This window comes from Streptomyces sp. CNZ287 (genome assembly GCF_007827615.1).
Window position 1 is genome coordinate 746,925 of sequence record NZ_VISV01000002.1, and the last position, 57,671, is coordinate 804,595.

General features: G+C 74.6%; 17 protein-coding genes and 1 pseudogene (1 of these 18 only partly in view). 5 read left to right on the plus strand and 13 right to left on the minus strand.

The features are described from left to right. Positions 1 to 139 precede the first annotated feature (139 nt). From FB457_RS07470 to FB457_RS35945, 3 genes and pseudogenes are all read right to left on the minus strand, one after another. Positions 140 to 1,453: an ATP-grasp domain-containing protein gene (locus FB457_RS07470; protein WP_253911107.1), complete on the minus strand. Its 1,314-nt coding sequence runs from the start codon at positions 1,451 to 1,453 to the stop codon at positions 140 to 142. Between the two features lie 30 nt (positions 1,454 to 1,483). Further along, complete coding sequence (locus tag FB457_RS35940) at positions 1,484 to 2,143, minus strand: 4'-phosphopantetheinyl transferase family protein (protein ID WP_486588955.1); 660 nt, start codon at positions 2,141 to 2,143, stop codon at positions 1,484 to 1,486. Positions 2,144 to 2,221: 78 nt separating this feature from the next. Further along, positions 2,222 to 3,073 (minus strand): annotated as a pseudogene (locus FB457_RS35945) (metallophosphoesterase family protein); the annotation flags it as partial. 260 nt (positions 3,074 to 3,333) lie between these two features. Here FB457_RS35945 and FB457_RS07480 point away from each other — a divergent pair. Then, positions 3,334 to 4,449, plus strand: a complete 1,116-nt coding sequence (locus FB457_RS07480) for an ABC-2 transporter permease (protein ID WP_047014303.1) — start codon at positions 3,334 to 3,336, stop codon at positions 4,447 to 4,449. After that, positions 4,449 to 5,147: a TetR/AcrR family transcriptional regulator gene (locus tag FB457_RS07485; RefSeq protein ID WP_145781252.1), complete on the plus strand. Its 699-nt coding sequence runs from the start codon at positions 4,449 to 4,451 to the stop codon at positions 5,145 to 5,147. The genes FB457_RS07480 and FB457_RS07485 overlap by 1 nt, the downstream gene beginning before the upstream one ends. 75 nt (positions 5,148 to 5,222) lie before the next feature. Here FB457_RS07485 and FB457_RS07490 read toward each other — a convergent pair whose 3' ends face one another. Then, positions 5,223 to 6,896, minus strand: a complete 1,674-nt coding sequence (locus tag FB457_RS07490; protein ID WP_047014301.1) for a fatty acyl-AMP ligase — start codon at positions 6,894 to 6,896, stop codon at positions 5,223 to 5,225. 341 nt (positions 6,897 to 7,237) lie between these two features. Here FB457_RS07490 and FB457_RS07495 point away from each other — a divergent pair, with 341 nt between their 5' ends. Both FB457_RS07495 and FB457_RS07500 read left to right on the plus strand, forming a co-directional pair. Then, positions 7,238 to 14,674, plus strand: a complete 7,437-nt coding sequence (locus FB457_RS07495; RefSeq protein WP_145781254.1) for a type I polyketide synthase — start codon at positions 7,238 to 7,240, stop codon at positions 14,672 to 14,674. 28 nt (positions 14,675 to 14,702) lie between these two features. Beyond that, positions 14,703 to 19,205 carry a beta-ketoacyl synthase N-terminal-like domain-containing protein gene (locus FB457_RS07500; RefSeq protein WP_145781256.1) on the plus strand — a complete coding sequence of 1,501 codons (4,503 nt, stop codon included), beginning with the start codon at positions 14,703 to 14,705 and terminating at the stop codon, positions 19,203 to 19,205. A 120-nt stretch (positions 19,206 to 19,325) separates the two neighbouring features. On the opposite strand, the gene FB457_RS07505 is transcribed toward FB457_RS07500, so the two are convergent. The 6 genes from FB457_RS07505 to FB457_RS07530 all read right to left on the minus strand — a co-directional run bounded on the left by FB457_RS07505 (position 19,326) and on the right by FB457_RS07530 (position 26,366). Further along, complete coding sequence (locus FB457_RS07505; protein WP_047014298.1) at positions 19,326 to 20,096, minus strand: AfsR/SARP family transcriptional regulator; 771 nt, start codon at positions 20,094 to 20,096, stop codon at positions 19,326 to 19,328. 452 nt (positions 20,097 to 20,548) lie between these two features. Then, a complete protein-coding gene (locus tag FB457_RS07510; protein WP_047014297.1) occupies positions 20,549 to 21,586 on the minus strand; it encodes an alpha/beta fold hydrolase in 1,038 nt (345 codons plus the stop codon). Next, on the minus strand, positions 21,583 to 23,484 hold the full coding sequence (locus FB457_RS07515; protein WP_145781257.1) for an HAD-IIIC family phosphatase: 1,902 nt from the start codon (positions 23,482 to 23,484) through the stop codon (positions 21,583 to 21,585). The genes FB457_RS07510 and FB457_RS07515 overlap by 4 nt, the downstream gene beginning before the upstream one ends. A gap of 286 nt (positions 23,485 to 23,770) precedes the next feature. Further along, on the minus strand, positions 23,771 to 24,811 hold the full coding sequence (locus FB457_RS07520; RefSeq protein ID WP_047014295.1) for a 3-oxoacyl-ACP synthase III family protein: 1,041 nt from the start codon (positions 24,809 to 24,811) through the stop codon (positions 23,771 to 23,773). Between the two features lie 4 nt (positions 24,812 to 24,815). Then, positions 24,816 to 26,018: a cytochrome P450 gene (locus FB457_RS07525; protein WP_145781259.1), complete on the minus strand. Its 1,203-nt coding sequence runs from the start codon at positions 26,016 to 26,018 to the stop codon at positions 24,816 to 24,818. A gap of 105 nt (positions 26,019 to 26,123) precedes the next feature. Continuing rightward, complete coding sequence (locus FB457_RS07530) at positions 26,124 to 26,366, minus strand: 4Fe-4S domain-containing protein (RefSeq protein ID WP_145781260.1); 243 nt, start codon at positions 26,364 to 26,366, stop codon at positions 26,124 to 26,126. A 188-nt stretch (positions 26,367 to 26,554) separates the two neighbouring features. Here FB457_RS07530 and FB457_RS07535 point away from each other — a divergent pair, with 188 nt between their 5' ends. After that, on the plus strand, positions 26,555 to 27,976 hold the full coding sequence (locus tag FB457_RS07535) for an FAD-dependent monooxygenase (protein WP_145781262.1): 1,422 nt from the start codon (positions 26,555 to 26,557) through the stop codon (positions 27,974 to 27,976). A gap of 103 nt (positions 27,977 to 28,079) precedes the next feature. On the opposite strand, the gene FB457_RS35950 is transcribed toward FB457_RS07535, so the two are convergent. The 3 genes from FB457_RS35950 to FB457_RS07615 form a co-directional block, all read right to left on the minus strand. Beyond that, positions 28,080 to 46,016, minus strand: a complete 17,937-nt coding sequence (locus FB457_RS35950; RefSeq protein ID WP_486588952.1) for an SDR family NAD(P)-dependent oxidoreductase — start codon at positions 46,014 to 46,016, stop codon at positions 28,080 to 28,082. 67 nt (positions 46,017 to 46,083) lie between these two features. Continuing rightward, on the minus strand, positions 46,084 to 56,304 hold the full coding sequence (locus FB457_RS07610; RefSeq protein WP_145781263.1) for a type I polyketide synthase: 10,221 nt from the start codon (positions 56,302 to 56,304) through the stop codon (positions 46,084 to 46,086). Positions 56,305 to 56,344: 40 nt separating this feature from the next. Next, on the minus strand, positions 56,345 to 57,671 hold the end of the coding sequence (locus tag FB457_RS07615; RefSeq protein ID WP_145781266.1) for a type I polyketide synthase. Its footprint extends 3,659 nt past the window's final position; the window shows 1,327 of its 4,986 coding nt (coding positions 3,660–4,986); its start codon lies off the right edge, out of view; the stop codon is at positions 56,345 to 56,347.

Sequence of the window (57,671 nt, forward strand, 5' to 3'; positions counted from 1 at the left end):
GTGCGGGCGGCTGCTGGTCGGCATGGGGGACCATCCACGGGGGGCTCGTGCGGGCGGGGCTCGTACCGCCAAACGAACGACCCCCGGACGAGTCACGGAGCGATCGCCGCCCCGCCGGCTTCCGCCCCGCGCGGCTGCCTCAGACGGTGCCGGGCACCGGGCGGCACAGCTCGGCGATCGCCGTTGCCAGCCGGGCGAGTTCGGCGTGGTCGGCCGTACGGCCCTGCAGGTACCCGAGGCGTGCGCCCGCCCCGTCCCGGGGGTCGGTCGGGAGCGCGGCGGCGGTGGTCAGGTCGGCGAGGTCGACACCCGGCAGGTGGCGCAGGCCGTCGAGCCGGGCGGACAGATCCTCCGGGCCGGCCGCGGGTCTCTGCCGGGTCCCGCGGGCGGGAGGCAGCAGGGTGTACTGGTACGTAACGCCCTCGAACCGCGGGGAGTCCGGCACCGGCAGCCCCAGCGCCAGCCGCATCGCCGCCGCCACCAGGTCGAAGCCGGATCCGCGCCGTACGACGTCGCCGACGAGGCCGCCGAGGCGCCCGTTGACCTCGATCAGCCGGGGCCCGTCCGCGGTGAGCTTCAGCTCCGTGTGCACGATCCCGTCGCTGATGTCCAGTGCGCCGATCGCCGCCTCGGCGAGGTCCTCCGCGCACTCCGCCAGCGATGCGTCCAGGGTGTGCGGGACGAAGGAGCCGCGCTCCCGGAACGGCTCGACCAGCGGAAACTTTCCCGTCACGCAGAGCGGTTGGCACTCCCTGCGGTGCACGGCCGTCTCCACGGAGACGTAGTCGCCCCACTGCGCCCCGGCCGCCCCGGGGTCGCCCGGGAGCAGCGCCTCGACCAGCAGGTCGGCACCGGGGGCCGCGTCCGCGCAGGCCGCGACGGCGGCGCGGGCGCCGGAGACGCTGTCGAGCCGGTGCACGAGCCGGCCGCCCGCGCCGCGCCGCGGCTTCAGCACCGCGGGCAGGCCCACCGTGTCCAGCGCGGCGTCGAGGTCGGCGGCGTCGGCGACGAGCGCGAACGGCAGGTCGTCCAGGCCCGCTTCGGCGAACGTACGGCGCTGCTGGAGCTTGTCCACGAGCCGGCCGGTGACCGCGGGCGTGTGCCAGTACGGGATGCCGAGCGCCGCCGCGATCACGGAGGTGAGCTCCATGCGGTGCTCGCTGAACGTCAGCAGCCCGTCGGGTACGAACACGGCGACCGCCATCGCCGCGTCATGTGCGTCCAGCCCGGTGATGTCGCACAGCGCGAACCGCCGCGTCAGCACCGGCAGCAGCTCCCGTACGTGGGCGGAGGCCCGGTCCACGACGAGGAACAGCTCCGCCCCGCAGAAGCGGGCGGCGGCCGCGACCTCCGCGGCACCGGCCGAGCCCGCGTCGTACAGGACGCCGACCGTCCGCTCCCCGCCCACCGTGCCCACACCGTCGCCCGGCGGATACGGGACGGTCCGGGGCACCGGGCCCGTCCCGCCCCGCGCCGCCCGCACCTACCCGCCGTCCCCGCCGGCCCCCGCGGCCAGCGCGACGGCGGTGACGAGCAGGCCGCTGCGGCACAGCCATCGGCCGTTCATGTGCGCCAGCGAGATGCCGTCGACGGTGGGGGCGGGGACCAGGATCCGGGCGGTGAAGGTCCCCTTGTCCGGGTCGACGTCGATCCGGGCCTCGTCGAAGTCCAGCTCCCTCGCGGTGAGCGGGTACCAGACCTTGAAGACCGACTCCTTGGCGCTGAACAGCAGCCGGTCCCAGCAGACTTCGGACGGGCCGCGCATCCGGGCGCGTACCTGCTCCTGCTCCTCCGGCAGCCCGACGGCCTCCAGGAGGCCGTCCTTCAGCGGCTCGTTGGGCTCGGCGTCGATGCCGATACCGATGACCTCACCGCGGCGGGCGACCGCGGCGGCGCGGTAGCCGGCGCAGTGCGTCATGGAGCCGACGATCCCGGCGGGCCACTGCGGCGCGCCGCGGCGGCCGGGGAGCAGGGGCGCGGGCTCGACGCCGAGCGCGCCCAGGGCACGGCGCGCGCACTGCCGTACGGTCGCGAACTCCGCCTGCCGGTGCGGTACGGCCCGGGCGACGGCCCGGGCCTCCTCGGGGTACAGCCGCTCCGCGGGCGGCTCGGGCGGGTCGGTGAACGCCTCGGCCGCGGTCACCCCGCCGGGCAGTAACTCCTGGAGCAGCCGGGCCCGTTCGGGGGTGGTCGTGAGTTCCCGGGGCCGCCCCGCCGGGGCCGCCGCCGTGGTCGTCGACGACGGGGGCAGGACCGTGCGCAGCAGCTCGCGCGGCGGGCGGCGCTTCCACTCCCGCGGGTAGCCGAGCGAGACCTCGGTGAACTTGACCCCGTCGTACCAGGTGACGCGGGGGATGTGGAGGTGGCCGTAGACGACGGCGGCGGCGCGGAAGCGGCGGTGCCAGTCGGCGGTGAGGGTCGTGCCGCACCACTGCGCGAACTCCGGGTAGCGCAGGATGTCGGTCGGCTGGCGCACGAGCGGCCAGTGGTTCACCAGCACCGTGCGGTGCGCGGGGTCGACGGCCGCGAGCCGCCGCTCGGTCAGCGCCACCCGCTCCCGGCACCAGGCGTCCCGGGAGGTGTGCGGGTCGGGGTGGAGGAAGTACTCGTCGGTGCAGACGACGCCGGCCTCGTGGGCCAGGCGCAGCGACTCCTCCTTGGTCGCCGCGCCAGGGACGCGGAAGGAGTAGTCGTAGAGGACGAACAGCGGCGCGATCGTCACCGGGCCGCCCTCGCCGTCCCAGACGGGGTACGGATCCTCGGGCGTCACGACGCCGAGGCCGCGGCAGAGTTCGACGAGGTGCCGGTAGCGCTCCTCGCCGCGCAGCGTGACCGGGTCGTCGGGGTGGGTCCACAGCTCGTGGTTGCCGGGCACCCACACGACCTTGGCGAACCGCTCGGCGAGCAGTCCGAGGGTCCATTCGATGTCCGAGACGCGCTCGCCGACGTCACCGGCGACGATCAGCCAGTCTCCGGGCGCGGTGGGGCGCAGCCCGGCGGTGATGTCGCGGTTCTCTTGGTAGGCGACGTGCAGGTCGCTGACGGCCAGCAGTCTTCCGTGCATCAGGGCCATTCGATCATTCGGCGGCGGCGGCTCGGGTGGTGTCAAGGGCGCGAGGGCGGCTGTCGTCCGGCAGCCGCGCATCGGGCGCTGTGCCGACAGGTTGGTACCCGTACCTAAATTCCCGCCAAAAGGCTGCTGACCGGCCCTTTCGCGGCGGCGACGTGCGCTCGCGGCAGGGGAGTTGCGGGCACGGCAGGGCCCGCGCGAGACTGGATCCTCAACGTCCGTTGAACAGAAGTGTTCTCTTTGCGAATGACAGGGAGCAGATCGTGACCACACCGGCCGCAGGGTCCCCCCACGGCGCGGCGCCGGCCCCGGTGCCGACGCAAGCGCCCCCGGAAGCGCCGGAAGCCGGCGGCTCCGGCACCAACCGCGTGCTGTTCGGCCCGGTCGTGCTCGGGCTCTTCCTCGTCCTCGCGTTCGCCGGGCTGATGATCCCCGGGCTGCGCAACCCCGCCCCCAGCGACATGCCGCTCGGCCTTGCCGGGCCGGGTCCCGCGGTCGCGCAGGTCGAAGCGGAACTCGACGCGGCCGCCCCCGGCGCGTTCGAGGTCAAGCGGTACGCGGACGAGGCCGAGGCCCGCACCGCCCTGCGCGAGCAGGACGTCCTCGGCGCCATCGTCGTCGGCCCTTCGCCGAAGCAGCCGCCCGCCCTGCTCGTCGCCAGCGCCGCGGGCGACGCCCCGAAGACCGCCGCCACCACGGCGTACGAGCAACTGACCGCGCAACTCGGCACCCCGCAGAAGGTCGACGACGTCGCCCCGCTGCCGGAGAAGGACTCCCGCGGGGTCAGCGCGGTGCTCCTGTGCGTCGCCCTCACCATCGGCGCGCTGATCTTCCAGCTCGTGCTGAGCCTGGCCGCCGCCCACGTCGGGGCCGCCAGGCGCTGGCTGTCCTGCCTCTGCTACGCGGTCGTCGCCGGCGTGGCCGGCGCGCTCTTCGCCGGGCCCGTCACCGGCACCCTGGACGGCCACTTCCTCGAACTGCTGGGCGTCACCACGCTGCTGTCGCTGGCGGTCGTCGGCGTCGTCGCGGCGTGCCAGGCGCTGCTGGGTGCGCTCGGCATCGCCGTCGGCGCGCTGCTCGTCCTCCCGCTCGGCCTCGCCTCCTCCGGCGGCGTCGTCGACCCGCACTTCCAACCCGCCTTCTACGGTGCCGTCTCGGAGTACCTGCCGATGGGCAGCACCGTCTCGCTGCTGCGCCGCGTGCTGTACTTCGACGGCAACGCGGCCGGCGGACCGCTGCTCACGCTGGCGCTGTGGGCGGCCGGCGCCTGGCTCGTCACCGTGGCGATGGAGCGGATCCGTCCCTTCCGCCCGCTGATGGTCATCGTGCCCGCCGCCGCCGTGGCCCCGGCCCGTACCGCCTCCGCGCGGACGGCCTGATGGCGCGGCCCCATGAGCCCGGCGGCCGGCCGGCGGACGAGCCGCCGGAAGCCGGGCAGGACCGCCGCGAGCTGATCCGGCTCGCGGCGGTCGAGCTCTTCGCGCGGCACGGCTACCGCGGCACCACCGTGCGCGCCATCGCCGAACGCGCCGGGGTGGATCCGGCGCTGGTGATGTACCACTTCGGCAGCAAGGAGAACGTCTTCTCCACGGTGATCCGGGAGACGATGCGCGCCGAGGAACTGCTGCCGGAGCTGCCGCACCTGCTCGACGAGGTCGCCGACACCGACAGCGCCGACGACCCCGCCGCGGACGGCAAGTGCCCCGGCGGGCCCGGCAGCCGGCTGCTGCGCGGCTTCCTCACCCGCTGGGAGGACGCCGCCACCCGCCCCTCGCTCCTCGTGGTCTTCCGCTCCGCGATGGAGCACCCCGAGGCGTCGCAGCTCTTCCGTGAGGTCGCCGGCGGCGAACTGCTGCTGCCCCTCGCCCGCCGCATCCCCGCGCCCGACCCCGAACTGCGCGCGGTGCTGGTCGCCTCGCTGCTCGTCGGGCTGGTCACCGGGCGCTACGTGGTGCCGATCGAACCGCTGGCCGGGATGGAGCTGGACACCGTCGTCGGGCTCTACGGCCCGTACGCGGACGACATGCTGCTCGGCCGGCTGGGCGGCTCCCCGCCGCCCGGCCTGCCCGACGCCTGACCCCGCGGGGCCCGTCAGGGGCTCCGCGGGGCCAGGCCGGTGGTCAGAGGATCGTCCGGTCAGGGCGACGTCTCGTCAGTGGCTCGTCGGCAGCGTGCCGTTGACGAGCGCATCCACCACGTGGCGCCGCTGGAGCTTGCCGCTCGGGGTCTTGGGCAGCGTGCCCCGCGGCACGACCTCCACCCGGTCGGGGCGCAGCCCCGTCTCGGCGGAGACCGCCTGGATGACGCCCTCGCGGATCTGGGCGACGGCCTCGGCGTCCGCGTGGCTCTTCGACTCCACCACCAGCACCAGCGCCTCCGTGCTGCGCTCCTCGTCGGGGCAGCCCACGGCGGCGATGGAGTTCGCCCGCAGCCCCTCCACCGCGGCGGCGGCCGATTCGAAGGCGTACGGGTGGTAGTTGGACCCGGCGATGATGACGACGTCCTTGATGCGGCCGGTGACGTAGGTCTGCCCGGCGTCGGTGAAGCCCTGGTCGCCGGTGTTCAGCCAGCCGTCGTCGCCCAGGACCTTCGCGGTCTCCTCGGGCTGGCGGTAGTAGCCGGACATCATCGAGGCAGTACGCAGCAGGATGGTGCCCTGCTTGCGGTCCGGCAGGTCGGCGCCCGCATCGTCCACGACGCGCAGCTCCATGCCCGTCAGCGGGGTGCCGGAGGAGACCAGCTCCTGCGCGTCGGCGGCGCCCGGCTCGGCCTCCACGACCTCGCCGTCCGCGGCCAGCCGGTCGCGGCTGACGGTGAGCGTGGTCAGCGGCTCGCCGGGCACGCACATGGTCGCGGCGAGGGTGATCTCCGCCATGCCGTAGCAGGGCATCATCGAACGCTCGCCGTAGCCGTACGGGGCCATGCGCTCGGCGAACAGCCGCAGGGTGTTCGCCTGGACGACCTCCGCGCCGTTGCCCGCGACCCGCCAGGCGCTCAGGTCGAGGCCCGCCAGCTTGGCGTCGGGGATGTTCGAGGCGCACATGCGGTACGCGAAGTTGGGCGCCGAGGTGAACGTGCCCCGGTAGCGGTGCATCGCCCACAGCCACCGCTCGGGCCGGACCGCGAACGAGAGCGGCGGCATGCTCGCCACCGGCAGCCCGTGCAGCAGCGGCGCGAGGTTCAGCCCGATCAGGCCCATGTCGTGGTGCATGGGCAGCCAGCTCACGATCAGGTCGCCGGCGCGGTAGGCGTGCTCGCCGATGGCCGCGGCGTTGGCGAAGATCGACTCGTGGGTCAGGGTCACGCCCCGGCTGTCGCCCGTGGTGCCGGAGGTGAACTGCAGCAGCGCGATGTCGTCGGGCTTGGCCTGCGCGGCGGCCAGGTCGAGACCGCCTTCGAAGGGCGGCTCGACGATCGCGACGCCGGCCTCCTTGCACGGCTCCGTCACCGCGTCGAGGAACTCCGGCGCGACGACCACGGCCCGCGGCTCGGCGCGGCTGATCAGCAGCCGCAGCCGGTCGGCCCAGCGCTGCCGGCGCATCGTCGCCAGCGGCGGCTCGCTGACGAACGGGATGGCGCCCAGCAGGAAGCAGCCGTGCAGCGTGGCGTACGCGTCGGCGCTGGTGTCCATGCAGACGCCGACGCGGTCACCGCGCCGCACGCCGTGCTCCGCGAGGGTGGTCGCGGCGGCGCCCGCGCGCTCGGCCAGCTCCGCCGCGGTCAGCCTGACGGGGTCGCCCGAGCCCTCGACGTACGCCAGCGGACGGTCGGGGTCGCTGTCCGCGAGATCGAGCAGCGCCGCGCCTATCGTGGCGGCCGGCGTCATCGCGACCGGGGCCGGATCCGGCTCCGGCTGAAATCCCGCGCGATCCCCGTGGATTTCCTCGGTCGAAGCGGCAATTGTCATTCCGTACCCCCGAATTGACTGCCGCGGTCGCGGCATGAAATGGGCTGGTCTGAGGTAAGGTCATGATGGGCGGCGGGCAACGGCGGCGTCAAGTCGGGTAATTCCAGGTCGCGGCTTTAGCGGGCCGCTAGACGGTCCTTAGTCGGCAGGGCCACGATAGAACCGCCAGAATAGTGCTGCGCGGTGAGAGTGCGTAGCCGTAAAGTCCGCGCGGTCCCGTACCGGGATTTCACAGACGCATACTGAAGGAACGACTCGACATGTTTGCGCTTGCCTTCCCAGGTCAGGGTTCGCAGCACAAAGGGATGGGTGCGCAGCTCTTCGGCAGGTTCCCGGAGGAAGTCGCCCGCGCGGACGAGATACTCGGTTATTCCATCGAGGAGCTGTGCCGTGACGACGTCGAAGGACGGCTGCAGAACACGGAGTACACGCAGCCCGCGCTCTTCATCGTCAACGCGCTGAGCCACCTGGCCCACCGCGCCGACGGCGGCGCCGAGCCCGACTATCTCGCCGGGCACAGCCTCGGCGAGTACAACGCCCTGCACGCCGCCGGCGCGTTCGACTTCGCCACCGGACTGCGGCTGGTCGCCAAGCGCGGCGAGCTGATGTCGCGGGTGGCGGACGGCGGAATGGCCGCCGTCGTCGGGCTCACCGCGGAACAGGTCGCGGAACTCCTGGCGCGGCCGGGCCTGGAGAACCTGTCGATCGCCAACTACAACAACCCGACGCAGATCGTCGTCGCGGGACCGCGTGATGACGTGGCGGGCGCTCGCGCCGTCTTCGAGGAGGCGGGCGCCGGCCTGTTCACCGTGCTGCGGGTCAGCGGCGCGTTCCATTCCCCGTACATGTCGGCGATCCAGGGCGAGTTCGCCGAGTTCCTGAACAAATTCACGCTCGCGCCGCCCGCCGTGCCCGTCATCTCGAACGTGACCGCCCTGCCGTACGAGGACGATGTCGCCGCCGCGCTGGTGCGGCAGCTCGACCACCCGGTGCGCTGGACAGACACCGTCCGCTACCTCATCGCGCGGGGGGTCGCGGACATCAAGCCCATCGGTCCCGGCCGGGCCATGCGCGGGCTGATCAAGGCGACCCGGCGCGACGAGGAGCGCCGCGCAGAGGAGGCGCGGGAGGCGGCCGCGGCGGAGGACGCCGCACGGACCGCGGTGGCCCCCGCCTCCGGCGGCGAACTGCGCCTGCGCCGCCCCGAGCGCGACCGCGCCCGCCCCGAGGGCACCCCCGCCGTCCAACTGCACCAGGCACTCCTGAAGGACCTGCGCACCACCGTCGCGCAGGTGCTGAAGGTCGAACCCGCCGTCGTACGCAGCGAGACGGAGCTGAGCGAGCTGGGCTTCGACTCGATCCGGCTGATCGAGTTCGCCGACCTGCTCCGCCGTGACCTCGGCGTCGACCTCACCCCTTCGGTGTTCTTCGAGCACTTCACCCTGGAGGCGTTCGCGCGCCACCTCCTCACCGAGCACCACGACCTCGTCTCCGCCCGCTACCCCGACGCCGGCGACGACGCCCCCCGCACCGGCCCCCGCGGCGCGGGGCGGGCCCAGGACGACGCCCCGCTGCCGGACCCGTACCCCGTCGCCGTCGTCGGCCTCAGCGCCGTCCTGCCCGGCTCTGCGGACCTGGAGGGCTTCTGGCAGCGGCTGCTGGCGGGCGACGAACTCGTCACCAAGGTCCCCGAGGACCGCTGGCGCGACTGGGCGGGCGCGGAGCGCGCGGCCCGCGCGCACGGCGCGTTCCTCGACGAAGTCGACTCCTTCGACTGCTCGTTCTTCGGTATCTCGCCGCACGAGGCCGAGCTGATGGACCCGCACCAGCGGCTCTTCCTGCAGACCGTGTGGAAGGCCGTCGAGGACTCCGGCCGCCGCCCCGACACCCTCGCGGGCAGCCGCACCGGCCTGTTCGTCGGGCTCAGCTCCATGGACTACGCGGAGGTGCTGGGCCACAGCGCCGCCGGGCCGCAGGCGCACACCGCCACCGGGCTCTCCCACGCCGTGCTCCCCAACCGGGTCTCGTACCAGCTCGACCTGCGCGGCCCCAGCGAGGCGATCGACACCGCGTGCTCGTCGTCGCTCGTCGCGGTCCACCGCGCGGTCCGCAGCCTGCGCACGGGCGAGTGCGGGCTGGCCATCGCCGGCGGCGTGAACCTCATGCTCAGCCCCACCCCCTTCGAGTGCTTCGAACTGGCGGGGATGCTCGCCCCCGACGGCCGCTGCAAGACCTTCGACCAGTCCGCGGACGGGTACGTACGCGGCGAGGGCGTCGTCGCCGTCGTGCTCAAGCCGCTGGCCGCCGCCGAGGCCGACGGGGACCACATCCACGCCGTGATCCGCGGCAGTGCCGTCGGCCACTCCGGCCGCGCCGCGTCGCTCACCGCGCCCAGCCCCGAGGCGCAGGCCGACGTCATCGTCGACGCCTGGCGCGCGGCGGGGCTCGACCCGGCCACCGCCACCCACGTGGAGACCCATGGCACCGGCACCAGCCTCGGCGACCCCATCGAGATCGAGGGCCTGAAGCAGGCGTTCGCCCGCCTCTACGCCGCCTGGGGCCACGACGCCCCCGCCGAGCCGCACATCACCCTCGGCTCGGTCAAGACCGCCATCGGCCACCTGGAGGCGGCCGCCGGTCTTGCCGGCCTGGTCACGATGGTGAAGGCGCTGCGGTACGGGAAGCTGCCCGCCCTGCGCCACTTCGAGAAGCTGAACCCCTACATCCGCCTGGACGGCAGCCCCTTCCGCATCGGCGACCGCGCCGGCGACTGGCCGCGCCGCACGGCCCCCGAAGGGCCCGTCCCACGCCGCTGCGGCGTCAGCTCCTTCGGCTTCGGCGGCAGCAACGCACACGTCGTGCTGGAGGAGTACGAGCGCGAGCCCGCCGGCGGCGAGGCGCCGAGCGCCCCGCTGCTGATCCCGCTGTCGGCCCGTACGCCCGACGCGCTGCGCGACTACGCCCGCGAACTGGTCCGCCACCTCGACCTGCACGCGCCCGCCGGGGGCACGGCCGACTTCGCGCTCACCGCGCTCGCCGACACCCTGCAGCTCGGCCGCGAGCCCATGGCGGCCCGGCTCGCGGTCGTCGCGGAGGACGCCGACGAACTGTACGACGCGCTGGTGCACTTCCTGCGCGGCGAGGACCAGGGCGACACCTGGTGGAGCGGGCAGGCCACCGGCGCCGCGGACCTCTCGCGCGCGCTGCTCGCCGGGCCCGAGGGCAACACGTACCTCGACGCCCTCGCCGCCGCGGGCAAGGCCGCGGCCCTCGCCCGGCTCTGGGCGGCCGGGGCGGACTTCGACTGGGCGCTGCTGCGCGGCGGCAGGCCCGTACGCCGCACGTCCCTGCCGACGTACCCCTTCGAGCGCCGCCCGATCCGCCCGCAGGATCTCGTGCCGCACGTCCTGCTCACCCCGGGCCAGGCGCGGCCCGCCCTCGCCGCGGCCCCCGCACCCGCGGCCCTGGCCGCCGCCCCTGCTCCCGCCGCGCTGCCGAGCGGCGCGGGCGCTGCGCAGGAGGCCGTGCTGGGGCATCTCGTGGGGCTCTTCGCCGAGGAGCTGAAGTGGCGTCCCGAGGAGATCGACCCGCGGGCCGGCTTCGACGACCTGGGCCTCAGCTCCCTGCTGGTGGAGAAGCTGCGCCGGCGGCTGGAGGAGCACTACGGGCCGGTCGACAGCGCCACGCTCTTCACGTACAAGAACCTGGACGCGCTCGCGCGCCACATGGCGGGACGGGTACGCACCCCGCCCGCCGCGACGCCCGCACCCGCGGCCGTCCAGCCCGCGGCCGTTCAACCCGCCGCCGTGCAGCCGGGCGCCGTCCAGCCCGCTCCCGTGCCGCCCGCCGCCGCGGGCGCCGGCACCGCGGACATCGCCATCGTCGGCATCAGCGGCCGCTACCCCAAGGCCCCCACCCTGGCCGACTTCTGGGACCGGCTGCTCGCCGGCGACGACTGCGTGGACGAGATCCCCCTCGACCGCCCCGGCTACCGCCGCTACGCGGAGCTGGCGCGCGAGAAGTTCGGCGACCAGTGGCCGCGCTGGGGCGGCTTCCTCGACGACGTCGACGCCTTCGACCCGCAGTTCTTCCACATCTCGCCGCGCGACGCCCGGCTGCTCGACCCGCAGGAACGGCTCTTCCTCACCACCGCGTGGGAGACCCTGGAGGACGCCGGCTACACCCCCGCGTCGCTGGCCGACCCCGAACTCGGCGACGAGCGCGGCTCGGTGGGAGTCTTCGCCGGGGTGACGTACAACAACTACCAGATGTTCGCGGGCGGCGACCTGGACGAGGGCGTCTGGCGCATCGTCGGCTCGCAGACCTTCTCGGTCGCCAACCGCATCTCCCACCTGCTCAACCTCGGCGGCCCCAGCCTGACCCTGGACACCGCCTGCTCCTCCTCTCTCTACGCCATCCACCTGGCGGTCGCCGCGATCCGCCGCGGCGAGTGCGCCATGGCACTGGCCGGCGGGGTGAACCTGTCGCTACACCCGAGCAAGTACGTGATGCTCGCCGAGGCCGGGTTCCTCGCCGAGGACGGCCGGTGCCGCGCCTTCGCCGAGGGCGGCACCGGCTACGTACCGGCCGAGGCGGTCGGCGCGGTGCTCCTCAAGCCGCTCGGCCGGGCGCTGGCCGACGGCGACCGGATCCACGCCGTCATCAAGGGCTCGGCGGTCAACAGCGACGGCCGCACGTACGGTTACGGCGTCCCCAACCCCGTCGCGCAGGCCGAGCTGGTCCGCGCCGCGCTCGCCGACGCCGGGGTCGACGCCGGCTCCATCGGCTACGTCGAGGCGCACGGCACCGGCACCAGCCTCGGCGACCCCATCGAGGTCCGCGGCCTCACCGAGGCGTACGCGGACGCCGCCGCCCCGCACCGCCGCGACGGCCGCCCGGCCTGCGCCATCGGCTCGGTGAAGGCCACCATGGGCCACGCCGAGGCGGCAGCCGGCATCGCCCAGGTCACCAAGGTGGTGCTGCAGTTGCGGCACGGCACGCTCGTGCCCTCCCTGCTGCACACCCCCGAACTCAATCCGAACCTCGACCTCGACAGCACGCCGTTCGCCGTGCAGCGCGAGACCGCCCCCTGGGAGCCGCCGGTGCTGCCGGGGACGGGCGGGCCCGTGACCGGGCCGCGCCGCGCGGGCGTCAGCTCCTTCGGCGCGGGCGGCGTCAACGTCCACCTGATCCTGGAGGAGGCCCCGGCCCGCCCCGCCCCGGCCGCCGCGGGTGCCGGCCGGCCGCTGGTGTTCCCGCTGTCGGCCCGTACGCCGGAGAACCTGCGCGCGTACGCGGCCCGCATGGCGGCGTTCCTCCGCACGCTGCCCGCGGAGCCCGGCGCCGGGGACCCGGAGGTGCCGCGGGCCGCCGACGTCGCGTACACGCTCCAGCACGGCAGGGAGCCGATGGAGTACCGCGCCGCGTTCGCGGCCCGTACGCTCGCCGAGGCCGCCGAGCGCTTCGCGCGCGTCGCCGCCGGCGACGACGGCGACGAGCGCATCAGCACCGGCCGCCGCCCCGGCCGGTCGGGCGCCGCGCCCGCGGTGCCCGCCGACGCCGCGCCGGAGCAGGCCGCCGCGCTGTGGGCGGCGGGCGGCGACGCGGACTGGGCCGCCCGGCCCACCGGCGGGCGCCGGGTGTCGCTGCCGACGTACCCCTTCTCGCAGGAGCGCTACTGGCTGGAGCCGAGCGCCACGAACCCGGCACGGCCGACCGCACCGGCCGTGCCGATCCCCGTCCCCGCGCCGCGGACCGCCCCGGAGGCGGAGGACTCCGCGGCGGCTCCCGCGGCGCGGGAGGCGGCCGCCGCTGCGGACCTGCTCGCGTCGCTGGCCGCCGCGCCCGCCAGCGAGCGCCACACCGCGCTGGCCACGCGGATGCAGCAGACGCTCGGCGAGCTGCTGGAGTTCCCGCCCGGCAGCCCGCCGGACCGGCAGCGCGGCTTCTTCGAGCTGGGCATGGACTCGGTGATGGCCGTCCGCCTCGGCAATCTGCTCGAAGAGGCGCTGGGCCTGGTCCTGTACGCCGGGGTGGTCTTCGACTACCCGTCCATCGACGAGCTCGCCGCCTATCTGCTGGACGAGCTGAGCCTCGACGACGCCCCCGCCCCGGCGGCACCGGAACCCGCCGCGGAGGCACCGGAGTCCGCGCCCGACAGCGCCCTCCAGGTCCTGCACTACACCGCAGGATGGGAGCCGGCCGCCGCCCCCGAGGGCCCCGCCTCCTGGCTCACCGGACCCGTGCTCGTCTTCGACGACGACGGCGCCCTCACCGAGCGGGTACGCGACCGTCACTCCGGCGCCGCGCCCGTCGTCGGCGTCCGGCCCGGCGAGGCATACGAGGTGGCCGGCGACGGCCGTACCGTACGCGCCGGGTCCGCCCAGGACCACGCCGCGCTGCTCGCCGGACTCGACGCCCCGCCGGTCACCGTGCTGCACGCCTGGAGCGACCCGCGCACCGCGCTCACCTCGGTCTTCCACCTCAGCCAGGCGCTCCTGCGGCAGGGCCTGCGCGCCCCCGTGCGGCTGCTGCGCGTCGCCGCCCACGCCGACGGCGGGCCCGACCCGCTGGCCGAGGCGTTCGGCGGCTTCGCCCGCAGCGTCGACCACGAGAACCCGCGCCTCGTCCAGCAGGCCGTCGCCGTACGCGCCGACGCGGGCGAGGAGCCCGCCGCCGCCCTGCTGCGCGCCTGCGAGGCGGAACTCGCCGCGGACGCCCGCGCCGACGCCGAGGTACGCCACGACGCGGACGGCCGCCGGGTGCGCAGGCTCCGCGAGCTGCCCGCGGTGGCACCCGACGCGCCGGGCGGCGTCGCGGTCCGGCCGGGCGGCACATACGTCATCACCGGCGGCGGAGGCGGCCTCGGCCTGCTCTTCGCCGAACACCTCGCCCGCCAGGCCCGGGTGAACCTGCTGCTCGTCGGCCGCTCACCGCTCACCGGAGAGCGGCAGGAGGCGCTGGAGCGCATCCGCGCCCTCGGCGCCGACGTCCGCTACGAGCGTGCCGACGTCTCCGACCGCGGCGACGTCGAGTGGATCCTGGCCGCCGCCCGCAACCGCTGGGGCAGCGTGCACGGCGTCATCCACTCCGCGGGCGTGCTGCGCGACGGGCTGCTGCCCAACAAGACCGCCGACGAGATCGACCTGGTCCTCGCCGGCAAGGTCGACGGCGCCGTCCACTTCGACGCCGAGACCGCCGCGGACGACCTCGACTTCTTCATGGTCTTCTCGTCGCTCGCCGCGCTCGCGGGCAACCCCGGCCAGGTCGACTACGCCTTCGCCAGCCGCTTCCTCAACGCCTTCAGCCGCCGCCGCGAGGAACTGCGCGCCGCGGGCGAGCGGTCCGGCGCGAGCATCGCGCTCGTCTGGCCGTTCTGGCGCGAGGGCGGCATGCGCGTCGACGAGTCGACGGAGGGCTTCGTACGCCGCCGCCTGGGCCTGACGCCGCTGGAGAACGCGGTGGGGGTGGAGGCGTTCGACGCAGCGCTGCGGCACGCCGCGCCGGAGTTCGGCGTCGTGCACGCCGAACGGGACAAGCTGCAGCGGGTGCTGCGGATCGAGCCGCCGGCCGCCGAGTCCGCGGCGCGGCGGCCCGGGGCGGCCGCTGAGGCCGGCGGCGGCAAGCCGGCCACCGGGAAGGGCGATTCGACGGTGGAGATAGAGCTGAAGGGCGTCCTGGCCGAGCTGGGGCTCTAGCCCACGGCCCGCGGGAGAGGAAACGGCGATGACGGACAAGGCACTGCTGAGGCGTTCCCTGGAGGCCGTGCGCACCCTGCGCGAGCAGGTCGACGAGCTGCGCGCGCGGGCCGCGGAGCCCATCGCCGTCGTCGGCCTCGGCTGCCGCTTCCCCGGCGGCGCGGACGGCCCCGAGCGGTTCTGGGAGCTGCTGCGCGAGGGCCGCGACGGCGTCGTGGACGTGCCCGGGGACCGGTGGCCCGTCGAGGGCTGGTACTCCTCCGACCGGAGCGAGCCCGGGACCTCGTACACCCGCCGCGGCGGGTTCCTCGCCGAGGGTGCCCACGCGTTCGACGCCGGGTTCTTCGGCATCACCGACGCCGAGGCCCGCGACATGGACCCGCAGCACCGGCTGCTGCTGGAGACGAGCTGGCAGGCACTGGAGAGCGCGGGGCTGCTGTCGGGGACCACCGCCGAGCGGCGCGTCGGCGTCTTCGTCGGCGTCTCGGGATCGGAGAACACCCTGCTGCCACGGTCGCCGCGCGCGGCGGGTCCGTACACCGCGACCGGCTCCGCGATCAGCGTCGCCGCGGGCCGTATCGCGCACACCTTCGGGCTGCGCGGCCCGGCCCTGGCCGTCGACACGGCGTGCTCGTCGTCGCTGCTCGCGGTGCACCTCGCGGCCGAGAGCCTGCGCCGCGGCGAGTGCACCGCCGCCCTGGCCGGCGGGGTGAGCGCCATGATGTCGCCCGCCGTGATGGTCGCGCTCTGCCGGATGGAGGCACTGGCAGAGGACGGCAAGTGCAAGGTCTTCGACGCCGCCGCCGACGGCTACGTACGCTCCGAGGGCAGCGGCATGGTCGCCCTCATGCGCGCCTCGGACGCCGCGGCCGTACGCGCCCCGGTCCTCGCCCTCATCCGCGGCTCCGCCGTCAACCACGACGGCCGCACCAGCGGCCTGACCGTCCCCAACGGCCGCGCGCAGCGCGAGCTGATCACCGACGCCGTGGCCGCCGCCGGGGTCGAGCCGCGGGCCGTGGACTACCTGGAGGCGCACGGCACCGGCACCGCGCTGGGCGACCCCATCGAGGTACGCGCCGCCGCCGACGTGCTCTGCGCCGACCGCGACCCCTCGGCACCGCTGCGCATCGGCGCGGTCAAGTCCAACATCGGGCACCTGGAGGCCGCCGCCGGGGTGGCGGGCCTGATCAAGACCGTGCTCGCGCTCCGCCACGGCGAGCTCCCCGGCGGCCTCCACCTGCACAAGCCCAACCCCCGCCTCGGCGTCGAGCGACTGCCGGTGGCGCTGTGCGACCGTACGGCGACGTGGCCGCGCCACGGCGACGGCCGGCCCCGTACCGCAGGCGTCAGCTCCTTCGGCTTCTCCGGCACCAACGTGCACGTCGTGCTCACGGAACCGGACGCCCAACCGGCGCGCACCGCGGGCCCCGAGCGCCCCGCGCACGTCTTCGCGCTCTCCGCGCGCGACCCCGAGGGCCTGCGGGAGGCCGCCGCCCGGCACGGCCAGTGGCTCGCGACGCACCCCGACGCGACGCTCGCCGACTTCTGCCACACCGCCACCGCGCGCCGCGCGCACTTCGCCCACCGCACCGCGTTCGTCACCGCCTCACGCGACGACCTCGCGCGCAGGCTCGCCGCGCTCGCCGCGGGCGAAGGACCCGAACCGCCCGCGGTACCCCGGCAGACCGCGGCGGCCGAGGCGGTCGGCGCCCGCGACCGGGCCCCCGCGCCGCCCGTCGCCTTCCTCCTCGACGCCTCCGCATCCGCCGCGGAGCGCATCACCGAGACGCTGTACGCCACCCACCCGGGTTTCCGCGCGCACGTCGAGCGGTGCACCGCGGAACTGCGCGCTTCCGACGGAGAGCCGGACGGCGCGCCCGCCGCGCTCGCCGCCGACGTACGGACCGTGGCCTGCCAGATCGCGCTGGTCCGCACGCTCGCCGACTGGGGCATCGCCGCCGGCGCCGTCGCCGGCGGTGCCGCGCCCGGAGACCTCGCCGCGGCCGTCCTCAGCGGCGCCCTCGACGCCCCGGCCGCCGGCGCCCTGCTCGCCGCCCGGCACGGCGCCGCCGCCCCGCCGGCCGCGCTTCCGCAACGCCCGCGCGCGCTGCGGCTGCTGCACGGGCCCGACGCCGCCGAGGCGGGCGCGGACCAGGCCGCCGACCCCGGGTTCTGGCTGCGCACGGGGCCCGGCGTTCGCCCGGAGGCCGCCGCCGCGGCGCTCGCCGCGCACGGCTACGACACCCTCGTCCACGTCGGCGGCCCCGCGGCACGGCCCGCCGGCGAGGTCCGGGGGCTGCCCGGTGACGACATCTGGCGCGAACTCCTCGGCTGGCTGGCGGACCGGCACGTCGCCGGCCAGGACGTCGACTGGTCGGCCTGCGACGACGGCTACGAGCGGACCCGGCTGGACCTGCCGGGGCAGACGTTCCGACGCCGTACGCACCGCCCGGACGCCGCGGCAATCGATGCCGCTCCCGCGGCGTCCGGGGTCGGTGCGCCCATGGGAGCGCTCGGGCTGCGGCAGGTCGCCTCGCCGCTCGCGCAGCGCCAGTACACGACCGCCGTCAGCCGTGCGGCGCTGCCCGAAGTCGCCGACACCGCCGGGGTCCTGCACGTCGGCTACTACCAGGAACTGCTGGCCGCTGCGGCCCGCACGGGCCCCGGGCTGCGGCTGGACGACGTACGGTTCGAGCGGGCCCTGACGCTCGCCCGCGGCCAGGAGCGCACGGTGCACCTGGCGGTCGGCCCGGCGGACGGCGACGGCTGGGCGGAGTTCTCCGTACACAGCCGGGAGGCCGGCGAGACCTTGCCCGAGTCCTCCGGCGACGAGGGATGGCACCGGCACGCCGCCGGCCGGCTGCGCCCGGGCGGCGGGGGAGAGGCGCGCACGCTGACCGAGGCGGCGCGGGCGGAGATCCGCGAGCGCTGCCCCGTACGCTTCGAAGGCGCCGAGTTCTACCGGCAGATGGCCGAACGCGGCGTCCCCCTGGGCCCGTCCGTCGAATGGGTCGACGAAGCGTGGCTCGGCGAGGGCGAGGTGCTGGCCCGCTTCCGCCTGCCGACGCCCGCCGAGACCGCGGCAGCCGAGGGCCGCCCGGAGCGCGTGCTCCCCGTGCCCGCCGGCATGCTGGACGCCTGCGTGCAGCTCTACGCGCTCGCCGCCGGCCCCCGACTGGCCGAGCGGGACCTGTTCATGACCGCCCGCCTCGGCGAGGTCGGCTTCGGCGCGCCCGCCGAGGGCGTCCTGTGGTGCCATGTCCGGCTGACCGCGCCGGTCGGTGAGCTGCTGGTCGGCGAACACCTGCTGTGCGCGGAGGACGGAGCGGCGGTCGGCTGGGGCCGCGGCACCGAGATCAGCGTCATCAGCCCGAGCACCGGGGCGTACGAGACCCCCGCCGACGGCGTACGCGACGACGCGGCCCGGCAGCGCTTCCACGGCCCGGACGGCGCCGCGGCGCTGCGGGATCTGCTCACCGGCATGGTCGCGGAACTGCTGCAGCTGCCGCCCGCCGAGGTCCCGGGCAGCCGGCCGCTCGCCGAGACGGGCCTGGACTCCCTCGCCGCGCTGGAGTTGCGCCAGCGGGTACGCGCGGAGACCGGCGCCGACCTCCCGGTCGACCTGCTCATCGCGGGCCCTTCGCTGGACGAGGTGGTGGAGCGGCTCTGCGGGTCCGTCGCGGGCGACGAGCCGGCCGCCCCCCGCCCGTACGACATGGACGGCAGGCTCTGGCTGCCCGTCACGCCGCGGGACGACGCCGGCGTGCGGCTCTTCTGCCTCCCGTACGGCGGCCGCGGCGCGTCCCTCTACCGGGAGTGGACGGGCGCCGCGGACGCCGGTGTCGAGGTGGTGCCCGTGCAGTTGCCCGGCCGGGAGGAGCGCGCCGACGAGCGCTGCCTGGTCGACGCGGACGAGGCAGTCGACGCCGTCGCACAGGCGCTCAAGCCGCATCTGGACCGGCCGTTCGCCTTCTACGGGCACAGTATGGGCGCCCTCCTCGCGTATCGCCTGGCCCACCGGCTGGGCGCGGAGTACGGGGAACTGCTGCGGCACCTCTTCGTCGGCGCGTTCAGCGCCCCGACCGGCGGCGAGAACCCGCTCGGCGCCCGGCTGCGGGCAGTGACCCAGCGGCTCGGCTACGAGCAGATGCCGGAGCACGAGGAGCTGGCGCGGGTGCGGCGGGCGCAGCCGCGGCTCTACGACACGGCGCTGCGCGCGGAGCTGGGCGAGCACCTGGCGGGCAAGGCGGACGTGGCCATGGACGGCGCGGGCTACTCGGACCTGCGGGTGGTGCAGAGCTACCGGCACGACCCGGCGGAGGCGCCGCTGCGGGTGCCGGTGACGGCGTTCCACGGTGCCGGCGATCCGGTGGTCGCGGAGCAGGACGCGGACGGGTGGCGGCCGTTGACGGACGCCGGGTTCGAGCTGCTGGTCGTACCGGGCGATCACTTCTTCGTCCACGGCGACCAGAGCGGCGCGCGGGTCCTGGCGGAGATGGCCGCGCGGCTGCGGCAGCCGGTACGGGTCTGACCCCGGAAGCCGCCGCCGAGGGCCCGGGCCGACCTCGCCCGCGGGGCGGACAAGCCGAAGGGGCGGGCGAAGCCGGTTGGCTTCGCCCGCCCCTCGCCGTAGCAGGGCCGGGCGGTCCCGTCAGACCGCGGCCGGCAGCTCCAGCCGCTCGTCCGCGACGAGGATGGCCTGCTGCAGGTTGCGCAGCGCCCGGCAGGGCTCCAGGCCGAGTTCCTCGTTGAGGCGGGTCCTGGCCTGCTGGTACGTACGCAGCGCGTCCGCCTGCCGCTCCGAGCGGCACAGCGCGAGCATCAACTGCCGGTAGAACGTCTCCCGCAGCGGATACTCCGCGGTCAGCGCGGACAGCCGGCCGATCAGCTCGCGATGCAGCCCGAGGCTCAACTGCGCCTCGATCAGCCACTCCAGGTACTCCAGGCGGGTCTCCTCGAGCCAGGTGGCGAAGCCCGCGATGATCGGGCCGTCGCACAGGTCCCCGAGGACCGGACCGCGCCACAGGGAGAGCCCGTCCTCGAAGGCGGTGACGGCCTGCTCTGGACGGCCCTCCTTCAGGTGCAGGCGCCCCCGGTGCAGCAGCTCCTGGAAGCGGTCCACGTCGAACTCGTCGTCCTCCAGGTGCAGCAGGTAGCCGGGCGGGCGGGTGAGGATCGGGTTGTCCCGGCTGCCTGGCTCGCCGAGGAACTTGCGTAGCTGCGAGATGTAGACGTGGATGCCCGCGGTCGCGCGGCGCGGCGGGTTCTGCCCCCAGATCTCGGCTATGGCCTCGTCGATCGAGACCACCTGCCGGGCGCGGATCAGTAACAGGACGAGGAGCACCTGCATCTTCTTGGCGCTCACGAATCTGCTGCCGCGACTGTCCACCACCCGGACAGGTCCGAGTATTTCGTACTGCACTTTTCAACCCCCGATGAATTTCTCTGGGCCGAAGTACCCAGTTTTCATGGCACTGTTGTTCAATTCTCTCGCCGCTACAGGCAGGGGAGCTTGTGTGTGACGCGACGATGCTGTAGAGGTCTTTGCAGGCTATGGAGGGGGTAGGGGGTGCCGAAACCCCTACCCACCCCTAAGTCCCCCCTATGTGTTGTCAGGGGTATTGCGCAGGGCGTGCAGCGCCGTGTGTGACGCATTCACGCCCCCCGGTCAATGCGTCGTGATCATCCGCCGTTCTCGCAAATGCCCGGTTATTCACCCCGGCGTATCCGCTGCCCGATATCCGCGTGCGCGACCACGGGAATGCGCCCGTCCGTACGGCAACGGCCGTAAGGCCCCCTGTGGTGCACAGGGGGCCTTACGGCCGGGGACTCCGGCGGACCGGCCGGAGGCCGGGAGGGGCGGGCTGAGCGGCCTCAGCGCGGGGCGTGGCCCTGGCGCATCGCCAGCAGCGAGCCGAACGTCCAGTCCACGGTCTGCTGCACGTGCGCCGGCGCACCGTGCACGTCGTCGAACTCGTTCATGCTGACCTGCTTCACGTGCTGCCGCACGAACGCCGGGTCCCCGGCCGGGATGATCTCGTCGCGGAGGCTGGCGGAGTAGCAGACGGGGATCTCCAGCGCGGCCAGCTCCTCGGGCGTCAGCGCCCAGTCGGCGAGCGTCTTGTGCAGCGCGTCGTCGTCGCCCCCGGCGGTGCCGGTCAGCCGGGCCAGCGTGTGCCGGGTGATGCCGGGCACGCCGCGCAGCCAGTCGGCGTCGACGAAGAACTCGCTCACCGGCGCCCCCGACGTCACGATGCCGCGCACTCGGGCATCGTGCCCGGCCCAGCGCAACGCGAGGTGCCCGCCGAAGCTGTTCGCGAGGGCGTACGTGTCGGTGACGTCGGCCCGGTCCGCGATCGCGTCGAGCACGGCGGGCAGCATCCGCCAGCTCTCCCGGTCGTACGGGAGGGTGTTCTCGCCCACCCCCGGCAGCTCGGTGACGACGATGGCCATGCCCAGCGCCGCCGCCTGGAGCGTCACCGGCGCCCACTGCTCCTTGAGGCTGACGATCCCGCCCGTCACCAGCAGCACCGGCTTCGGCTCCGCCGCCGAGAGCCCGCCGGCCCACGCCACCACCTCGCCGTCGGCCAGCGGCGCGGTGATCCGCTCGATACCCTGCTGGCCGGCGCGCCAGCGGTCGAACGCCGACCGGCATTTCTCGTACGCCTCCTGCCGCGCCGGGCCGTCGACGACCGGGAAGCGCGCCATGGTGTAGCAGAGGAACGCGGGCAGCAACTGCCCGGCGCCGTCGAGTTCCGCGGCGGCCGCCGACCACTCCGCCGTCCACGAGCCGGGGGCGCCGTCCTCGTCACTGGTGATGCGGTCGAGCACCTTCTCGTACTGCCCGGGGGGCAGTTGGAGTGCCTTGGCGTGGACGAGCGCGAACTCCTTGAGCTCCGTGACGTCGTTCATCGTGTTCCCTCCCGCGCCCAGCGCACGGTCAGGGCGAGGTGGGCCGGCACCGCGTCGATCTGCCGCAGCTCGTGACGGAAGTCGGCGGTCCCGTCCTCGGCGTGCCCGTGGGCGTCGAAGCCGTTCCGTGAATAGAAGTCCCTGACCTTGCCGTTCTTCGGCGACGGCACGTACTGTGCCGCGACTGCCTCGGCCCCCTCGGCCCTGCCGTGTTCCAGCAACGCGCTGAGGCAGCCCTGCTCGATGCCGCGCGCGAAGACCCGGCAGCTCAGCAGGAAGTTGTCGACGTGCCACACGGGTCCGTCGGTCCGTACGAACACCGCACCGACGAGGCCGTTGTCGCCGAAGCGGTCGCCGGAGCGGATGGCCAGGACCAGGTTCCCCGGCGAGCCGGCCAGGGAGGCGACCTCGTCCTGCTGGAGCCGCCGGGTGGTCAGGTTGAACTGGTTGGTGCGCTGGGTGAGCTGGGCGACGCGCGGCACGTCGGCCTCGGCGGCGGCGGTCAGCTCCACCCGTACGTCCAGCTCGCGCAGGTAGTCGTCGAGCGAGGAGAAGGAGTCGAGGAAGTCCTTGCGGACCAGCTCCTCGCGGTAGCGCTCGGGGCGGCGGACGTCGTCGTCGGTGAGGTCCCGCACGTCGAACCAGCCGTCGGCGAGCAGCCGCCCGGCGTGCAGCGCCGGGTCGCCGTCGAGGTGGAGCACGGTGACCTCGGGCAGCTCGCGGGCCACCAGGCCGCACTCGTAGGGGCTGTCGTCGGCGAAGACGAACGAGTCGAGGCCCAGGTTGAGGTCCTCGGCCAGCGCCCGCAGGTTGTCGTGCTTGGGCGACCAGTTGGCGACCACCCGGACGAAGTCGTCTTCGCGCAGGGTCATCTCGGGGTGGTCGCGCAGCACCTCGCGTACGGGCTCCACGTCGTTCTTGCTGACGGCGGCCACCAGCACCCCGCGCGAGGCGAGCTGCTTGACCACCCGCTGCATGCGCTGGAAGGCGCGCCCCGTGCGCCCGTCGGCGACCTCGATGCCCTCCCGGCCGTCGTCGCCGAGCACGCCGCCCCACAGCGTGTTGTCCAGGTCGACCGCGAGCACCTTCTTCGCCCGCCCTGACCGGCCGCGGGCGAGGTGCGCGACCTCCCGCGCGACGGCGGCGGTCAGCTCGGCCGCGAACGGCGTGCCGACGTAGGTCGCCAGCCGGTCCTCGGCGAGGGCGGCAGGGCCGGTGAGGAGCGGGTCGAGGTCGAGGACGACGAGGCCCGGGTGCTCGTCCATCAGCCCGAGGAGCCGGGCGTTGCCCTCGCGCCAGACGGCGCCGAGGCGGGCGCGGGAGCGGTGGTCCACGAGCTGGGCGGTGAACTCCCGGGGCAGCGGCATCGTGGTGTAGACGAGGGTGCCGGAGCCGGAGGTGCCGTGGGTGGCGGCGAGCTTGCCGAGGAGGTGCACCTTCTCGGTCAGTACCCGCTCGACGTCCTCGGGCCGCCAGGGGCGCGGCACCTCGTCGAAGACGATCCCGGCGGCCAGCAGGCAGACCACAAGGTCGGTGCCGGCGGCGTAGACCTCGCCGGCGGGGTCGGCGAGGTCGAAGAGCCAGCTGTCGTAGTCCGCGACGTGGGAGCGCAGCAGCATGCCGTGCCTGGCCAGCTCCATGGTGAGCGGCGGCACGAGGCCGGCGACCGTGCCGTGCCCGGTGACCGCGACGGACACGGTCGGGACGCCGGGGTGGACGGCGAGCACCTCGTCGGGGGAGAGGCGGGACAACAGCCGCCCGGCGCGCTGCCGTTCGTCCTCACCGAGGCCGTGCAGGAGTGCGGGGAGTCTCGGGTACTCCGCGACCAGGCTTCCTGACCGGTGCAGCTCCGCGACGGGATCCGGAGCGGATGGCGGGGGAGCGGGGGCAGCGGACACGGATCTCACACCTCCTGGTGGACCAGCGCAGCGGGCCGCCGGGCGGGCGCTACGGGAGAGGCGCGGGCGGACCGCCCCCAGGCTCGCGAGCGGGGCTTGACGGGGCCTTGGAGGGGTCTAAAGCGGTCGTACGCAGGGGTGGCGGCCCCGCGCGCCGGGCCGCCACCGCCGGGGTCTCGGGGCTCCTCGGCGGTGCACGCCCGGGGGCCGGTACGGCACGGGCGCCGCGCTCCGCTGCGTGACCACAGCGGCGCACGGCGCCCGTTGGGTAACCCCTGCGATCCGGTCAGCCGGTCGCCTCCAGCGCGAAGCCCGACTTGATCCACTTGCTCGACTCGATGGCGACGCCGAGGGCCCGGTCGCCCGCGGCGAGCTTCGGCAGCAGCCGCTCCAACTGGAAGAACACCAGCGCGTTGCCGTTGTTGCCGGTCTCGTCGACGCAGGAGACCTCCTGCGCCTCCGGCGCGCCCATCCGCTCCCGGATCTTCGCTGTCATCCGCCCGGAGAGCTGCGGCGGCAGCACGTACGCCAGCTCGTCCGGCTTCCAGTCCAGCCCGTTCAGCAGCTCCTCGGCCGACTCGGCGGCCATCTCCGGCACCGCCGCCTCGATCGCCTTGTAGTCCTCGCTGACGGGCGGGCCGTCGAACCGGCGGCTCGCGCCGTACCAGTCGAGCGTCTGCCCCGGCTGCTTGCCGAGCCCCACCAGCTTGGTGAACACCGCCCGCAGCGCGGGCCCCGGCGACGGCTCCGCGGTGAGCACCAGCGCGCCGGCACCGTCCCCGAACAGCATGAGGTTCACCAACTGCGCGGGCGGCAGCGCCGCAGCGTCCATGTCCGGATCGACGAGCTTCGCCGAGACGTCGCCGCCGAGGACCAGCGCCGTGCGGTGGCTTCCCGACAGCAGCAGCCCCGCCGCCACCGACAGCGCCTGCACCGCGCCCGAGCACCCGGACTGCAACTGGTACGTCGGCACCTGGTCGATGCCCAGCCGGTCCGCGACGACATTCACCGTCGTCGGCATCAGCATGTCCGGCATGGCCGTGCCCATCACGACCACGTCGACGTCCGACGGCTCCAGGCCGGCCGCGGCCAGCGCCCGCCGGCCCGCCGTCTCGCCGAGGTCGGCGAGCGAGAACCGCGGCTCGCCGGTCTCCAGGTCGACCGCGAGATGGCGGTACTTCGTGCCGACGAACGCCTCCGCCCACTGCTCCCACATTGGGCCCAGGCCCATGCGGCGGCCCAGGGTCGCGTTGTCGATGGGCGGGCCCGGCGACGCCGTGCCGAGGCCGGCGACCCGCAGGCCGCTCTCCCGGTTCAGAACGAGCACGTGATCACCAGGCCACCGGGAGCGAACTCGCGGCGTACATCGTCGCCTCCGCGCGCAGCGGCACCTCTTCCGGCTCGACCGCAAGCCGCAGGTCGGGGAAGCGGCGGAAGAGCGCCGAGTACGCGATCCGCATCTCCACCCGGGCCAGTTGCTGGCCCAGGCACTGGTGGATGCCGTAGCTGAACGCCATGTGCCCGGAGGTGGAGCGGCTCACGTCGAAGGTGTCCGCGTCCTCGAACCGCCCCGGGTCGCGGTTGGCCGCCGACAGGGACACGGTGACCCCGTCGCCCGCCTTGATCAGCTTGCCCTCCAGCTCGACGTCCTCCAGCGCGGTGCGCGGCACGCCGAACTGGGCGATCGTCAGGTACCGCATGAGCTCCTCGACGGCGTTACCGAAGAGCTCCGGGTCCTCGCGCAGCCGCTTGACCTCGCCGGGGTGGCGCAGCAGCGCGTACGTGCCGAGCGACAGCATGCTGGCGGTCGTCTCGTGCCCCGCCATCAGCAGCAGCATCCCGATGCCGGTCAGCTCCGCGTCGTTCAGCTCACCGGTCGCGATCAACCCGCTCAGCAGGTCGTCCTCGGGCTCCTTGTGCTTGAGCTGCACCAGCTCGTGGATCAGCCCGTAGATCGCGGCGAAGGCCGCCGCCACCTCCTCGCCGGAGGAGCCGATGCGCATGACGGTCGTCGAGTGGTCCTGGAAACGCTTGCGCTCGCCGTACGGCACGCCCAGCAGCTCGCAGATCGCCAGCGAGGGAATCGGCAGCGCGAACGACGGCACCAGGTCCGTGGGCGGCCCCTGCCGCTCCATCTCGTCCAGGTGCTCCTCGGTGATCTGCTCGATCCGCGGCTCCAGCGCCTTCATCCGCCGTACCGTGAACTGGCCGGTGAGCAGCCGCCGGTAGCGGGTGTGGTCCGGCGGGTCCATGTGCATGAAGAAGCCGGGCGGCACCTTCTCCCAGGGCCGGCCGCCGGAGGGCAGCTCGAACGGCACCTTCTTGATGTCGCCCCGGGCGCTGAACCGCTGGTCGCTGAGGACCTTCCGGGCCGCGGCGTGACTCGTCACCAGCCAGCCCACGTGCCCGTCCGGGTACAGCAGCGGGCTCACCGGCTCCTCGGCACGCAGCCGGCCCAGCTCTTCCGGCGGGTCCAGCGGGCGCGGCCGCTCGGTCGGCAACCGCCGGGGCGGCGTGGACAGCGTGTCCGACATGACGCGTTTCCTTCCTCCGCATGCGAAGCCGCGGGGCCGGCACTGCCGGTCCACGCCTTTCCCGCCCAGCCTCGGGTTATGGCCTTAAGGCGGACTTGGGCGTGCTTAAGGCGCGTCGGCCCGCTCGGCGGGTTCGGCCGCCTCCTCGAACCGGATGACCTGTGCCGGGCAGGAGCGCACGGCTTCGTCCACCGCCTCCCACTGCTCCTCGGCGGGGCGCTCTTCCAGCACCACGACCTGACCTGTCGCCTCATCCTGGTCGAAGACCCGCGGGGCCAGGAGCGTGCACATGCCAGACGCGACGCACCGCTCGATCTCGGTCTCGACCTGCATGGAGGAATCCCGCATGAGGGCATCCTTCCGGAACTCGGATCCGTTGAACCGGCCCGTAGCGTAAGGCCATTCACCTCCGCCTTCGTAGCCGGAAAAGGCTTTAGAAACCGGCAAGTCACCCCCAAGCCGCGGCCCGCATGGTGAACCGGGCGGCATACGGCAACCGCCCGGCACCGGACCATGCGGAAAGGGCGGAACAGCAAATGGCGGAAGCAACCCGGGGCCCGAACACCCGAGTTCACGGAGTCGTACTCGGGGGCGGCCTCGCCGGCGTGCTGGCCGCACGGGCCCTGCGGGACCACGTCGACCACGTCACCGTGGTCGAACGCGACACGTACCCGGAGGAACCCGAGCCCCGCAAGGGCGTCCCGCAGGGCCGGCACGCGCACATTCTCTGGTCCGGTGGCGCGGAGGCCATCGAGGCGCTGCTCCCCGGCACCCTGGACCGGCTGCGCGCCGCCGGCGCCCACCGCATCGGCGTCAAGGAGGACATGGTCCTCTACAGCGCCTACGGCTGGCAGCACCGCTTCCCCGGCTCCCACTACGCGCTCACCTGCAGCCGCCCCCTCCTCGACCAGACGGTCCGCGAGGCCGCCCTGGACCACCCGGACACCGAGGTGCTGACGAGGACGGAGGCGCACGGGCTGCTCGGCGACCGCACGTGCGTCACCGGCGTCCGCGTACGCACCCCGGACGGCGGCACGCGCGAACTGCCCGCCGACATCGTCGTCGACGCCACCGGGCGCGGCTCCCGGCTGCGGCACTGGCTCACCGATCTCGGCCTGCCGCCCGCCGCCGAGGAGAGCGTCGACACGGGACTCACGTACGCCACCCGCGTCTTCCGCGCCCCCGCCGGCGCCCCCGCGGACTTCCCCGTCGTCAGCGTCTACGCCGACCACCGCACGGGGCGGCCGGGCCGCAACGGCCTGCTCCTGCCCATCGAGGACGGCCGCTGGATCATCACCCTCTCCGGCACCCGCGGCGGCGAACCGACCGCCGACGACGCGCGCTTCGCCGAGTTCGCCCGCGGCCTGCGCGACCCGGTCGTCGCGGACCTGATCGAGGCCGCGGAGCCGCTGACGCCGGTCCGTACGACCCGCAGCACCCTCAACCGCCGCATGCACCTCGACCGCCTCGCCGACCGCCCCGAAGGGCTCGTCGCGCTCGGGGACTGCGTGGTGTCCCTCAACCCCATCCACGGCCACGGCATGAGCGTCGCCGCCCAGTCCGCCCGGGCGCTGGAGACCTCCCTGAGCCGCGCCGGCGGGCTGAAGCCCGGCCTGGCCCGTACGGCGCAGCAGGCCATCGCCGCCGCCGCCGACGCGCCGTGGCTGCTCTCCGCCTCGCAGGATCTGTGCTACCCCGACAACAAGGCCACGGTCAGCGACCCCCGCCTGACCACCCAGGCCGCGCAGCGGCAGGGGTTCGCCGACCTGGTCACCAGCGCGTCCCTGGTCAACGAGCGCGTCTGCGACGCCCTCACGGCCGTCACCACGCTCACCGCACCGCTGGGCAGCCTGGAGACGCCCGAATTCCTGGCGTCGATGCGGCAGCAGGGCCGGCCGCCGCTGACGGCGGCGCCGTTGAAGGACGCGGAGGCGGCGGTGCTGCGGTCGGCGAAGTAGCCGGAACCCGCGGCGAGAACGGCCCCGGAGAACAGCAAGACAAAAGACAATAAGAGAACCGCCCGCCGTGATCACGGCGGGCGGTTCTCCTTTCACCGGCCTTTCACTGTCCGGGCGTCGAAGGTGCCTCGCTGCCGTCCGTACGGCCGAGCTGCCGGTCGATGAAGTCGAAGATCTCCTCCGTGGACGACTCCTGGATCTTGTTGCTCACGTCCTCGGCCGGGGCCGGGCGCGCGTCGTTCCAGTTCGACAGCAGCGTCTGCAGCCGCAGCGTGATCCGCGAGCGCTCCGCCTCGTCCGCCGCGAGCTGCTTCAGCTCCAGCTCCAGCGCGTCCAGATCGGCGATCACCCGGCGCGACGCGCTGACCGCCTCCGGCATCAGGTCCGCCAGGATCCGGCCGGCCAGGGCGTCGGGGGTGGGGTGGTCGAAGATCAGGGTCGCGGGGAGGCGGAGTGCGGTGGTGGTGGTGAGCTGGTTACGGAGCTGGACGGCGGTGAGGGAGTCGAAGCCCAGCTCCTTGAACGGGCGGTGCGGGTCGATGGTCTCGGCGGTGCCGTGGCCGAGGACCGCGGCGATGTTGCTGCGTACGACATCGAGGACCGTCTTGTGCCGCTGCTCCGGCTCGGGCAGCGACGCGAGCTGGTCGGCCAGCGCGGTGCCGCCGGGCGCGCCCGCGGTCGGCGACGCGGCCGAGCGGCGGGGCGCCGGCACGAGGTCGCGGAGGAGCGCGGGCAGGTGGGGCGCGGTGCGCAGGGTGCTCGGGTTGAGCGGCACGCACAGGTGGTGCGACGCGGAGGTGGTCAGTGCGGCGTCGAGGAGGCGCAGCCCGTGCTCCGTCGTGAGCGGCGTGCCGGTGCGGCTCTGCTGGTGGGTGGTGAGGTGGCCGGTGAGTTCGGTGGTGTGCTTCCAGTAGCCCCAGGCGAGGCTGGTGGTGGGGAGCCCTTGGTGGGTGCGGTGGTGGGCGAGGGCGTCGAGGTAGGTGTTGGCGGCGGCGTAGTTGGCCTGGCCGGGGTTGCCGAGGGTGCCGGCGGCGGAGGAGTAGAGGACGAAGTGGGCCAGGTCCAGGTCCTGGGTGGCCTCGTGGAGGTGGTACGCGGCGTCCACCTTGGGGGCGAGGACGGAGTGCAGCGTCTCCGGGGTGAGTTGGGTGAGGGTGGCGTCGTTGAGTGCCCCGGCCGTGTGGATGACGGCGGTCAGCGGGTGCTTTTCGTCGACGGAGTCGACGAGGTCGCGTACGGCGTCGGCGTCGGTGACGTCGCAGGCCGCGAGGGTGACGTGGGCGCCGAGTGCGGTGAGTTCGTCGCGGAGAGCCGTGGCGTTGGGGTGGTCGGGGCCGCTGCGGGAGGCCAGCAGGAGGTGGCGTACGCCGTGCTCGGTGATGAGGTGACGGGCCGTCAGGCTCGCGAGACCGCCGGTTCCGCCCGTGATCAGCACCGTGCCGTTCGGGTCGAGCGGCCGGGATTCCGTCGCGGCGTCGTCGGTGGAGCGGGTCAGGCGGGGGATGAGGACCGTGTTGTCGCGGAGGGCGAGTTGGGGTTCGCCCGTGGCCAGGGCGTCGGTGAGGTGCGGGACGTCGGCCGCCTGTGTCCCGGGCTCGATGTCGGTGGTGTCGGTGTCGATGAGGTGGATGCGGTCGGGCTGTTCGTTCTGGGCCGTACGGACCAGGCCCCACAGCGGCGCATGCGTCAGGTGGACGTCCTCGGCCGGGTGGGTGGCGACGGCCCGGTGGGTGAGGACGACGAGTTGCCGGTCGGTCTCGTCGTTGTCGGCCAGCCAGTTCTGGACGTGGGTCAGCAGCGCCTCGGTCGCGACGTGCGCCGCGACCGGGGTGTCCTCAGCGGCCGGGACGGCCACGTACACGTCCACCCGGTCCGGATCCACCACCGCCGACTGATCGGCGGCGGCAGGGCTCCAGCCGAGGTGGAACAGGCTGTTGCGGGTGTCCTCGCTCCTCCGTGCGCTCAGCGCCGCGGCGTCGATGGGCCGGGTGGTCAGCGCCGAGACCGTCGCCACCGGCGCGCCCGTCGTGTCCCAGGCGCGCAGGGCGAGGTCGTGGCCGTGCTCGCCCGCGGGGGTGAGGGTGGCGCGTAGCCCGGTGGTGCCGGTGGCGTGGACCGACACACCGCTCCACGCGAACGGCAGCCGGAGCTGCCCGTCCGCGCCGTCGTTGTGCGCCGCGAGGGGGTGCAGTGCGGCGTCGAGGAGCGCGGGGTGGAGGGCGTGGCCGGAGGCGTCGGCGCCCTGCGGGAGGGCGATCTCCGCGTGCAGCGTCCCGTCGGCCTCCTTCCAGGCCGCGGTCACGCCCTGGAAGACCGGGCCGTACTCGTAGCCCGCCGCGGCCAGCTCCGGGTAGAGCGCGCCGATCTCGAAGGGCTCCGCGCCCGCGGGCGGCCACTGGGTCAGGGGCTCGGACGGGGTCGCCGGTTCGGCGGTGAGGGTGCCGGTGGCGTGGCAGGTCCACGGCTCGGGCTCGACGTCGTCGGTGTGCGGGCGGGAGTGGACGGTGACCTGCCACCGGCCCGTACCGGACGAGTCGGATCCACCCTGGGGCGCGGCGGTGACCTGGAGGTCGCGGGCGCCGGTCTCCTCCAGCACCAGCGGTGTCTGGAGCGTCAGTTCTTCGAGGTGGGTGGCGCCGGTGTGGTCGCCCGCGTGCAGGGCGAGGTCGACCAGGCCGGTACCGGGCAGCAGCACGGTCCCGGTGACGGCGTGGTCGGCGAGCCACGGGTGGCTGCTCAGGCTGACCCGGCCCGTGAACACCGTGGTGCCCGCGCCGCCTTCGGTGCCGTCGGCGAGCTGGACCGCGGCGTGCAGCAGCGGGTGGGTCGTCGTGGTGAGGCCGAGGTCGGTGGCGCTCGCGAGCCGGGCCGGAGCGTTCAGCCAGTAGGGCTGGTGCTGGAACGGGTAGGTGGGGAGGCTCGGCAGCGCGCTCGCCGACTGCGGCAGGAGGGGGGTGAGGTCGACGGGGTGGTGGTGGGCGTGGAGGGTGGTGAGGGCCGCGAGGAAGCGGGCCTTGGTGCCGTTGTTGCGGATCAGCGTGGCGTGGTGGTGGGCGGCGGTGGGGTGTTGCTCGAAGGTGTCGGCCAGGGCCGCGGTCATGACCGGGTGGGGGCTGGTTTCGATGAGGGTGTAGTGGCCGTTGTCGAGGAGTTGTTCGAGGGTGGTGTGGAAGTGGACGGGGTGGCGGAGGTTGTTGAACCAGTACTCCGCGTCCAGCAGTTGGTCCGGCGCGAGCAGGGCGCCGGTGTGGGTGGAGTAGAACGGAATGGCCGGGGCCACGGGCCGGATAGCGGCGCGTTCGGCCAGGTCCGTGGTGATCGTCTCGCGCAGATCCTCTACATGCGGGGTGTGCGAGGCGTAGTCGACGGGGATCAGGCGGGCGCGGATCTCCCGCTCCTGGTACGTGTGGACCAGATCGGTGAGCGGCTGGGTCTCGCCCGCGAGGATCGTGGTGTGCGGCCCGTTGACGGCGGCGACGTAGACGCCCTCGGGCAGGTCGCCGAGTTCGTCTGCCGGGAGTGGGAACGAGGCCATGGTGCCGGTGCCTGCGAGGCGGGTGATCGCCTGCGCCCGTAGCGCGACTACGGCGATGGCGTCGGAGAGCGTGAGCGCTCCGGCGACGTAGGCGGCGGCGATCTCCCCCTGGGAGTGGCCGATGACCGCGTCGGGCTCGACGCCGTGGTGGCGCAGGAGCTGCGCGATGCCGGTCATGACGGCGAACAGCGCGGGCTGCACGACATCCACCCGGTCAAGGGCGTGTTCGTCCTCGCTGGCCAGGACGTCGAGCAGGTCCCAGTCGCACCAGCGCGACAGCTCATCGCGGCACGCGGCCAGATGTGCGGCGAAGACCGGCTCCTCGGCCGCCAGTTCGTAGCCCATACGGGTCCACTGCGAGCCCTGACCCGGGAAGACGAACGCCGTCTTGCCGGCGGCCACCGGCCCCGGTCCCGTGACAAGTGCGGGGTGCGCCGCGCCCGTGGCCAGCGCGGTCAGCGCCTCGCGCAGCTCGTCGCGGTCGGCGGTGACGATGCCCGCGCGGTGCTCCATCTTCGCCCGCCCGGACCACAGCCGTCCGGCCAGTGCGCCCACCTCGATCTCGGGGTGCTCCTCGACGTACGCCGCGAGCTGCTCGGCGCTCTGCGCCAGCGCACCCGCCGTACGGGCGGAAACCACCACCGGCACCGGCGCCGCCCCCGCCTCCGGCTCAGCCTCGGCCTCCGGCAGGGCCGGGGCCGCTTCCAGGATCAGGTGCGCGTTGGTGCCGCTCATGCCGAACGACGACACCGCCGCGCGTCGCGGCTCAACGTCCTCGGTCCAGGGGCGGGCCTCCGTCAGCAGCTCGATGTGGCCCGCGTCCCAGTCGACATGGCTCGTGGGCATGTCGACGTTGAGCGTCGGAGGCAGGACACCATGCCGCATGGCCTCGACCATCTTGATGACGCCGGCGACACCGGCCGCGGCCTGGGTGTGGCCGATGTTGGACTTGATGGAGCCCAGCCACAGCGGATTCTCTGCTGAGTGCGCCTGGCCGTACGTCTCCAGCAGGGCCTGCGCCTCGATCGGGTCGCCCAGCGTCGTGCCCGTGCCGTGCGCCTCGACGGCGTGGACCTGGTCGCCGCTCAGCCCGGCGTTGGCGAGGGCCTGTTCGATGACGCGGCGCTGCGACGGGCCGTTGGGCGCGGTGAGGCCGTTCGACGCACCGTCCTGGTTGACGGCGGAGCCGCGGACGACGGCGAGCACGTCGTGTCCGTTGCGCCGGGCGTCCGACAGCCGCTCGACCAGCACCAGGCCGACGCCCTCGCCCCAGCCGGTGCCGTCGGCGGCGTCGGCGAAGGGCTTGCAGCGGCCGTCGGCGGCGAGGCCGCGCTGCCGGGAGAAGACCTGGAAGGTGCCCGGCGTGGCCATGATGGTCGCGCCGCCCGCGAGGGCGAGATCGCACTCCCCGTTGCGCAGCGCCTGCGCCGCGAGGTGGAGGGCGACCAGCGACGACGAGCAGGCCGTGTCCACGGTCATGGCCGGACCCTCGAGACCGAAGGTGTACGCCACCCGGCCCGAGGCGATGCTCGCGGAGCCGCCCGTGGCGAAGTAGCCCTCCAGGTGGTCCGGCGCGTCGTGCATGCGCATCAGGTAGTCCTGCGAGATGACGCCCGCGAACACGCCGGTGCTGCTGCCCTTGAGGCTGGTGGGGTCGATGCCCGCCCGCTCGAAGGCTTCCCAGGCGGTCTCCAGCAGGAGCCGCTGCTGGGGGTCGGTGGCCAGGGCCTCGCGCGGGTTCATGTGGAAGAAGTCCGCGTCGAACCGCCCGGCGTCGTACAGGAACGCGCCCTTGCGGGTGTACATCTTGCCCGGCGCGTCCGGGTCCGGGTCGTAGAGGCCGTCGAGGTCCCAGCCGCGGTCGTCCGGCAGGTCGCCGATCGCCTCGACGCCCTCGGAGACCAGCCTCCACAGGTCCTCGGGCCGCCGCATCCCGCCGGGGTAGCGGCAGGCCATCGAGACGATCACGATCGGGTCGTCGTCGGCCACGGCCGCGACCTGCTTCGCCGCGCGCAGCCGCGGCTGCTCGTCCAGCAGCTTGCCCCGCAGGAAGACCGACAGCTCGGTGAGCGTCGGGTGATCGAAGACCAGGGTGGAGGGGAGCTGGAGCGCGGTGGCGTTGGTGAGCCGGTTGCGCAGTTCGACGGCGGTGAGGGAGTCGAAGCCCAGCTCCTTGAACGGGCGTTGCGGGTCGATGGTCTCCGGGCGCGCGTGGCCGAGGACCGCCGCGACGTTGCTGCGGATCAGGTCCAGCACGAGCCGGTCCTGCTCGGCCTCGCCGAGCCCGGCCAGCTCCTCGGCCAGCCCCGAGCGCCGTACCGCGCTCGCGCCCGCTGCGGTCGCGCGGCGCGCGGTGGCCGGTACGAGGTCGCGGAGCAGCGCCGGCACCTTGGGCGCGCGGCGCAGGGCCGCGGGCTCAATCGGCATGCAGACCAGCGTCGATTCGGGCCGGTCCCGGAGCGCGACGTCGAAGAGGTGCAGGCCGTGCTCGGTGGTGAGCGGCTTGCCGGTGCGGCCCTGCTGGTCGGCGGTGAGGTGCTGGGTGAGGCCGGTGGCCTGCTTCCAGTAGCCCCAGGCGAGGCTGGTGGTCGGCAGGCCGAGCCGGTTGCGGTGGTGGGCGAGGGCGTCCACGTACGTGTTGGCGGCAGCGTAGTTCGACTGCCCCGGGTTGCCGAGGGTGCCGGCCGCGGAGGAGTAGACGACGAAGTGCGCCAGGTCGAGGTGCCGGGTCGCCTCGTGCAGGTGGTACGTGGCGTCGACCTTCGGCGCCAGGACCGGGTGCAGGTCGCCCGGGGTGAGCTGGGTGAGGACGGCGTCGTTCAGCACACCCGCGGTGTGGATGACGGCGGTGAGGGGGTGCTGCTCGTCCACGGAGCCGACGAGGTCGCGTACGGCGTCGGCGTCGGTGACGTCGCAGGCCGCGAGGGTGACGTGGGCGCCGAGTGCGGTGAGTTCGTCGCGGAGAGCCGTGGCGCTGGGGTGGTCGGGGCCGCTGCGGGAGGCCAGCAGGAGGTGGCGTACGCCGTGCTCGGTGACCAGGTGACGCGCGGTCAGTCCGGCGAGGACGCCGGTGCCGCCGGTGATGAGCACGGTGCCGTTCGGGTCGAGCGGCCTGGGCAGGGTCAGGATCAGCTTGCCGGTGTGCCGGGCCTGGCTCAGGTAGCGCAGGGCCTGGCGGGCCTGCCGTACGTCGAACGAGGTGGTGGGCAGCGGGGCCAGCACGCCTTCGGCGAACAGCTCGGTGAGATGCGCCAGGATCTGCTGGATACGGTCGGGGCCCGCCTCGATGAGGTCGAAGTTCCGGTACTCGGCGCCGTGTTCGGCCTGGACCGCCTGCGGGTCGCGGATATCCGTCTTGCCCATCTCGATGAACCGGCCGCCGGGGCGTACGAGGCGCAGGGAGGCGTCGGTGAACTCGTGGGCGAGGGCGTTGAGGACGACATCCACACCCTGGTCCGGGCCGTGGGTGCGGAAGTGCTCCTCGAAGTCCAGCGTGCGGCTTGACGCGATGTGGTGCTCGTCCAGTCCCTGCGCGTACAGCAGGTGCTGCTTGCCGGGGCTGGCGGTGGCGTAGACGTCGGCGCCGAAGTGGCGGGCGAGTTGGAGCGCGGCGGAGCCGACGCCGCCGGTGGCGGCGTGGAGCAGCAGCGACTCGCCGGCCTCCAGCCGCCCGAGGTCCTTCAGCGCGAAGTACGCCGTGAGGAAGGCGACCGGAATCCCTGCCGCCTGGGTGGAGGACCACTCCGCCGGTACGGGCGTGAGGAGCCGGTGGTCGGTGATCGCCCGGCTGCCGGCGCCCTCGGGCATGAGACCCATGACGCGGTCGCCGACCGCCACGCTCGTGACGTCGGCGCCGACCTCGGTCACCACGCCGGCGCCCTCGCTGCCGAGGGGTGCCTGGCCCGGATACATGCCCAGGGCGATGAGCGTGTCGCGGAAGTTCAGCCCGACCGCGTGCAGTTGCACGCGGACCTGGCTGCCGGTCAGCGGCACGTCCCACTCGGGGGCGGGCCGGCAGGCGAGCGCCTCCAACGTGCCGTCGCCGTCGCTCGCCAGCTTCCACGTGCCCTTCGGCACGTCCAGTACGCCGCTCTCCGCGCCCGTCGCGCGCACGAGGCGCGCGGCCAGCACCTGGCCGCCGCGGACGGCGGTCTGGGGCTCACCGGTGGCGAGGGCGTCGGCGAGGTGCGGGACGCCGGCGGCGCCGGCGTTCGCGTCGATGCCGGTGGCGTCGGTGTCCACGAGGCGGATGCGGTCGGGGTTCTCGTTCTGGGCGCTGCGGAGCAGGCCCCACAGCGGTGCGTGGGCCAGGTGGACGTCCTCGGCCGGGTGGGTGGCGACGGCCAGGTGGGTGAGGACGACGAGGTGCCGGTCGGTCTCGTCGTTGTCGGCCAGCCAGTTCTGGACGTGGGTCAGCAGCGCCTCGGTCGCGACGTGTGCCGCGGCCGGGGTGTCCTCGCCCGCGGGCGCGGCGACGTGCAGGTCGTACCGATCCAGCTCCGCCGGCTCGTCTCCCTCCGCCCCGGCAGGGCTCCAGGAGAGGTGGAAGAGGCTGTTGCGGGTCGCGGCGCCGGTGTCGGCGGCGCTGGTCAGCGCAGAGGCGTCGACGGCCCTGGTGTTGAGGGCGCCGATGGTGGCGACGGGAGCACCAGTGGGGTCCCAGGCGCGGAGCGCGAGGTCGTGGCCCTGGTCGCCGGTGGGGGTGATCGTCGCGCGGAGGCGGGTGGCGCCGGAGGCGTGGACGGACACACCGGTCCACGCGAACGGCAGTCGCAGTTGTGCGTCGGTCTCCCCTCCGGTCTTGGCGCCGCCCTGGGCCGCCAGCGGGTGGAGCGCCGCGTCGAGGAGGGCGGGGTGGATCGTGTGCCCGTCGGGGTCGGTGTCGTCGGGCAGGGCGATCTCGGCGTGCAGCGTGCCGTCGGGCTGCGCCCACGCCGCCGTGACGCCGCGGAAGGCGGGCCCGTACGCGTAGCCGCCCGCGGCCAGCCGGGGGTAGATCTCCGACACGTCGAGCGCCTGCGCGCCCGCGGGCGGCCACTGGGTCAGGGGCTCGGCCGGGGTCGCCGGTTCGGCGGTGAGGGTGCCGGTGGCGTGGCAGGTCCACGGCTCGGGCTCGGCCTCGTCGTCCGTGTGGGGCCTGGAGTGGATCGTGACCTGCCAGCCGTCCGCGTCGGGGTGGGGCCCCGCGGTGACCTGGAGGTCGCGGGCGCCGGTCTCCTCCAGCACCAGCGGTGCCTGGAGCGTCAGTTCTTCGAGGTGGGTGGCGCCCGTGTGGTCACCGGCGTGCAGGGCGAGGTCGACCAGCGCGGTGCCGGGCAGCAGGACCGTACCCGCGACGGCGTGGTCGGCGAGCCACGGGTGGCTGCTCAGGCCGACACGGCCGGTGAACACCACGGTGCCGGTGGCGCCGGTGCCCGTCTCGTCCGCGAGCGGGACGGCGGCGTGGAGCAGCGGGTGGGCGGTGGTGCCCAGACCGAGGTCGGACGCGCTGGTGAGCTGGGCGGAGCCGTGAAGCCAGTAGCTCTCCCGCTGGAACGGGTAGGTGGGCAGCTCGGGCACCCGGTCGGCGGGCTGATCGGTCCGCGGGAAGTGAGGGGCGAGGTCGACGGGGTGGTGGTGGGTGTGGAGGGAGGTGAGTGCTGTGAGGAAGCGGACCTTGGTGTCGTCGTTGCGGATGAGGGTGGCGTGGTGGTGGGCCGGGGTGGTGCGCTGCTCGAAGGTGTCGGCCAGGGCCGCGGTCATGACCGGGTGGGGGCTGGTTTCGATGAGGGTGTAGTGGCCGTCGTCGAGGAGTTGTTCGAGGGTGGTGTGGAAGTGGACGGGGTGGCGGAGGTTGTTGAACCAGTACTCCGCGTCGAGGTCCTGGTCGAAGGCGAGCAGGGCGCCGGTGTGGGTGGAGTAGAAGGGGATGGTCGGGGCCATCGGCTCGATGCCGGCGCGTTCGGCCAGGTCCGTGATGATCGTCTCGCGCAGGTCTTCGACGTGGGGGGTGTGCGAGGCGTAGTCGACGGGGATCAGGCGGGCGCGGATCTCCCGCTCCTGGTACGTGTGGACCAGATCGGTGAGCGGCTGGGTCTCGCCCGCGAGGATCGTGGTGTGCGGCCCGTTGATCGCGGCGACGTAGACGCCCTCGGGCAGGTCCTGAAGCTCGTCTGCCGGCAGCGGGAACGAGGCCATGGTGCCGGTGCCTGCGAGGCGGGTGATCGCCTGCGCCCGCAGGGCGACTACGGCGATGGCGTCGGAGAGCGTGAGCGCTCCGGCGACGTACGCGGCGGCGATCTCGCCCTGGGAGTGGCCGATCACGGCGTCGGGCTCGACGCCGTGGTGGCGCAGCAACTCGGCGATGCCGGTCATGACGGCGAACAGCGCGGGCTGCACGATGTCCACCCGGTCAAGGGCGTGTTCGTCCTCGCTGGCCAGGACGTCGAGCAGGTCCCAGTCGCACCAGCGCGACAGCTCGTCGCGGCACGCGGCCAGATGCTCCGCGAAAGCGGGCTCCTCCGCGGCGAGTTGATAGCCCATGCGTGTCCACTGCGAGCCCTGTCCGGGGAACACGAACGCGGTCTTGCCCGCGTTGGCCGTGCCGGGCCCGGTCACCAGTGCCGGGTGTGCGACACCCGTGGCAAGCGCGGTCAGCGCCTCGCGCAGCTCGTCCCGGTCGGCGGTGACGATGCCCGCGCGGTGCTCCATCTTCGCCCGCCCGGACCACAGCCCCGCCGCCAGCGCACCCACCTCGATCTCGGGGTGCTCCTCGACGTACGCCGCGAGCTGCTCGGCGCTCTGCGCCAGCGCACCCGCCGTACGGGCGGAAACCACCACCGGAACCGCAACGCCCGAGCCGGACCCGGTCTCCTCGGGCACTGCCTCGTCCGCTGCCGTAACCGGTGCGGCCTCCAGGATCAGGTGGGCGTTCGTCCCGCTCATGCCGAACGACGAGACCGCCGCCCGCCGCGGCTCACCCGTCTCCGGCCACTCCCGCGTCTCCGTCAGCAGCGCGACGTGGCCGGTGTCCCACTCCACGTGCGTCGAGGGGCGATCCACGTTCAGGGTCTGCGGGAGCCGGCCGTGCCGCAGTGCCTCGACCATCTTGATCACGCCCGCGACACCGGACGCGGCCTGGGTGTGCCCGATGTTGGACTTCACCGAGCCCAGCCACAGCGGCCGCTCCTCGGTGTGTGCCTGGCCGTACGTGGCGAGCAGGGCCTGTGCCTCGATCGGGTCGCCCAGCGTCGTACCCGTGCCGTGTGCCTCCACCACGTCGATCTGCCCCGCACTCAGCCCGGCGTTGGCCAGCGCTTGCTCGATGACACGCTGCTGCGAGGGGCCGTTGGGTGCGGTGAGGCCGTTCGACGCGCCGTCCTGATTGATCGCCGAGCCCTTGAGCACCGCCAGGACCGTGTGCCCGTTGCGCTGCGCGTCCGAGAGACGTTCGAGCAGGATGAGGCCCGCGCCCTCGCCCCAGCCGGTGCCGTCGGCGGCGTCGGCGAAGGGCTTGCAGCGGCCGTCGGCGGCGAGGCCGCGCTGCCGGGAGAAGACCTGGAAGGTGCCCGGCGTGGCCATGATGGTCGCGCCGCCCGCGAGGGCGAGATCGCACTCCCCGTTACGGAGCGCCTGCATCGCCAGGTGGAGGGCGACCAGCGACGACGAGCAGGCCGTGTCCACCGTCATGGCCGGGCCTTCAAGACCGAAGGTGTACGCGATCCGGCCGGACGCCACGCTGCCCGAGCTGCCGGTGGCGATGTAGCCCTCAAGACCCTCCGGGTTCTGGTGCAGCCGCAGCAGGTAGTCCTGGGAGATCACACCCGCGAACACCCCTGTGTTGCTGCCCTGGAGCGTGGCGGGCTCGATGCCCGCCCGCTCGAACACCTCCCAGGAGGTCTCCAGCAGCAGCCGCTGCTGCGGGTCCGTGGCCAGCGCCTCGCGCGGGTTCATGTGGAAGAAGTCCGCGTCGAACAGATCGGCGTCGTGCAGGAACGCCCCGTGGCGGGTGTAGACCTTGCCCGTCGCGTCGGGGTCCGGGTCGTACAGGTTCTCCAGGTCCCAGCCGCGGTTGACCGGGAGGTCGCCGATGGCGTCGCGGCCGGTGCTGACGAGGTCCCAGAGCGCCCGCGAGTCGCGGACGCCGCCGGGGTAGCGGCAGGCCATCGAGACGATCGCGATCGGGTCGTCGCTCGCGGCCACGGCGCCGGCGCGGCTCGGGGTCCGCGCGGTGAGGGACCCGGTGTCGAGGAACTGGCCGAGGAGATGGCGGGTCAGCGCCTGGGGCGTCGGGTGGTCGAAGATCAGGGTGGCCGGGAGGCGCAGCGACGTGGCGTTCGTGAGGCGGTTGCGGAGCTCGACGGCGGTCAGCGAGTCGAAGCCCAGCTCCTTGAACGGCCGCTGCGGGTCGATGGCGTCGGGCGTGCCGTGGCCGAGGACCGCGGCCACGTTGCTGCGTACGAGGTCCAGCAGCCTGCGCTCCTGCTCCGCCTCGGGGAGCGCGGCGAGCTGCTCGGCGAGCGCGTTGCCGTCGGCCGCGGCCGAGGAGGCGGCGACGCGGCGGGCCGGCCGCGGAACGAGGTCGCGCAGCAGGGCGGGGAGGCGGGGGGCCGTGCGCAGCGCGGCGGGGTTGAGGGGGAGGCAGAGCTGGTACGCCTCGGGGCCCGCGAGGGCCGCGTCGAAGAGGCGGAACGCGTGGTCCGCTTCGAGCGGGGTGGTGCCGTGGGTGACGTTGCGGACCTCGTTGTCGCTGAGGTGGCCGGTGAGGCCGGTGGCCTGCTTCCAGTAGCCCCAGGCGAGGCTGGTGGTGGGGAGGCCCTGCCGGGTGCGGTGGTGGGCAAGGGCGTCGAGGTAGGTGTTGGCGGCGGCGTAGTTGGCCTGGCCGGGGTTGCCGAGGGTGCCGGCGGCGGAGGAGTAGACGACGAAGTGGGCCAGGGGCAGGTGGCGGGTCGCCTCGTGCAGGTGGTGGGCGGCGTCGACCTTGGGGTCGAGGACGGGGTGCAGGTTCTCGGGGGTGAGCTGGGTGAGGACGGTGTCGCTGAGGGTGCCAGCGGTGTGGATGACGGCGGTGAGGGGGTGCTGCTCGTCCACGGAGCCGACGAGGTCGCGTACGGCGTCGGCGTCGGTGACGTCGCAGGCCGCGAGGGTGACCTGGGCGCCGAGTGCGGTGAGTTCGTCGCGGAGAGCCGTGGCGTTGGGGTGGTCGGGGCCGCTGCGGGAGGCCAGCAGGAGGTGGCGTACGCCGTGCTCGGTGACCAGGTGACGCGCGGTCAGTCCGGCGAGGACGCCGGTGCCGCCGGTGATGAGCACGGTGCCGTTCGGGTCGAGCGGCCTGGGCAGGGTCAGGATCAGCTTGCCGGTGTGCCGGGCCTGGCTCAGGTGGCGTAGCGCCTGCGGGGTGTGCCGGATGTCGAACGAGGTGGTGGGCAGCGGCGTCAGCACGCCTTCGGCGAACAGCTCGGTGAGATGCGCCAGGATCTGCTGGATACGGTCGGGGCCCGCCTCGATGAGGTCGAAGTTCCGGTACTGGACCTGGTGCTCGGCCTGCACGGTGTCGGCGTCGCGTACGTCCGTCTTGCCCATCTCGATGAACCGGCCGCCGGGGCGTACGAGGCGCAGGGAGGCGTCGGTGAACTCGTGGGCGAGGGCGTTGAGGACGACATCCACGCCCTGGTCCGGGCCGTGGGTGCGGAAGTGCTCCTCGAAGTCCAGGCTCCGGCTGGACGCGATGTGCGTGTCGTCGAGACCCTGGGCGCGCAGCAGATGGTGCTTGCCGGGGCTGGCGGTGGCGTAGACGTCGGCGCCGAAGTGGCGGGCGAGTTGGAGTGCGGCGGAGCCGACGCCGCCGGTGGCGGCGTGGAGCAGCAGCGACTCGCCGGCCTCCAGCCGCCCGAGGTCCTTCAGCGCGAAGTACGCGGTCAGGAAGGCCACCGGGATCCCGGCCGCCTGAGTGAAGCCCCACTGCTCGGGGACGGTGGTGAGCAGGCGGTGATCGGTGACGGCGTGGGAGCCCGCGCCGTCGATCATCACGCCCATCACCCGGTCGCCCACGGCGACGTCGGTCACGTCGTCGGCGACGTCCGTGACGACGCCGGAGCCCTCGCTGCCCAGCGGGGCGTCGCCCGGGTACATGCCCAGGGCGATGAGCGTGTCGCGGAAGTTGAGGCCGATCGCGTGCAGTTGGACGCGGACCTGCCCGGCGGCCAGCGGCTCGTCCCACTCCGGCATCGGCCGGCAGGTGACCGCCTCCAGCGTGCCGTCGCCCCCGGTGGCCAGCTTCCAGGTGCTCTCCGGCACGTCGAGCGCGCCGCCGGCGCCGGTCGCGCGCACGAGTCGTGCGACGAGGAGCTGGCCGTGACGCAGGGCGAGTTGCGGCTCGCCGGTGGCGAGGGCGTCGGCGAGGTGGGGCACGTCGGCGAAGCCGGCCGCGACGGCGGTGTCGGTGTCGGTGTCGAGCAGGTGGATGCGGTCGGGGTTCTCGTTCTGGGCGGTACGGACCATCCCCCACAGTGGCGCGTGTGCCAGATGGACGTCCTCCGCAGGACCCGTGGCGACGGCGCGGTGGGTGAGCACGGCGAGGCGGCGATCGGTCTCGTCGTTGGCGGCCAGCCAGCCCTGTACGTGGGTGAGCAGGGCTTCGGTCGCGGCGTGGGCCGCGGCGGGGGTGTCGTCGGCGGCCGGGGCGGCGACGTAGAGGTCGACCTGACCGGGATCGATCCGGTCGGAGGCGTCCTGCGGGGCCTGGGCCGGGGTCCAGGCGAGCTGGAAGAGGCTGTTGCGGGTCGCGGCGCCGTCGTCGGCGCTCCCGGTGATGAGAGCGGTCGGGTCGACGGGCCGGGTGTTGAGGGCGGCGATGGTGGCGACGGGGGCGCCCGTGGGGTCCCAGGCGCGGAGGGCGAGGTCGTGGCCCTGGTCGCCGGTGGGGGTGAGGGTGGCACGGAGGTGGGTGGCGCCGGTGGCGTGGACCGACACACCGCTCCACGCGAACGGCAGCCGCAGCTCCCGCGCCTCGTCCTCCGCGGCATCGCCCGCGCCGAGCGCACGGAGGGCGAGAGGGTGGAGGGCGGCGTCGAGCAGCGCCGGGTGGATGGTGTGCCCGTCGGCGTCCGTGTCACCGGGGAGGGCGATCTCGGCGTGGAGGGTGCCGTCGGCGTGCTGCCAGGCCCTGGTGACGCCGCGGAAGGCGGGCCCGTACCCGTAGCCGGCCGCGGCCATCCGCGGGTACAGCTCGGCGACGTCGAGCGCCTGTGCCCCGGCGGGTGGCCACTGGCCCGACGGCTCGGCCGTGTCGGCCGGTTCCGCGGTGAGCGTGCCGGTGGCGTGGCAGGTCCAGGACTCGGACTCCGCCTCGTCGTCGGTGTGGGCACGGGAGTGGATGGCGACCTGCCGTCCGCCGTGGCCGTCGTCGAGCGGTGTGGTGGTGACCTGGAGGTCGCGGGCGCCGGTCTCTTCCAGCACCAGCGGGGCGTGCAGGGTCAGTTCTTCGAGGTGGGTGGCGCCGGTGTGGTCGCCGGTGTGCAGGGCGAGGTCCACGAGGGCGGTGCCGGGGAGGAGGACCGTACCGGCCACGGCGTGGTCGGCGAGCCACGGGTGGGTGGAGAGGCTGAGGCGGCCGGTGAACACCATCGTGCTGGCGCCGGTCTCGTCGGCGCCGTCGGTGTCGGCGAGTTGGACGGCGGCGCTGAGGAGGGGGTGGGTGGTGCTGCTCAGGCCGAGGTCGGTGGCGCTGGTGAGCTGGGCGGGGGCATCAAGCCAATAGGGCTGGTGCTGGAAGGGGTAGGTGGGCAGCTCGGGCAGCAGCTCGGTGGAGTCCTCGGCGCCGGGCAGGAGCGGGCTGAGGTCGATCGGGTGGTGGTGGGCGTGGAGGTTCGCCAGGGCGACGCGGAAGCGGGTCTGCGTGCCGTTGTTGCGGATGAGGGTGGCGTGGTGGTGGGCCGGGGTGGTGCGCTGCTCGAAGGTGTCGGCCAGGGCCGCGGTCATGACCGGGTGGGGGCTGGTTTCGATGAGGGTGTAGTGGCCGTCGTCGAGGAGTTGTTCGAGGGTGGTGTGGAAGTGGACGGGGTGGCGGAGGTTGTTGAACCAGTACTCCGCGTCCAGCAGTTGGTCCGGCGCGAGCAGGGCGCCGGTGTGGGTGGAGTAGAACGGAATGGCCGGGGCCACGGGCCGGATCGCGGCGCGTTCGGCCAGGTCCGTGGTGATCGTCTCGCGCAGGTCTTCGACGTGGGGGGTGTGCGAGGCGTAGTCGACGGGGATCAGGCGGGCGCGGATCTCCCGCTCCTGGTACGTGTGGACCAGATCGGTGAGCGGCTGGGTCTCGCCCGCGAGGATCGTGGTGTGCGGCCCGTTGATCGCGGCGACGTAGACGCCCTCGGGCAGGTCTTGAAGCTCGTCTGCCGGCAGCGGGAACGAGGCCATCGTGCCGGTGCCTGCGAGGCGGGTGATCGCCTGCGCCCGCAGGGCGACTACGGCGATGGCGTCGGAGAGCGTGAGCGCTCCGGCGACGTAGGCGGCGGCGATCTCCCCCTGGGAGTGGCCGATGACCGCGTCGGGCTCGACGCCGTGGTGGCGCAGGAGCTGCGCGATGCCGGTCATGACGGCGAACAGCGCGGGCTGCACGATGTCCACCCGGTCAAGGGCGTGTTCGTCCTCGCTGGCCAGGACGTCGAGCAGGTCCCAGTCGCACCAGCGCGACAGCTCATCGCGGCACGCGGCCAGATGTGCGGCGAAGACCGGCTCCTCGGCCGCCAGTTCGTAGCCCATACGGGTCCACTGCGAGCCCTGACCCGGGAACACGAACGCCGTCTTCCCCGCCTCCGCGGACCCCGGGCCGGTCACCAGCGCGGGGTGCGCCGCACCCGTGGCAAGCGCGGTCAGCGCCTCCAGCAGCTCGTCGCGGCCGGCGGTGACGATGCCCGCGCGGTGCTCCATCTTCGCCCGGCCGGACCACAGCCCCGCCGCCAGCGCACCCACCTCGACCTCGGGGTGCTGCTCCACGTACGCCGCAAGACGCCCGGCCGACTGCGCGAGCGCCGCCGCCGAGCGTCCGGAAACCACGACCGGCACCGGCAGAGACGACGCCGATCCGGCCGCCTCCGTCTCCGGCGCCGCCTCCCCGTCGACCGTCGCCGCCTCGTCCGCTGCCGCAACCGGCGCGGCCTCCAGGATCAGGTGCGCGTTCGTGCCGCTCATGCCGAACGACGAGACCGCCGCGCGCCGCGGCTCGCCCGTCTCCGGCCATTCCTGCGTCTCCGTCAGCAGTGCGACGGTGCCCGACTCCCAGTCCACGTGGCTTGACGGCTTGTCCACGTGGAGCGTGGGCGGCAGCACGCCGTGCCGCATGGCCTCGACCATCTTGATGACGCCCGCCACCCCGGCCGCGGCCTGGGTGTGCCCGACGTTCGACTTCACCGAGCCCAGCCACAGCGGCCGTTCGGCCGAGTGCTCGCGCCCGTACGTCGCCAGCAGCGCCTGCGCCTCGATCGGGTCGCCCAGCGTCGTACCCGTGCCGTGCGCCTCCACCACGTCGACCTGGCTCGCGTTGAGCCGGGCGTTGGCCAGGGCCTGCTCGATGACCCGGCGCTGCGAGGGGCCGTTGGGGGCGGTGAGGCCGTTCGACGCGCCGTCCTGATTGATCGCCGAGCCCTTCAGCACCGCCAGCACCTTGTGCCCGTTCCGCTGGGCGTCGGACAGCCGCTCCAGCAGCACCAGGCCGACGCCCTCGCCCCAGGCCGTACCGTCCGCCGCGTCGGCGAACGCCTTGCACCGGCCGTCCGCGGCCAGGCCGCGCTGCCGCGAGAAGACCGTGAAGGCCGAGGGGCTGGACATGACGGTGGCGCCGCCCGCCAGCGCACTGTCGCACTCGCCGTTGCGGAGGGCCTGGACCGCCAGGTGGAGCGCGACCAGGGACGACGAGCACGCCGTGTCCACCGTCACCGCCGGGCCTTCGAGGCCGAAGGTGTACGCCACCCGGCCCGAGGCGACGCTGCCGGCGCTGCCGGTGGCCGCGTAGCCCTCCAGGTCGCCGGTGGCGCGGTAGAGGCGCAGCAGATAGTCCTGGGAGTTGAGCCCCGCGAAGACGCCCGTCCTGTTGCCCTTCACCCCGGCCGGGTCCAGGCCCGCCCGCTCGAACGCCTCCCAGGCCGTCTCCAGCAGCAGCCGCTGCTGCGGGTCCATGGCCAGCGCCTCGCGCGGCGAGATGCCGAACAGCTCCGCGTCGAACTGCTCGGCGCCCTGGAGGAAGGCGCCCATCCGGGTGTAGCTCTTGCCGCTCGCCGCCGGGTCCGGGTCGTACAGGTCCTCGGCCCAGCCGCGGTCGCCCGGGAACTCCACGATCCCGTCGCGGCCCTCGGCCACCATCCGCCACAGGTCCTCGGGAGAGGCCACGCCGCCGGAGTAGCGGCAGGCCATCGACACGATGGCGATGGGCTCCGTGGACTTCGACTCGACCTCGCCGAGGCGCCGGCGGGCCTGGCGGAGCTCCGCGGTCACCCACTTCAGGTTGTCCAGAAGCTTCTGCTCGTTCTTCATCAGCGCAAGCTCCTTGTCGAGGCGCGGAGAGGTACCGGGTGGTTCAGTGGCGTACGGGCGGGGGGCGTCATGACTTGCCGAACTCCGTCTGGATGATGTCGAGGAGGTCGTCGACGGACGCGGACTCCAGGTCGCTGTCCGCTTCACCGCCGGCGGCGCCGCCGTCCGGGCCGCCGCCCGCCGCGTGGCCGTTCTCCGCCGCGTACGGCGCGGATCCGTCGAGCCGCTGGAGCATCGTCCGCAGCCGCTCCCCGGCCTGGCGCCGTACCTCCTCGTCCGCCAGCGCCGCGCCGCTCAGCGCACCGTCGAGCCGCGCCAGGTCGGCGAGGACCGACTGTCCGGCGGGGTCGGGGCCGCCGAGTTCGTCGCGCAGGCAGGCGGCGAGGGCGTCCGGCGTCGGGTAGTCGAAGACGACGGTCGTCGGCAGCCGCAGCCCCGTCCTGGAGTTGACGCGGTTGCGCAGCTCGACGGCGGTGAGCGAGTCGAAGCCCAGGTCGTTGAAGGGCTTCCCGGGCCGTACGCCCTCGGCCGACGCGTGCCCGAGCACGCCCGCGACCTCCGTACGCACCAGGTCCAGCAGCTCGCGCTGCTGCTCCTCGCGGGTACGGCCCGCCAGCAGCGACCGCAGCCGCGCGGCGGCGTCGGTGCCCGCGGGCTCCGGCTCGGCCTCCTCCCGCGCGTCCAGCACCGCGCGCGCCTCCGGGAGCTCGCCCAGCAGCGGGCTGGGCCGCCGGGACGTGAACGCGAGGGTGAACGCCGACCAGTCGATGTCGGCGATCGTCGTCGGCGCCTCGTCCGCCCGTACGGCCTCGGCCAGGGCCGCCACCGCGGCGCCCGGGTCGAGGCCGCGGATGCCGCGGCGCAGGAGCCGCCGGGAATTCTCCCCGTCGCCGGCCATGCCCTCACCGCTCCACGCGCCCCAGGCCACCGCGGTGGCCGGGAGGCCGCGGGCGCGGCGGTGCTCGGCGAGCGCGTCGAGGTAGGCGTTGCCCGCGGCGTACGCGCCCTGCGCTCCGCTGCCCCACACGCCGGCGGTCGACGAGAAGAGCACGAAGGCGCTGAGCCGGCTGCCGCCGTCCGCGTCCTGGGTCAGCTCGTGCAGGTGGCGGGCGGCGAGGGACTTGGGGCCGAGGACTTCGGCGAAGTGCTTGGCGTCCAGATCCGCGAGCCCGCGGTCCACGCTGACGCCGGCCGCGTGCAGCACGGCGGTGAGCGGGGTCTCCTCGGGTACGCCGGCCAGCAGCGCGGCGAGGGCCGCCCGGTCGGTGACGTCGCAGGCGGCGATCGTCACCTCGGCGCCGAGTCCGGTGAGTTCGGTGCGCAGCTCGTCGGCGCCGGGAGCGGCGGGGCCGCGGCGGCTGACGAGGAGCAGGTGCCCGGCGCCGTTCGCCGCCAGCCAGCGGGCGGCGTGGGCGCCGAGCCCGCCGGTGCCGCCGGTGACGAGGACGGTGCCGCGGGGCGGCCACTGGGCGTCCGCCTTGCGGGCGGGCGTCGTACGCCTCAGCCGCCGCGCCCGCGGCCCGTCGGCCCGTAGCGCGATCTGGTCTTCCGCGGGCGCGCCGGAACCGTCCGGCGCGCCGCCGAGCAGCGCGGCCAGCTCGGCGCGCCCCCGCGCGTCGAGGCCGGCGGGCGTGCCCGGAAGGTCGATCAACCCGCCCCAGCGCGCGGGCTCTTCGAGCGCCGCGGCCCGGCCGAAGCCCCACACCAGGGCGGCCTCCGGGTTACCGAGCGGGTCGCCGTCGCCCACCGACACGGCTTGGCTGGTGGCGGCCCACAGGGGGGCGGCCACACCTGCGTCGCCGAGCGCCTGGGTGAGCAGGACGGTCGCGGTCAGCTCCTCCGGTACGCCGTCGGCGGCCGGGTCCGCGGCCCCGGCGGTGCCAGCGCCGCCTGCGCTGTCGGCGCGTACGGCCAGCAGCGACAGGATCCCGCGCGGCTGCCCGGTCTCCTCGATCCGGCGGGCGAGCTGCTCGGCGAGCGGCGCGCGCTCCGTGCCCGCGGCGATCTCGACGGTGGCGACCTTCGCCCCGGCCTCCCCGAGCGCCGCGGCGCAGAACTCCGGCCACTCCCCGGCCCGTCCGTCGGCGGGCGCCGCGAGGAGCCAGGTGCCGTCCAGGACGGCACCCCCGCCCCGGGGCAGGCGCGCCCAGGACGTCCGGTAGTGCAGGCCGGAATCCGCGGGGGCCGCGGCGGCGGGCTCCACCGGGTCGATCCAGTAACGGCGGCGCTGGAAGGCGTACGTGGGCAGCTCGACCGTGCGCCCGCGCGGCAGCACGTCCGTCCACCGCGGGCCCGCACCGATCGCGTGCAGCTCGCCCATGGCGTGCAGGAGCGCGGTGGGCTCGTCGGAGGGGGGCGCCGGCGCATCGCCGTCCCCGGCCTTGCGGGCCGGGCGCAGCGACGGGATCGCCGCGGCATCGCCGTCGTCCGGCAGGACCGCCCGGGCGAGCGCGGTCAGGGCGGCGCCGGGGCCGATCTCCAGGAACGTCGTGGCGCCCTCGCCGACGAGGTGGGTGAGGCCCTGGTGGAAGCGGACGGGGCGGCGGATGTGCTCGGCCCAGTACGCGGCGTCGGTCAGCTCGTCGGCCGTGGCCGCCGCTCCGGTGAGGTTCGACACCACCGGGAGGTCGGGCGCACGGTACGTGAGCCCGCTCGCGATGCTCGTGAACTCGGGCAGCACGGGGTCCATCTGCGCGGAGTGGAAGGCGTGGCTCACCTTCAGTCCGCGGGTGCGGATCCCGGCCGCCCCCAACTCCTCGCCGAGCGCGGCCAGCGCGTCGGAAGGACCGGCGAGCACCGTCGCGGCGGGGGAGTTGTACGCGGCGATCTCCGCCCGCCCGTGCCGCTCCAGGTGCTCGGCAAGCGCCTCGGGACCGGCCTGCACGGCGAGCATGCCGCCGGTGCCGTGGGGGAGTTCGTTCATCAGCCGCGCGCGGACCGTGACGAGCCGGGCCGCGTCGGTGAGGGACAGCACGCCCGCGACGTGCGCGGCGGTCACCTCGCCGATGGAGTGGCCGATGAGATGGTCCGGCTGCACGCCCCACGCCCGGAGCTGCCGGGTGAGCGCCGTGTGCAGGGCGAACAGGCCGGTCTGGGTGTAGAGGGTCTGGTTGAGCAGCGAGGACCCGTCGTCGGTCGCGTCCGCGAACATCACGTCGCGTACGGGGAGGTCGAGGTGGACGTCGAGCGCCGCGCAGACCTCGTCCAGCGCCTCGGCGAACACCGGAAGCGCCTCGTACAGCTCGCGTCCCATGCCGGGACGCTGGCCGCCCTGCCCCGAGTACATGAACACCAGCCCGCCGGGCCGCTGCTCACCCCGGGTCCGGATCACGCCGGGCGCGCTCCGGTCCTGCGCCACCTCGCGCAGACCGTCGAGGAGTTCCGCACGGTCGCGGCCGAGGACGGTGGCGCGGTACGGCAGGGCGGCGCGCCGCGATGCCAGCGACCACGCCAGGTCGGGCGCGCTCAGCTCCGGCCGCGCCTGGATGCGCTCGGCGAGCCGGGCGGCCTGGGCGCTCAGGCCCTCCGGGGTCGCGCCGGAGACCAGCCAGGGCAGCGCCGCGCCGGCCGGCTGCGGCGGCTCGGCCGGCGCCTCCTGCGCGACGGCCGGCGCCTCCTCCAGGATGACGTGGGCGTTGGTGCCGCTGATGCCGAACGCGGACACGCCCGCCCGCCGCGGCCGGTCGGCCCCGGCGCGCGGCCACTCCCGCTCCTCGGTGAGCAGCGAGACGACGCCCGCGTCCCACTCGACGTGCTGTGACGGCTCGTCGACGTGCAGCGTGCGCGGCAGCACGCCGTGCCGCATGGCCTGGATCATCTTGATGACCCCGGCGACTCCGGCCGCGGCCTGCGTGTGCCCCAGGTTGGACTTCACCGAGCCGAGCCACAGCGGCCGTTCGGCCGAGTGCTCGCGTCCGTACGTGGCGAGCAGAGCCTGCGCCTCGATCGGGTCGCCGAGCGTCGTGCCGGTGCCGTGCGCCTCGACGGCGTCCACCTCGGCGCCGGTGAGCCGGGCGTTGGCCAGAGCCTGCCGGATGACGCGCTGCTGGGCGGGGCCGTTGGGGGCGGTGAGGCCGTTGGAGGCGCCGTCCTGGTTGATCGCGGAGCCGCGGAGGACCGCGAGCACCTGGTGCCCGTTGCGCTCGGCGTCCGACAGTCGCTCCAGCAGCAGCACGCCGGCGCCCTCGCCCCAGCCCGTACCGTCGGCGGAGTCCGCGAAGGACTTGCAACGGCCGTCGGGGGCGAGGCCGCGCTGGCGGGAGAACTCCACGAAGACCGCGGGCGTCGACATCACGGTCGCACCGCCGGCCAGCGCCAGCGTGCACTCGCCGTTGCGCAGGGACTGCGCCGCGAGGTGGAGCGCGACCAGCGACGACGAGCAGGCCGTGTCGACGGTCAGCGCGGGCCCCTCGAAGCCGAAGGTGAACGCGATCCGCCCCGAAGCCACGCTCGGCGCGCTGCCGTTGCCGACGTACCCCTCGTACTCCGCCGGGGTGCGCAGCAGCAGCCGGCCGCCGTAGTCGCTGTACATGATCCCCGCGAACACGCCGGTCGCGGAGCCGCGCAGCTCGTCGGCGGGGATGCCGGCGCCCTCGACGGCCTCCCAGCACAGCTCCAGCAGCAGCCGCTGCTGCGGGTCCATCGAGGCCGCCTCGCGTGGCGAGATCCCGAAGAACTCGGCGTCGAACCGGTCGGCGTCGTGCAGGAAGGAGCCTGCCCGCGTGTACGTGGTGCCCGGGCGCTCCCCGCTCGGGTCGTAGATCGCGTCGATGTCCCAGCCGCGGTTCTCGGGGAACGTGCTGGTGCCCTCGGCGCCCCGGCTGAGGAGGTCCCACAGGTCGGCGGGGGAGTCCACGCCGCCCGGGTAGCGGCAGGACATGGCGACGACGGCGATCGGGTCATCGACGTCGGCAGCGCGGGCGGCGGTCGCCGGTACGGCCGGGGCGGCGGCCCTCTCGGACTCCAGCAGTTCCGCGCGCAGATGGTCGGCGAGCGCCTGGGGCGTGGGGTGGTCGAAGACCGCGGTGGCGGGTAGCCGGCGGCCGGTGGCGGCGCTGAGCTGGTTGCGCATCTCGACCGCGGTGAGCGAGTCGAAACCGAGGTCGCGGAAGGTCTGCCCCGGGCTCACCGACTCGCCCTCGGGCAGGCCGAGCGCGAGCACCGCGGTGCGGCGGACGAGCGCGAGCAGCGTGCGGTCCTGCTCGGCGCGGCCCAGCGCGGCGAGCCCGGCGAGCGGGTCGGCGGCCGGGGCAGCGGTGCTCGCGGTGCCCTCCGCGGGAGCGGCCGGCGCGGGTGCCTGCGCGCGGAGTACGGCGGGCAGCGTCCCCGCGCGGGACCGCGTACGCAGCGCGCGGCGGTCGAGGACCACGGGGGCGGCCAGCGCGACGGGGCTGCGCAGCGCCGTGTCCAGCAGCGCGAGCGCTCGGCTCGCGGGCATGGCGCGTACGCCGGCGCGGGCGATGCGCGCCCGGGCCGCCCGGTCCAGGCCCCCGCCCATGCCGCCCTGCTCCCACAGGCCCCAGGCGAGGCTGACGGCGGGCAGCCCGCGGGCGCGGCGGTGCTGCGCGAGGGCGTCCAGGAAGCTGTTCGCGGCGGCGTAGTTGGCCTGGCCGGGGGTGCCGACCACCGACGCGAACGACGAGAACAGCACGAAGGCCACCCGCGGCAGGTCCGCGGTGAGCCGGTGCAGGTGCCAGGCGCCGTCCGTCTTCGGCCGCAGCACGGCGTCGAGCTGAGCGGGCGTCAGCTCGCCGACGGTCGCGTCGTCCAGCACACCCGCCGCGTGCACCACGGCGGTCAGCGGGTGTTCCGACGGGATCCCGGCCAGCGCCTCGCGGAGGGCATCCGCGTCGGCGACGTCGCAGGCGGCGAAGGCCACCTCGGCGCCCAGCCCGGTGAGTTCGGCGCGCAGCTCGCCGGCGCCGGGGGCGGCCTCGCCGCGGCGGCTGACGAGGAGCAGGCGGCGTACGCCGTGGGCCGTGACGAGGTGCGCGGCGACCTGCCCGCCGAGCGTGCCGCCGGCGCCCGTGACCAGAACGGTGCCCTCGGGGTCGAGGGCCGCGGGACCTTCCGGGGCGATCCGGGTGAGGCGTGGCGCGAGGAGGGCGCCGTCGCGGATCGCGAGCTGCGGTTCGCCGGCCACCAGCGCGGCCCGTACCGCCTCCGCGACGGGAAGCGCCGACCGCTCCGCCGGGTCGTCGTCGACGAGCACGATCCGGTCCGGGTACTCCGACTGCGCCGAGCGCAGCAGTCCCCACACCGGGGCGGACTCCAGCGCGGGTACGTCCCCGGCCGTGTCCGCGCCGACCGCGCCGCGGGTGACCACGGCGAGCCGGCTGTCGGCGAAGCGGTCGTCGGACAGCCACCGCTGCACGGCGGCCAGCACCCGGGCGACGGTCGTACGCGCCCTCTCCGCCGTCGCGTCGTCGGCGCCGTCCGCGGCGGGGCACTGTACGACGACCACGCCCGCCCGTTCGGGAACAGTCCCCGCGGCGAACGCGTCGAGGTCCGTCTCCCACAGCTCCGCGCCGTCCGCCGCCTCCGGCGCCGCGTCGAGCCGCCGCCATTCGACCCCGTACAACGGGTCGGCGGACACCGCGCCGAGGCTGTCCGCCGGGACCGGCCGCAGCGCCACCTCGTCCACCCGCAGAACCGGCGTGCCCGCGGCGTCGGCGAGGTCCAGGGCGACGGTCTCCGGGCCGGTGGGCGTCACCCGGGCGCGCAGCGCCGCGGCCCCGGGCCGCGCCAGCAGCCGCACGCCGGACCAGGTGAACGGCAGCCGCAGCTCGGTGCCCGACTCGTCCAGGAGCGCGACCGTGTGCAGCGCGGCGTCGAGCAGCGCGGGGTGGATGCCGTACTCGTCGAGGTCTGCGTGCTGCGCCTCGGGCAGCGCCAGGTCGGCGTACAGGTGCTCGCCGTCGCGCCACACCGTGCGCAGCGAACGGAAGGCCGGGCCGAAGCGCATCCCGCGCTCGTGCAGCCGGTCGTAGAGGTCGTCCACGACCGCGGCGGGCTCACCCGGCGGCGGCCAGGCCGTGCCGTCCCACACACCCGAAGCCGCCCCCGCGTCGGGCGCCACGACGCCCGTCGCGTGCAGCGTCCACGGGGAGTCCGCGGCGAGACCGGCGGCGTCCTCGGCGGTCTCGGCGGCGTCCGGCTCGGGCCGGGCGTACAGGGAGAGGGCCCTGCGGCCGTCGGCGTCCGGGGCGTCGACCGCCACCTGGAGCTGCAGCGCGCCCTCCGTCGGCAGCACCACGGGCTGACGCAACGTCAACTCCTCGACGCGCGCGCAGCCCACGTGCCGCGCCGCGCACAGCGCGATCTCCACCGCGCCCGTGCCCGGCAGCACCACGGTGGTGCCCAGCACGTGATCCGCCAGCCAGCCGGGCGTCCGCGCGCTGATCCGGCCGGTGCACACGGTTCCCGGCCGCTCGGCGTCCGCCGTCTCCAGCACCGCGCCGAGCAGCGGGTGCCGGGTGACCCGTACGCCCGGCTGGTCGGCGGCCGGACGCGCCGGCCGCAGCCAGTACGGGCGCCGCTGGAAGGCGTACGTCGGCAACTCGGCCGGCCGGCCCTCGCCGTGCAGCGGGCGCCAGTCCACCTCGGTGCCGTGCACGTGCAGCCGGGCGACCGCGGCGAACAGGGCGGGGACCTCGGGGTGGTCGCGGCGCAGCGCAGCGGTGACCACGGCCGGCTCGGCGCCCGGCTGCGCCGGGTCCGCCTCGTCGAGCACCGCCTGCGCGAGGGTGCTGAGGGTGGCGTCGGGGCCCAGTTCCAGGTACGTCGTGGTGCCCAGTCCCGCGAGGCCGGCGACGCCCTGGTGGAAGCGGACGGGCCTGCGGATGTGCTCGGCCCAGTAGGCGGGGTCGTGGTGCTGCCCGTCCGTCGCGGGCAGACCGGTGACGTTGGAGATGACCGGGATCTCCGCCTGGCCCGGGGCGTGCCGCGCGAAGAGGTCCGTCAGATGGCGCGCGAAGGCGTCGAGAACCGGCTCGGTGTGCGCGGTGTGGAAGGCGTGCGCCACCTTCAGCCGCCGGGCGCGGATCCCGGCGTCCGCCAGCTCCCGTGCCAGCGCGTCCAGCGCGTCGAGCGGCCCGGCCAGCGTGGTCGCGGCGGGGGAGTTGTACGCGGCGATCTCCACCCCCGCGTGCCGCTCCAGGTGCCCGGCCAGCGGCTCGGGCCCCGACCGTACGGCGAGCATGCCGGTGCTTTCGGGGAGCGAGTGCATCAGCTTCGCCCGGGTGGCGACCATGTCGGCGGCGACGTCGAGCGGCAAGACCCCGGCCACGTGTGCGGCCGACAACTCGCCCACGGAGTGGCCGATGAGGTGGTCGGGCCGCACGCCCCACGACCGGAGCAGCCGAGCCAGCGCGGTGTGCACGGCGAACAGCGCGGGCTGGGTGTAGAGCGTGTGCTCCAGCAGCTCCGCCCGCTCGGTGCCCGCGGCGGCGAACATCACCTCGCGTACGGGGGCGTCGAGATGCGCGTCGAGCGCCGTGCACACCTCGTCCAGCGCCTCGGCGAAGACCGGGAACGCCTCGTACAGCTCGCGCCCCATGCCGGGGCGCTGGCTGCCCTGCCCGGAGAACATCAGCGCCAGCCGCCCGCTCTGCTGCACGCCGGTGACCAGACCGGCGGCGGCGTCACCGCGGCCGAGGGCGTCGAGCCGGCCCAGCAACTCCGCGCGGTCGGTGCCGAGGAGCACCGCGCGGTGCCCGAGCGTGGCCCGGGAGGTCGCCAGCGCGTGGCCCACCGCGTCGACGGAGAGTTCCGGACGGGCGCGGAGGTGGCCGGCCAGCCGGGCGGCCTGGGCGCGCAGCCCGTCCGCGGTCGCGGCGGAGACCAGCCACGGTCCCGCGGGACCGCCGGCGGGCGCTGTCGGCGTCGGCTCCTGCTCGTCCGCCGGGGGCTGCTCCAGGATCACGTGCGCGTTGGTGCCGCTGATCCCGAACGCCGACACCGCGGCCCTGCGGGTACGTTCCCCGCCGCGCCACGGCAGCGCCTCGCCGAGCAGCGCGAGCGTCGCCGGGTCCCAGTCGACGTGCGGGCTGGGCGCGTCGGCGTGCAGCGTACGGGGCAACTCCCCGTGCTCCAGCGCCAGGACGAGCTTCATCAGCCCGGCCACGCCCGCGGCGGCCTGCGTGTGCCCGATGTTCGACTTCACCGAGCCGAGATAGAGCGGCGCCCCCGCGGCGGTCCGGCCGCGGCCGTAGACCTCCAGCAGCGCCTGCGCCTCGATCGGGTCGCCCAGCTCCGTGCCCGTGCCGTGCGCCTCGATCGCGTCGACGTCGGCCGCGCCGAGCCCCGCGTCGGCGAGGGCCGCGCGGATCACCTTCTCCTGGGCCTGCCGGCTCGGCGCCGTCAGCCCGTTGGAGGAGCCGTCGGAGTTGACGGCGCTGCCGCGGATCACGGCGAGTACGCGGTGGCCGTTGCGGCGGGCCGCGCTCAGCGGCTCCAGCAGCACCACGCCCCCGCCCTCGGACATGCCCATGCCGTCGGCGCCCGCGCCGAACGCCTTGCAGCGCCCGTCGGCGGCCAGCACCCGCTGCCGGCTCATCTCGGTGAAGGGACCGACCGTGGAGAACACCGTCGCCCCGCCGGCCAGCGCCATCGTGCACTCGCCGCGGCGCAGCGCCTGCACCGCGAGGTGCACCGCGGTCAGCGACGTGGAGCACGCGGTGTCCACGCTCACGGCCGGGCCTTCGAGACCCAGGGTGTACGCGAGCCGGCCGGAGAGCACGCTGAGCACCGTGCCGGTGAGCAGGTGCCCGCCCACCTGCGCCGCGGCGTCGCCGAGCAGCCCGCCGTACTCGGTGGGGTTGCTGCCCACGAACACGCCCGTACGGGAGCCGCGCAGCGTGTGCGCGTCGATCCCGGCCCGCTCCACGCTCTCCCACGCCAGCTCCAGCAGCAGCCGCTGCTGCGGGTCCATGGCCAGCGCCTCGCGCGGCGAGATGCCGAAGAACGCCGCGTCGAAGCCGGCGATGTCGTCCAGGAAGCCGCCCTCGCGCACGTACGAGGTGCCGGGCCCGCCGAGGTCCGGGTCGAAGTGGTCGTCCAGGTGCCAGTCCCGGTTCGCGGGCATGGCGGAGATGGCGTCCCGGCCGTCCCGCAGCAGCTCCCACAGCCCTTCGGGGCTCTGTACGCCGCCGGGGAGGCGGCAGGCCATGCCGACGACCGCCACCGGCTCCCGGCGCTGCTCCTCCACCTCGCGCAGCCTGCGCGTGGTGCGGCGCAGGTCGACGGTGAGCCGCTTGAGGTAGTCGCGCAGCTTGTCTTCCTCGGCCATGGCCGGAACTGCTCCTCTCCGTGTGCCGCTCCGGCGCTGGTCAGCCGGTGGTCGATGCCGTCGGTCCGGGCTCCGCCGGGCCGAACTCGTCGTCGATGATCTTCAGTAGGTCGTCGGTGCTGGCGTCGTCGAGGTCGGCGTCGTCGTCCTCGCCCGCCCCGCTCGCCGCCGTGCCGCCTCCGGCCAGCGCGGCGGCGAGCGCCTGCAACCGGTCGCGCACGGCGGCGCGTTCTGCACCCTCGACGGGCGCCGCGTCCAGGGCCGCGGCCAGCCGGTCCAGTTCCTCGTGTACGGAGCCGGGCGCCGCCTGCTCGCCGGCCGTGCCCAACTGGCCGGTGAGGAACCGGGCGAGCGCCTGCGGGCTGGGGTGGTCGAAGACCAGCGTCACCGGCAGCGACAGGCCCGTCGCCGCGCGGAGCCGGTTGCGCAGCGCCACCGCGGTCAGCGAGTCGAAGCCCAGCTCCTTGAACGTCCGCATCGGCGCGGGCCGGTCGGCCGGGCTGTGACCCAGCACCGCGGCCACCTTGGCGGTCACCACGTCCAGCACCTCGCGCCCGCGCGCCGCCTCCGGCAGCCCGGCCAGCTTCCGCAGCCGCTCCCCGGTGTCGCCGCCGTCCGCCGCGCCGGTCCCGCCCGCCTCCGCGGAGCGCCGCAACGCGCCCCGTACCGCGGGGATCTCGTCCAGCAGCGGCCGCGGCCGGGCCGAGGCGAAGACCGGGGCGAACGTCTCCCAGTCCACGTCGACCAGCGTCACCGGCCGCCCGCCGCCCGCGCCCGCCACCTCCCGGCCGAGGCCGGCGAGCGCCAGCTCCGGGTCGAGCAGCGGCAGGCCCTGCCGCTCCAACTGCGCCTCGTCCAGCCCTTCAGGCAGCACCTCGCTGCGCCATGCGCCGAAGGCGACGGACGTCACCTTCCGGCCCCGGCCGCGCAGTTGCTGCGCGTACGCGTCGAGGAAGGCGTTCGCCGCCGCGTACGCGCCGTGCTCGCCGCTGCCCCAGACGGCGGCGATGGAGGAGAAGAACACCAGCTCCGCGGGACCGTCCGGATCCATCGACTCGGCCAGGTGCACCGCGCCGAGCGCCTTGGCGGCCAGCACCTCCGCCACCCCGGCGGCGGTGGCGTCGGCAAGCGGCTCCAGCCGGGTGGAGGTCGCGGCGTGCACGACGGCGCGGACCGGCCCGCCCAGCTCCGAGGCCCGCCGCAGCAGGGCGCGTACGGAGTCGCGGTCGGTCAGGTCGCAGGACAGCGCCGTGACTCCTACGCCCCGCCCGGCGAGTTCGGCGGCCAGCGCCTCGTGGCCGGGCGCGTCGGGGCCGCGGCGGCTGGCCAGCACGATGTGCTCCGCTCCGCCGTCGGCCAGCCAGCGC

Bases quoted from the DNA above. Each gene is read 5' to 3' on its own strand.
- FB457_RS07510 (WP_047014297.1), bottom strand. From the start codon at position 21,586: ATGAACGACGTCACGGAGCTCAAGGAGTTCGCGCTCGTCCACGCCAAG.
- FB457_RS07610 (WP_145781263.1), bottom strand. From the start codon at position 56,304: ATGGCCGAGGAAGACAAGCTGCGCGACTACCTCAAGCGGCTCACCGTC.
- FB457_RS35950 (WP_486588952.1), bottom strand. From the start codon at position 46,016: ATGAAGAACGAGCAGAAGCTTCTGGACAACCTGAAGTGGGTGACCGCG.
- FB457_RS07500 (WP_145781256.1), top strand. From the start codon at position 14,703: ATGACGGACAAGGCACTGCTGAGGCGTTCCCTGGAGGCCGTGCGCACC.
- FB457_RS07525 (WP_145781259.1), bottom strand. From the start codon at position 26,018: ATGTCGGACACGCTGTCCACGCCGCCCCGGCGGTTGCCGACCGAGCGG.
- FB457_RS07530 (WP_145781260.1), bottom strand. From the start codon at position 26,366: ATGCGGGATTCCTCCATGCAGGTCGAGACCGAGATCGAGCGGTGCGTC.
- FB457_RS07495 (WP_145781254.1), top strand. From the start codon at position 7,238: ATGTTTGCGCTTGCCTTCCCAGGTCAGGGTTCGCAGCACAAAGGGATG.
- FB457_RS07485 (WP_145781252.1), top strand. From the start codon at position 4,449: ATGGCGCGGCCCCATGAGCCCGGCGGCCGGCCGGCGGACGAGCCGCCG.
- FB457_RS07490 (WP_047014301.1), bottom strand. From the start codon at position 6,896: ATGACGCCGGCCGCCACGATAGGCGCGGCGCTGCTCGATCTCGCGGAC.
- FB457_RS07535 (WP_145781262.1), top strand. From the start codon at position 26,555: ATGGCGGAAGCAACCCGGGGCCCGAACACCCGAGTTCACGGAGTCGTA.